Source organism: Streptomyces sp. NPDC008313 (assembly GCF_042956125.1).
Taxonomy (GTDB): Bacteria; Actinomycetota; Actinomycetes; order Streptomycetales; family Streptomycetaceae; genus Streptomyces.
Map to the genome: position 1 here is coordinate 167,209 of NZ_JBIBFR010000015.1, position 42,775 is coordinate 209,983.

The window sequence follows — 42,775 nt, forward strand, 5'->3', positions numbered from 1 at the left end:
GATCCGCTGCTGGAGCTCCTGGAGGCCGGGGCGCGGGTCGACGCCGAGCTCGTCGGCGAGCAGCCGCCGCGTGTCCGCGAACACGGCCAGTGCTTCCGCCTGACGGCCGGACCGGTAGAGGGCGAGCATCAGCAGCTCGCGCAGACGCTCCCGCAGGGGGTGCGCCGCGGTGAGCGCGGTCAGCTCGGAGACGGCCTCCGCGTGGCAGCCCTGCTCCAGGTCCATCTCCAGGCGCGATTCCAGGAGTTGCAGCCGCCACTCGTCGAGCCGGGTGCGCTGTGTGTCGGCGTAGGGGCCGGGGATGCCGGCCAGCGGTTCCCCGGCCCACAGGCTCAGCGCCTTGCGGAGCAGGGCGCGCGCGTGCGCCAGGTCCCCGCTGCTCTTCGCCTTCTCGGCGTCCGCCGCCAGCTCCTGCGCGAGGGCGAGGTCGAGGGCTCCCTCGCCCGGCGTACGGATCGCGTAGCCGCCGGACTCGCTGATCAGGACACCGGGGTTGAGCACCTTCCGCAGCCGGGACGCGTACGTGCGGACCGCCGCCAGCGCCTGCGAGGGAGGTTCGGCGCCCCACAGGGCGTCGATCAGCTCACCGGCCGTGGCGGTGCGGCCCTCGCGCAGCAACAGCGCCGCCAGCAGAGCGCGTTGCTGCGGGGACCCGGTGGGAAGAGGCTCCGCCCCACGCCAGGCGCGCACCGGGCCGAGCACACTGAAGCGCAGAGCCACCGATTCCTCGGGGCCCTGCTGCTCCGGTACTCGCGGTACACCGTCCATCGCTGTCCCCCTGCCGAACCGTCAGTGCAACGAGCCCAGTTTGCCTTGTTCATGGCGGATGCGTCAGCCGTGGGAGACGCCGATCACAGGCAGTCGCCCCGACTCTCCGCAACGTCTCACAAGGTCCTCACACGGTCACCGCAGGACGGGCCCGCCGATTCGGGCTTGACCTCGGGTGCCGAACACGCGTTGTCTGAGGTCATGTCTGATCTTCGTATCGAGGCCGTGGAGGGCGAAGACGCCCTCAGGGACTGGCAGTACGTCCACAACACCATCATCCCGACCCACGTCCTGTCCCTCGACGACGTACGCGAGCGCGTCGGGCGCAACCACCTGGAGGTGGCGTACGCGGACGGTGTCCTCGTGGGCTGCTCGACCGTGCGGCCGCCCCAGGACGACGAGACGGCCACGGCCACCGTGATCGCCCGGGTTCTCCCCGGCCACCGGGGCCGGGGCTTCGGCGCCGCGATCCACGAGCGCGGACTGGAACGGGCGCGCGAACTGGGCGCCCGGACCGTCGAGACGGTCGCCTGGGCGGCCAACGAGGACGGGCTCCGGTTCGCCGAGAAGCACGGGTACGCCGAGTTCGAGCGGTATCTGCTGCCGGGGGACGACGTGTACTGGATCGAGCTGCGGCGGACGCGGGGCGAGTGAGGCGCGGATGCCGGGCGAGTGAGACGCGGGTGGCCGGCCCGCCCGGCGGTGCTTCCCGGGTCACCCGGGTCACCCGGTTCACCCGGGTCACCCGGTTCACCCGGGTCACCCGGGTCGCCCGGGTCCCCTCGCGCGCGACTGTCCGACCGGTCGGTATGGACTCCGCGGGCTCTTCCCGGTAGGAAGGTGGTGGTCCCGGCAGGCAGCGGGACCACCACCCCCACCGAGAGGCGGCTCATGCGGATCGCCACCACGATCTTCCTCACCGACGGGACGATCGCCCCGACGCGGCTCGCCCGCGAGCTGGAGCAGCGCGGATTCGCCGGGCTGTACCTGCCCGAGCACACCCACATCCCCGTCGAACGGACGACCCCGTACCCGGCGGGCGGTGAGCTGCCCCCGGAGTACGGCCGGACGCTGGACCCCTTCGTCGCCCTCGGCCAGGCCGCCGCGGTCACCGAGCGGCTCGGCCTCGGCACCGGGATCACGCTGGTCGCCCAGCACGACCCGATCGACCTGGCGAAGCAGGTCGCCACCCTCGACCACCTCTCCGGGGGCCGCTTCACGCTCGGTCTCGGCTTCGGCTGGAACGTGGAGGAGGCCGACGACCACGGCGTCCAGTGGCGGACCCGGCGTGAGCTGGGCCGGGACCGGATGGCGTTGATGCGGGCGCTGTGGAGCGAGGAACCGACCGCCTACGAGGGCGAGTTCGGGTCCGTACGGGCCAGCCACGCGCATCCCAAGCCGGTGCAGAAGCCGCGCGGGCCGGTCGTCGGCCCCCGCACGCTGATCGGCGGCGGTGCGGGCCCGAAGCTGTTCTCGCACATCGCCGAGTACGCGGACGGCTGGCTGCCGATCGGCGGGCGCGGTCTGACGGAGTCGCTGCCCGTCCTGCGTACCGCGTGGGCGGAGGCGGGCCGCGACGCGTCCGCGCTCCAGGTCGTCCCGTACGCCGTCGTGCCGAGCCCCGGCAAGCTCGCCCACTACGCGGACCTCGGTGTCGAGGAGGTCGTGCTCCAGCTGCCGCCGGGCGGGGAGTCCGAGGTGCTGCGGGCGCTCGACGCGTACGGGCGGTACGTGTAGCGGGCGCCGTCGGCGGGAGTCCGGGGGGCGGTGACCAGCCGGGTGGCCGGTACGTCCCGCGTTTTGCCTGATCACCGCAAACGTATGCTCGAAGGATGACGACTTCCGCGACCTCCGGAACCGGGCCGACGGCGAACTCCACGCGGCGCGCGCTGAGACGGGCGAGGGACGGCGTCGCCCTCGACGTCACCGAGGCGGCGGTGCTGCTCCAGGCGCGCGGCGAGGACCTCGACGACCTCGCCGCGTCCGCCGCCCGGGTCCGTGACGCCGGGCTGGAGGCGGCGGGCCGCGCCGGCGTCATCACGTACAGCAAGAGCGTCTTCGTGCCGCTCACGCGGCTGTGCCGCGACACCTGCCACTACTGCACGTTCGTCACCGTCCCCGGCAAGCTGCGCCGGGCCGGGCACGGGATGTTCATGTCCCCCGACGAGGTGCTGGACATCGCCCGCAAGGGCGCCGCGCTCGGCTGCAAGGAAGCGCTGATCACCCTCGGCGACAAGCCGGAGGACCGCTGGCCCGAGGCCCGTGAGTGGCTGGACGCGCACGGCTACGACGACACGATCGCCTACGTACGGGCCATCTCGATCCGCATCCTGGAGGAGACCGGACTCCTCCCGCACCTCAACCCCGGTGTGATGACCTGGACGGACTTCCAGCGCCTCAAGCCGGTCGCGCCCTCGATGGGCATGATGCTGGAGACCACCGCCACCCGCCTGTGGTCCGAGCCCGGCGGCCCCCATCACGGCTCCCCCGACAAGGAGCCCGCCGTACGGCTGCGTGTGCTGGAGGACGCCGGCCGCTCCTCCGTGCCCTTCACCTCCGGCCTCCTCATCGGCATCGGCGAGACGTACGAGGAGCGCGCCGAGTCCCTCTTCGCCCTCCGCAAGGTGTCGCGGGCCTACCACGGCATCCAGGAGCTGATCATCCAGAACTTCCGCGCCAAGCCGGACACGGCGATGCGCGGGATGCCGGACGCCGAGCTGGACGAACTGGTCGCCACGGTCGCCGTGGCCCGGCACATCATGGGCCCCAGCGCCTGCCTCCAGGCCCCGCCGAACCTGGTCGACAGCGAGTACGGGCGGCTCATCGGGGCCGGCGTCGACGACTGGGGCGGCGTCTCCCCGCTCACCATCGACCACGTGAACCCGGAGCGGCCCTGGCCGAGGATCGAGCAGCTGGCCCAGGAGTCCGCCGCGGCCGGCTTCGAGCTGCGCGAACGGCTCTGCGTGTACCCGGAGTTCGTGCGGCGCGGCGAGCCCTGGCTGGACCCGCGGCTGCTCCCGCACGTCACCGCGCTGGCCGACCCGCGCACGGGTCTCGCCCGCGAGGACGCCGTCGTCGAGGGGCACCCCTGGCAGGAACCGGACGAGGCGTTCACGTCCTCGGGGCGTACGGACCTGCACGCGTCGATCGACACCGAGGGCCGCACCGGCGACCGCCGCGAGGACTTCGACCACGTCTACGGCGACTGGGAGGCGCTGCGCGAGGCGGCGGCACCCGGCATGGTGCCGTCCCGCATCGACACGGACGTACGGGCGGCGCTGACGACCGCCGCCGACGACCCGGCCCGGCTCACCGACGACGAGGCCCTGGCCCTGCTGCACGCGGACGGCCCGGCGCTGGACGCCCTGTGCCGCGTCGCCGACGACGTGCGCAAGTCGGCGGTCGGCGACGACGTCACCTACATCGTCACGCGGAACATCAACTTCACGAACGTCTGCTACACCGGCTGCCGTTTCTGCGCCTTCGCCCAGCGCCGCACCGACGCCGACGCGTACACGCTCTCCCTGGACCAGGTCGCCGACCGGGCCCAGCAGGCGTGGGACGTCGGCGCGGTCGAGGTCTGCATGCAGGGCGGCATCCACCCGGACCTGCCCGGCACGGCGTACTTCGACATCGCGAGGGCGGTCAAGGCCCGCGTCCCCGGCATGCACGTGCACGCCTTCTCCCCGATGGAGGTCGTCAACGGCGCGACGCGCACCGGGATGTCGGTCCGCGAGTGGCTGACCGCAGCCAAGGAGGCGGGCCTCGACTCGATCCCCGGCACGGCCGCCGAGATCCTCGACGACGAGGTCCGCTGGGTCCTGACCAAGGGAAAACTGCCCACGGCCACCTGGATCGAGGTCGTCGAGACCGCCCACGAACTGGGCATCCGCTCCTCGTCCACGATGATGTACGGCCACGTCGACCAGCCCCGCCACTGGCTCGGCCACTTCCGGACGCTGGCCGGCATCCAGCAGCGCACCGGCGGCTTCACCGAGTTCGTCACCCTCCCGTTCATCCACACCAACGCCCCCGTCTACCTGGCCGGCATCGCCCGCCCCGGCCCCACCACCCGCGACAACCGCGCGGTCGTCGCCATGGCCCGCCTCCTCCTCCACCCGCACATCCCCAACATCCAGACCAGCTGGGTGAAGCTGGGCGCGGAGGGCGCGGCGGAGATGCTCCGCTCCGGCGCCAACGACCTCGGCGGCACCCTGATGGAGGAGACCATCTCCCGCATGGCGGGCTCGTCGTACGGCTCCTACAAGTCCGTCGAGGACCTGATCGCGGTCGCCGAAGCCGCCGGCCGCCCCGCCAGACCCCGCACCACCCTCTACGGCGAGGTCCCGGAGGAACGCCGCCGAGCGGCGGCGGCCTCGGACGGCCACCTGCCGGAACTGCTGCCGGTGCTCGACTGAGACGGATCCCGCACGCACGGCTCCCGCACGCGCACGGATCCCGCACCCTCTACCGACCGTTCCTGTTCGATTACAGTGCTGACCGGTGTCGGCCGGTGCGGCCGGTGTGAGCGAGCGGCGGGCGGGAGGTGGGGGTCGTGGGTGCCACGGGCGGGGCCGTGTGGGGCCGGGCCGAGCAGCAGGATTTCCGGAGCCGGGTGCGCGGGACCCTGCTGGGGGCCGCCGTCGGGGACGCGCTGGGGGCGCCGGTCGACGGGCTGGGTCTGGAGGAGGTCCGGGAGGCGCACGGGCCGCAGGGGCTCACCGATCTCGCCTTCGGGCACGGCAGGCGCGGCGCCGTCTCCCACCTCACGCAGCTCACCCTGTTCACCGTCGACGGGCTCATCCGCGCCCAGGTCCGCCGGGACACCGGCGCCTGGCACCCGCCCACCGATCTGCACCGGGCCTACCGCCGCTGGGCCGCGACCCAGAGCGACTGGGGGCCCGACGAGCGCCGCAAGGACGACGGCTGGCTGGCCCGCGAGGAGTGGCTGTACGCCCGCCGCGACCCGGCCCGGTCCTGCCTCCTCGGCCTCGGCGACGAGACCATGGGCACGCTCGACGCCCCGAAGAACCCCGGCGAACTCGGCCCCGAGGCCGTCGCGCGCTCCGCGCCCTTCGGGCTGCTCGTCGGCTGGGAGCCCCAGCTCGTCGTGCAGCTCGCCGTCGAGTGCGCCGCGCAGACCCACGGGCACCCCACGGCGTACCTGTCGGCGGGCGCGTACGCGGTCATCGTGCACGCGCTGGCCCGGGGCGAGAGCCTCGACGCGGCCGTGCAGCGGGCCCTCGCCCTGCTCGCCGAACGGCCGGGCAGGGAGCCCGTGACGGACGCGCTGCAGCACGCCCTGGGCGCCGTCCGGCAGGGGATACCGAGCCCCGGCCGGGTGGAGGAACTCGCCGGTGGGGGTACGGCGGAGGGGCTGCTCGCGGTCGCCGTGTACTGCGCGCTCGTCGGCGAGGACGTCCGCCAGGGACTGTGCCTCGCGGTGAACCACGGTGGCCCCTCGGCCGCGGCGGGCGCCCTGACCGGTGCGCTGCTCGGTGCCCTGCACGGCGAGACGGCCCTCCCGCCGGCCTGGCTGGCCGAACTGGAGGGCCGTCCCACGGTGCTGGTCCTGGCGGACGACTTCGCGATGGAGATGACCCAGGGTCCGTCCCTGCACGGCCCGGGGAGCTCGTCCCCGGGCTGGCTGGCCCGCTATCCGCGGGGCTGACCTCGGCCCCCGTCCGGCATTCGCGTTCGAGGCTTCGGCGAGCCCCTGGTCCCCTGGTCCGCTAGTCCTGCAGTCCTTCAGTCCTTCACCGGCGCCCGGACCGCCCCGTCCGCCGCACCCGCCGGTGAGGGAATCGCCGCCGCGCCCGCTCCGTCGCCGTCCCCGTCCGTGTTGATCATCTCGATCACCGCGTCCCGCTCCGGCGTGTCCTCCGGCTTCACCAGACCGATGACGACGTACAGGACGAGCGAGATCACCATCGGCACCGCCACCTGGTACTCCAGCTTGACGTCCGTCCGCTGCGAGAAGTCCAGGTTGTAGTTGACCAGGAAGAACGCCAGCAGGCCGCACGCCCAGCTGCCGAGCGCCGCCGTCGGCCCCGACTTACGGAACGGCCGCAGCAGCCCCAGGATGAACGGGATCGCGATCGGTCCCATCAGACCGGCGACCCACTTGATGACGACGGTGATGATGTCCTTGAACGTGGGGGAGTTGACCTGCGTCGCCACCGCCATGGACAGGCCGAGGAAGGCGACGGTCGTGACGCGTCCGGCGATCAGCCCGGCCCGGTTGTCCCACGCCCGCGCCGCCTTCGACAGCACCGGCGCCACGTCACGGGTGAAGACGGCGGCGATCGCGTTCGCGTCCGAGGAGCACATGGCCATCGTGTGCGAGAAGAAGCCGACGACGACCAGACCCAGCAGCCCGTGCGGCAGCAGCTGTTCCGTCATCAGGCCGTACGCGTCGGAGCCGTCCGGCTTCTGGGCGTCGACCAGCAGCGGCGCCAGCCACATCGGGATGAAGAGGATCAGCGGCCAGACGAACCACAGCGCCGCCGAGAGCATCGCGGAACGGGTCGCCTGCCTGGCGCTGCCGGTGGCCATGTAGCGCTGCGCCTGGTTCCACATGCCGCCGTTGTACTCGAACAGCTTGATGAACAGGTACGCGATGAAGAACACGGTGAGGTACGGCCCCGCGAACCCGTCGCCGTGGCCCTCCAGCTTGGGCGAGTCCAGCGCCTTGGACAGTCCGCCCTGGTCGGAGATCTTGTTCAGCGCGATGATCAGCATCGACAGGCCGGCCAGCAACTGGATGACGAACTGGCCGAGTTCGGTGAGCGCGTCGGCCCACAGCCCGCCGATCGTGCAGTAGACCGCGGTGATGCCGCCGGTGATGAGGATGCCCTGGGTCAGCGTGACCCCGGTGAAGACGCTGAGCAGCGTGGCGATGGCGGCCCACTTGGCGCCGACGTCCACGATCTTCAGCAGCATGCCCGACCAGGCGAGCGCCTGCTGGGTCGGCACGTTGTAGCGGTCCTTCAGGTACTCCAGGGGCGAGGCGACGTGCAGCCGCGACCTCAGCCGGTTGAGCCGCGGCGCGAACGCCTTGGCGCCGATCGCCACGCCGATGGCGATGGGCAGTGCCCAGGTGACGTACGAGGTGATGCCGTAGGTGTACGCGATGCCGGCGTAGCCGGTGAACATCACCGCGCTGTAGCCCGACATGTGGTGCGAGATGCCGGACAGCCACCAGGGCATCTTGCCGCCCGCGGTGAAGAAGTCGCTGACGTCGTCGACGCGTTTGTGGGACCAGACACCGATCGCCGTCATCACGCCGAAGTACGCGACCAGGACGGCCCAGTCGAGACCGTTCATGTGCCCCCTCCAGGGGTCCGCCTTGTGAACCTGCAGATACCGGACGGCACTTCGCCAGTACGTGCATGGGCGGCGCCCCCGTGCGGGAGCGGGGACTTCGGGGATTGAACCGCTGGTCCGACCGGCCGGTCAAGACCTCCGGCGGTCACAAATATGAACGCAGATCAGTAAGCCGAACGATTTTGCGTTCTCTTGACCCGTTGCCCGGTTGTCGTGCTCGTGACGCGGAACCCACGATGAGCGGGCACTTCGCCAGACCGGCACACACAGGAGAGCGCACGAGAGGGCGCGTGAACAGAGGGGTCGTACGGGATGCGGGTCCCGCACGGCCCGGGACGGAGGGTCGACGGCCACGCGGGGACGCGGCCGGACTCCGTCCTCGACGACCGGCTCGTCAGAGGAGCCGTCGGGCGGTTGTCAGAGAGGGGAACACGGGAGTGGACGCGGACACGAGAGTGCCCCCTCGGCCAGGACGGCGGGCCGGTCGAGAGGGCTCTGTCGGTAGCGGTGCGTCCGAGCCGGGCTGACGCTGTGGCCGGCGCGACGCATCAGGCGAGGTCGAAGGCTCCCCGGCCGACCTCGGTCACGAACGCGTTCCACGAGTCGGCGGGGAACGCCAGCGTGGGGCCCTGCGGCACCTTGGAGTCCCGTACGGCCAGATCCGCGGCGAGCGGTGACCTGACCTCGACACACGCGCCGTTGCCCGTGGAGTACGAGGACTTGGTCCAGGTGTCCGTGGCGCCTTGCTGAATTGCCATTTTTGCTCCGGTAGCCAGTCGTTGAGTTACTGTCACCGCACCGCGGGGTCCATCTGGAACCAGCTGTTCGGTTCGCGCCACCGCTGTTGCTCGATGGCGTGATCGACGCTACTCGCCAACATCGCCCGGTGAGGGAGGCGTTCACTCGACCGGGTGGCATTTACCTATGAGGTATTCCCCCATGTGCGACCCGGGTATATCGTGCGCTCTTTTCCCTCTTCCGGCCCCTTCACGGCCATCGCCGCCTCAGAGGGCGTACTCCTTCGCGATTTTCGTGATGAACTGCAGGGACTGCTCCACGTTCAGCGCCTGGGCCCGCAGATGCTCGTACATCACGCTGTACTTCTGCACGTCCGCGGCCTTCTCCAGATAGAGGTCGCTGGTGACACCCTCGATGTAGACGACGCTGGAATCGGCCGCGTCGGGGAACTCCAGGATCGCGTACTGCCCGTTGAGCCCGGGGTGCGCGCCCATCTCGAAGGGGATCACCTGCACGGTGACGTGCGGCAGCTGGGACTGCTCGACCAGGTGCTCCAACTGCTCCCGCATCAGGGAGCGGTTGCCGACGACCCGGCGCAGCGCGGCCTCGTCGAGGACCGTCCAGAGGCGCAGCGGGTTCTCCGGGGCGGAGATGCGCTCCTGCCTGCGCAGCCTGACCTGAACGCGCTTGTCGATGTCACCGGCGGCGGTCTCGGGCAGCGCGCCGGCGATCAGGGCCTCCGCGTACGGCCGGGTCTGCAGGAGGCCGGGGACGACCTGCGGGTCGTACACGCGCAGTGAGGCGGCGTCGGTCTCCAGCCCGATGTAGACGCTGTACGGGATGTCGCCGAAGGAGTGCCACCAGCCCTGCTGCCGGGAGTCCTTGGCCATCTGCATCAGCGAGTCGACGATCCGGTGGTCCTCGACCTCGTACACGCCGCAGAGGTCGCGGACATCGCGCTGACTGATGCTGCGGCGGCCGTTCTCCAGACGACTGATCTTCGACTGGGAGACGAGCAGCCTTTCGGCGACCTCTTCGGCTGTCATGCCCTTGAGTTCGCGGAGCCGGCGCAGCTCCTGGCCGAGCCGACGGCGCCGGACGGTGGGATTGACATTGGACGCCACGGGACGTGCACCTCCGGCTGCGTGCTCTACTTTGCGTATCTGCTGTTGAGCAGACTGCCACCAAGGTGCTTTCTACCGCTGGGAAACCGCGGATATGCGAAGCCGGTGAAGAACGCGCGGCCGCGCGGGGCGGTGGCGCCGTCCCGTCGTCCTGACGTACGGCCCCACCGCCCCGCGCGGATCAGCGGCTCCCGGACCGGTTGTCGGTGACTGCGGTGCGGCGGTGTGCTGTAAGTGCGCTGCGGTGCTGGCTGGTTCGTCCCGCGGGCGCGTCATGTGCGCCGCGCGCCGCGGTGATGTGTGCGGATACCGGCTCAGTGGGCCACGACGCGCGCCATGGATCCGTGGCGCGGCTGCATCGGCACCCCTGGGGCCCCTCGGGCGGGTTCAGGTGTGGACCTGACCCCGGCGGTGGCCGGACGGCCCACCGGTGCCGCATTGCGGCGTGGCTGTGCTCCCGCGCCGTTCTGGACGTCCATGACCGCGTGCGCCACGAGGCCGCCCATGGGGTCGTGCCTGATCAGGTCCCGGAGCCGGGAGCGTGATGAACGCCCCTCGTTCCCCGGGTAGAGGTGCTTGCCGAGTCCGACCGCGTGGGCCAGTGCGGCGAGCGCCGCGGTCCGCGGGTCCGGCGGTACGCCGGTGCGGATCGCGTTGTCCAGCCGGGACCTGATCTCCCGGCTGATGGCCGTGTCCGTCGCCTGGTAGCGAGTCGTCGGCAGCACCCCGCACATCTGGCCGGCCACGGCATGGACCATGCCGCACCTCTCCAGATGCGAGAGATAGGTCTGACGCAGCCCGAGTCGGGGCCCGCCAATCCAGTTCACAGCGCGTACAGGGGCTCCGCGTCGGCGCAGCAGCTCCAACGCACAGTCCAGTGTCGGATCTCCAGTCGGCCGTGGCACCACCACGGCGATACGATCCCCGTCTGGGGCTATCCGTCCGGCCAGCGCCAGCTCCACTAGCTGTGCTCCGGCCAGACCGAGGTCGAGCGACTGCGGCTGCGCAGTGGTACCCGTGGTCGGGTCCAGTGCCAGCAGCAGAAGCTCCTCCGGAATTGTTCTGCGGCTCCTGCCCATCCATGCCTCCCCGCGTGGATGAATGACAGGGTGACCCCTCTCACATTGGTCTGTCGAGGGTGCGTGACCTGTTTGTAGTGGAACCAGTAGGTATGTCGTTCTCGTCTAGCGGGGCGGGTAAGCCCACACACAGGACACTGGTACATGGTTCGGACAGCCTGTGTCCGGGCGGCGGTTCATGGTTCGGTTGGGCGCACGGAGCACGTGTGAACAAGGAGGAGGCATCGGTGGCGGGCGAGTCCCCCGACAGGTCGAAGCAGCACGAGTCGTCGGCAGAACCGACGTCGGGGAGTCCGGCCGTGGTTCCCGGGCCGGCGAAACCGGTCACGGATCCGCGCCTGGCGGTGGCCAGGGAACCCGCGGCGACGGTCCGGGTGGACCAGGCGACGGCGGTGTTCTCCACCCGGTCGGTGAAGACCGCGGGCGAGTCCGGTTCCCAGGACGCCGGTGAGTCCGGCTCCGCGGATGCCGGTGAGTCCGGTTCCCCGGCCGCGGGTGGGTCCGGTGCCGAGTCGGGCCGGGAGTCCGGCGGCGGCCCGGAGGCGGCCGACGACTCCGGTGAGCCGAACGCGTCCGGCGGGGAGCGTGACGCCCGCCTGCGGGCCGCGGTCGCCGCGTGGGTGTCGAGCGCGGACGCGCGGACCGCGGACGGGAAGACGTCCGGGGGCGCGGAGGACGGCGCCGTGAGCGGCGCGGAGGACGTGGACGGCGCGGCGGACGACGGCGAGCGCGCCGCGTCCGGCGGGGCCGGAAGCGAGGACTCCGCCGCGGGCGACTCCGGCGACCGGCCCGCGGCCGGTGCGCCGAGCGCGGACGCCGAGGAGGCCGATGCCGACGCGGACGACGCCGACGCCGACGCCGACGCGGTGCCGGGTGCGGTGGACGACGCCGACGACGACACCGACGCCGACGGCGACGGCGCCCGGGAGACCGACGCGGCCTCCCGCGGCACCGACGGTTCGGACACGGCCGAGCGGCCGGCCGCCGCCCCGACGACGCGGGTTTCCGGCGCGCTTGACGCGGACGGGACCGGTGCGGCCCCCGACGCCGACACTGCCTCGGGACCCGACGCCGACGATGCCCCGGTCTCCGACGCTGCCCCGGCCTCGGTCCCCGCCGACGGTCCGGTCTCCGGTGCGAAGGAGCGGGGCGCGGGTCAGGACTCGCGGGACGACGCCGACGCAGATCCCGACGCCGACGCCGACGCAGAGGCCGACTCCGTCTCCGACGCCGGGAAGGTGACCGCCGGCACGTCCGGCTCGGCCGGGCGTGCGGGGTCCGAGGACGCCGACGCCCCGGAGAAGCCCTCCGAGCGGTCCGGCGGGGCCGGGAGCGCGGCCTCCGCGTCCGCCCCCGAGAAGCCGGCCGCCGAGAAGCCGGCCGCCGAGAAGCCGGGCCCCGGCAAGAGCGACGGCGACAGCGACGGCGACAGCGACGGCGACGGTGACGGTGACGCGGGCGAGGACGCCGCCGAGCCCGTCGACCAGCCCACCGCCGTCTTCAAGGCGCCCCGGCCGCCGGCCGTGGACCAGCCGACCACCATGCTCAAGCTGGGCGGCGCCGCCAAGCCCAGGACGCAGCCCGAGCCGAAGGCCGATCCCGAGCCGCAGCCGAAGCCGAAGGCCGACCCCGAGCCCCGGCGCGAGTCCGGGCGGCCCGCGCCCGGCGGCGACGCCGACCCGGAGTCGCCCGCCGAGCGCACCAGCAAGTTCGTCGCGCTGAAGCCGCTCACCGACGCCCCGCCCGTCAGACCCGCCGACCGGACCGCCGCCGTTCCGCAGGTCGGACCCGAGCGGACGACGCAGCAGCCGCTGCCTCCGAAGCCGCCGCTGGATCTGCTGGCCGAGCTGACGAACACGCCGCCGCCTCCGGAGACCCCGGTGCGCACGGCGGTGCGGCGGGTCAAGATCTGGACCCCGCTGGTCCTCCTCCTCGCCGTGATCTTTGCGGTCGCACAGGCCGTGCGCCCGCTCCCGGCGGCCGCTCTCGGCCTCAGCGCCGACAGCACGTACACCTTCGAGGGCGGCACGCTCGACCTGCCCTGGCCCGGTCAGGGGCAGTCCGCGATCGAGGTCGAGGGCGTAGGCGTCATCGGCACCGAGGGCAAGCAGACCCCCACCCCCACGGCGAGCGTCGCCAAGATCATGACGGCGTACGTCATCCTCCAGGAGCACCCGCTCAAGGGTGACGAGGGCGGCGAGAAGATCACCGTCGACCAGCAGGCCGAGGACGAGTCGAAGAACGAGGACGAGTCGACGGCGGCCGTGACCAAGGGCCAGAAGTTCACCGAGCGCCAGGTGCTGCAGATGCTGATGATCCCGTCCGGGAACAACGCGGCGCGGCTGCTGGCCCGGTGGGACTCCTCGCCCGACGCGTTCCTGGCGAAGATGAACGCCGCGGCGAAGAAGCTCGGCATGACACAGACGAAGTACACCGACCCGAGCGGTCTCAAGAAGTCGACCGTCAGCACGGCCACCGACCAGATCAAGCTGGCCAAGGCCGTGATGCAGAACGAGGTGTTCCGCAGCATCGTCGGGATGGCCAAGGCCGACATCCCCGGTCTCGACAAGCCCATCTACAACAACAACGACCTGCTGGTGCAGCAGGTCGGTGTGATCGGTCTCAAGACCGGTTCGTCGACCCCCGCGGGCGGCAACCTCGTGTGGGCGGCGACCAAGACCGTGGACGGCAAGCAGCAGACGATCTACGGCGCGGTCATGCACCAGGACGCCGGCACGGGCCGCGTCTGGGACAGCCTCCACCTGGCGATCACCAACAGCCAGAAGCTGATCGACAAGGTCCAGAAGAGCCTGACCTCCGCCACCGTGGTGAAGAAGGGCGACGTCGTCGGCTACGTGGACGACCAGCTCGGCGGCAAGACCCCGGTCGTCGCCACCAAGAACATGAAGGCGGTCGGCTGGCCCGGACTGAAGACGAAGATCTCGATCGGCACGGGCGGCAAGACGGTCCCGCACTCGGCCAAGGCCGGCACGGTCGTCGGTGAGCTGACGGTGGGCGACGGGTCGGACCACGCGGTCACGGTGCCCGTGGCGCTCCGGTCGGACCTCGCCGAGCCCGGCTTCGGCGCCAAGCTGACCCGCGTCGCCTGACCGGGACGGCATCGGACGGCACGGCACCGCACCCCGTCGGGGGAGGGCCCACCCGGGCGCCCCTCGGCGGGGTGCGTGCTAGCGTCCGAGACCGGGGCAGGTCGCGGCCGCGCGTCCCGGCAGAGAACGGAAGAACGGGACACGGGGAGTACCTTCAAGTGGCCACAGCGGAGCCGACACACGCCGACGACGCCGACCCGGGTCCAGGGTCCGGCCCGCGAATACCGCTGCCCGCGGACACCCCCGGCACCGGCGGAGGCGACGACCGGACGGCCAGGAGCCCCGGGACACCCGACGCGCCCGATGCCCCCGAGACCGACGACCGGGGCGCCGAGCCGCACGGTGACGGGACCCCGGGCGCCGACGCCGACGACCGCGACGCCGGGCCGCACGAGGGCGGGGTACCCGACGCCGAACCCGACGTCGAACCCGGCACCGCACCCGAACCCGACGCCGACGACACCCCTGGCGAAGCCGCGCCCCCGGCCGCTTCGCCACCCCTGATCCGTTTCCTCCGCCACCCCGTCACGATCGCGACCGTCCTGGCCGGCGTGCTCCACGTGGTGTGGTTCTTCACGTTCGCCAACAGCGGCGGCGACCTCGCCGCGCAGGACGCGTGGGCCGAGTTCGTCGGGCGGCACCCCGACTCCGCGTACAACCTCGCCTGGTACGGCGGGATGCACCCGGTGTCGTACAGCGTGGTGTCGCCGTACCTGATGTCGGTCCTCGGCGTCCGTACGACGATGATGATCGCGGGGACGGTCTCGGCCGCGCTGCTGACGATGATCCTCATCCGCAGCCGCGCCGTACGGAACCCCCTGCCGGCCGCCCTCGCCGGCGTCTTCGCCCTGCTGTGCAACGCGGCCTCGGGCCGGGTGACGTTCGGGCTCGGACTGGTGTTCGCGCTCGGGGCGACCGCCGTCGTCTTCTGCTGGCCCTACCGCTGGCGTTACAAGCGCTGGGCCAAGGCCCTGTGCGCCGCGCCGCTCGCCGCCGCCGCGACGGCCGCCTCGCCGGTGGCCGGACTCTTCGTGGGTCTGGTGGCGGTCGCGCTGTTCCTGCAGAAGCGGCGACCGGGGGCGTACGCGCTCGGCATCGCCCCGGCGATCGTGGTCGGCCTGTCCGCCTGGCTGTTCCCCTTCTCCGGCACCCAGCCCATGTCGTTCGGCTCGGCCTCGCTGCCCCTGCTGTACTCCGTGTTCGTCTTCGCGCTGGTCCCCAGGACGTGGAAGACGGTACGGATCACGTCGGCCGTGTACGGGCTGTCCGTCTTCCTGGTCTGGCTGATCAACTCGCAGATCGGCTCCAACATCACCCGGCTGCCGATGCTCTTCGCGGGCGTCGCGCTGCTCGCCGCGCTGCCGTTCACCGTGCCGCGCACCCGCAAGTGGTACGCGGTGATCATCACCTTCGCCGGACTCTGCGGCTGGATCGGCTACAAGTCGGTCGACGACATCGTGCACACGACACCCGAGGCGTCCTGGGCGCGGGAGCTCGCGCCGCTCGTCAACCAGCTCCAGGTCGTCGGCGCCGAGAAGGGCCGCGTCGAGGTGGTCCCGGCCCGCTCCCACCGCGAGGCCTCGGCGCTCGCCCCCTACGTGAACCTGGCCCGTGGCTGGCTGCGCCAGGCCGACATGGAGCGCAACCCCCTCTTCTACGACGACACCCTGAACTCCGCGAACTACCACGAATGGCTGCAGCGCTGGGCCGTCCACTACGTCGTGCTGCCCAAGGGCGAGCCCGACGGGGACGGCGGCCAGCGGGAGCGGCAGCTGATCCTGCGGGGGATGCCGTATCTGAAGCAGGTGTGGGGCGACGCGAACTGGCAGCTGTTCGCGGTCACCGACCCGGTGCCGCTCGCCGACCCGCCCGCCGTCGTCGACCGCGCCGAACAGGGCGAGCTGACGATCGAGGTCAAGAAGGCGGGCCGGGTCCTCATCCGTATCCCGTACTCCCCGTGGCTCGGCCTCGTCGACGCCGACGGCGAGAGCGTGAAGCCGCCGCAGGAGACCGAGGAGTCCAAGCACCGCGCGGAGGGCACCGCGAAGACGTTCGAGAACGTCAGCGGCTGCCTGATGGAGACGGAGGAGGACACGAAGGGCGACAAGTGGACGGAGCTGCTGGCCCCGGCCCCCGGCGTCTACCGCCTCGCGGCCCCCTACCAGCTCCCGCGCGGCACCCCGTGCCCGGAGGAACTGCGCTGAGAGGCGGCGCCCCGTGCCCGGAGGGGCGGCGCTGAGACGCGCGGCGCCCGCGCACTGAGGGGCCGCGCCGGGACGCGGTCCCTCCGGACGGCCCGGTCATCTCAGGCGGTGGCCGTCACGGGGAACGCCACGTCGCACACCGGGTCCTCGGGGCCCGCCGCGTCCCAGTCGGCGAAGTACACCTCGCGGCAGGGGCCCGCGCACGCGAGGCCCTGTTCCGCGATCCACGCCTCCACCGCCTCGAACGCGGTCATGATCTGCGGGTAGGCGACCTGCGCCTTGGTGAGGCGGGTACGGGCGAGCCGGTGGGCGGGCTCGACGCGGACCGTCGTCTCCCAGACCCGCCCGTGCTCCGCCGCCCACACCCGCGCCGCCGCCTCGTCGGCGACGGGCACGCACGACTCGGCGGGCCCGTCGCTCTCCTGGGACACCTCGGAGTGGTAGACGACGAACGGGGACCCGGCCGCCCCGCCGCAGGCTCCCGCCGCCTCCTCCAGGCGCCCGAGCGACGCCCCGATCCACGCCGGCAGCTCGTCCACCAGGGTGTGCCGCGCCTGCGCGAGCACCACCTGCTCCGGCACGTCCACCGTCTCGATCACGTACTTCCCGTACATCTCGGTCTTCCTTCCCGACAGACGGCCACGGAGGTACGCGGCGAGCGTCCGCTGCCCGGCGATCCGCTCCTCGACACCGGCCCAGTAGGCGGCGAGGTGCCCGGCGGCCCGCTCGCCGTCCTGCTCCGCGGTCTCGACGACCTCGGCGATCCGGGCGAGGGGCATGTCGAGCCGGCGCAGCAGCGCGACCGTGCGGGCACGCTCCACCTGGCCGACGCGGTAGTAGCGGTAGCCGCTGGCCTCGTCGACGTACGCGGGCGCCAGCAGCCCCAGCCGGTCGTACAGCCGCAGGGCCTTCGCCGAGAGCCGCGCGCGGGCCGCGAACGCGCCGATGGTGAGCAGGTCCCGCTGCCGTGCGGGGCACGGCTTCGCCTTCTCGGGCAGATCCACAGTTCGTCCTCCGTGTCCGGGCGCCTTCCGCCCGGTGACAGGGACGGTGGTCCTTGCCCCGGGGGGAAGGTCAACCCGGACCCGGCGGGGGCGGGGCGGGGCGGAATCGGGGCGGGGGCGGGTCAGGCGGGAAGCGTCTTCTCCAGGGCCGCCACGAGCTCCGCCGACTCGGGCTCCGTCTGCGGCGAGAAGCGGGCCACGACGTCGCCGTCCGGGCCGATCAGGAACTTCTCGAAGTTCCAGCGGATGTCGCCGCTGTGCCCCTCGCCGTCCGCGGTGTCCACCAGGCGCCGGTACAGCTCGTGCCGGCCCTCGCCGTTCACCTCGGCCTTCTCGGTCATCGGGAAGGTCACGCCGTACGTCGCCGAGCAGAACTCCGCGATCTCCTCGGACGAGCCGGGCTCCTGGCCCATGAACTGGTTGCAGGGCACCCCGAGGACGGTGAAGCCGCGCTCCGCGTACCGCTCGTGCAGCCGCTCCAGACCGGCGTACTGCGGGGTCAGCCCGCACTTGGAGGCCACGTTCACGATGAGGACGGCCTTGCCCTTGTACCGGGTGAGGTCCGCGGAACCGCCCTGGAGGGCGGCGATCTCGATGTCGAGGACGGAGGCGCTGGTGGGGTCGGTGTTGCCGGTAGTCGTCATGACCGGATGCTAACTCCGGCGGGCGGACGCCCGGCGGCGCCCGGTGGTGCCCGGTGGTTTCCGGAGAAGGCCCGTTCGCCCCGGTCCGGGCTCGCCGACGAGTCCGGCTCGCGTCTGAGCATGGCTCGCCACCGAGTCCGGCCGCGTCTCAGTCCCGCTGGGCCCCGACCAGGACCTCGCCGGCGGGTGTCCGGTAGTACAGCACCGACCGTCCGGCGCGGCGGCGCGCCACCAGCCGGGCGTCGAGCAGCACCCGCAGATGACGGCCCACGGAGCCGAGCGCCTGCCCGGTCAGGGCGACCAGCTGGGTCGTGCTCATGGGGGAGTCGAGGAGGACGAGGACCCCGGCCCGGGCGGGGCCGAGCAGCGCCCCCAGGCTCTCCGGCACGGCAGGGCGCGGCCCGGGGCCGGCGAGCGCGCCCGAGCACGGATAGACGACGGCGTAACGGTGCGGCTCGTCCCACGACACCCAGCCGTGCCCCTGCGGGGTGATCGGCACGAAGAACAGCTCGGCGCCGGAGATCTCGCGCGGCGGGTACGCGCGCCGGTTGACCTGGAGCCGGTTGTCGCCGAGCCAGCGCGTGCCCGGCCGCAGCGCGTCGAGCGCCGCCGCCCAGCCTCCCTGGCTCAACTGCGCGGTCCGGGCGACGACATCGGCCTCCAGGACGCGCCGGCGCCGGTCCCAGTAGGGCCGTACGGTCTCGGTCCAGAGGTGGGTGAGCAGCTCGGCGGCGCGTGCGGGGAGGTCGTCGCGGTGCAGCGCGGCGGGCAGCGGGCCGCGCAGGGACCGGGCGAGATGGGCGCGGGCCGCGGCCGGCGGGACCGCCCCGACCCGCTGGACCTCGTCGTGGAAGTCGGCGCCCTCGCCCCTCGGCGTGGGCGTGAGGAAGTCGGCGATCCACTCCCGGCCGAGCCCGGAGCGTACGAGCAGCGCGGTGACGGGGTCGTCGGCGAGGTGCTGCCGGTAGGCGGGCAGGTGGGCGTCGAGCCAGTCGCGCTCGCCGGGGTGCGTGGCGGTGGCGGCGTGCAGCATCTTCAGCGCGCCGAAGGTCTCCGCGAGCGGGGAGATGACGAAACGGCTGCCCGCGAGCGTGTCGGCGTTCACCTGCCACCAGCCCATGAGCCCCTCCCGGCCGTCGTTTCGCGCGTGCGCGAAACAATAACGGTGCCCTCGCGGGCCGTTCGAGACTCCGCGTATGCCTCCTGACTCGTCCGACGCCGCCGCCACCGCACCCGCGCGCGGCTACTCCGCGCTCTTCCGCACGCGGGAGTTCACCCCGCTGTTCGTCGCCGCCGCCTTCCAGGCGATGGCGTCCACCGTGGCGGGTCTCGCCCTCGGGACCCTCGTCTACCGGGCCACCGAGTCCCCGCTCCTGTCCGCCCTGAGCATGTTCGGCCCGTCCTTGGTGCAGATGGTGGGCGCGGCCACGCTGCTCTCGGCGGCGGACCGGCTCCCGCCGCGCGCGACGATCGCGGGCATCGCCTCCGTCTTCGGCGTGGGCACGGCGTTCCTCGCGCTGCCCGGGCTGCCCGTGTGGGCGGTGTTCGCGGTCATCCTCGGCCTCGGACTGGTCAACTCCCTTGGCGGAGGCGTCCGCTGGGGCCTGCTCAACGAGATCCTGTCGAAGGACGGCTACCTCCTCGGCCGCTCGGTCTTCAACATGCTGAGCGGCGTCGCGCAGGTCACCGGCTTCGCGGCCGGCGGCGTCCTGGTGGCCCTGCTGTCCCCGCGCGTCACCCTGCTCAGCGCCGCCGCCCTCTACCTCGCGGGAGCGGCCGCCGTCCGCCTCGGACTGAGCCGCCGGGCACCCCGCGTGTCCGGCCGCCCCTCGATCGCGCAGACCTGGCGCACCAACGCCCGGCTGTGGGCGTACGCCCCGCGCCGGAACGTCTACCTGCTCCTGTGGATCCCCAACGGCCTGATCGTCGGCTGCGAGTCCCTCTTCGTCTCGTACGCCCCGGACCGCGCGGGCCTGCTCTTCGCGAGCGCGGCGTTCGGGATGTTCGTCGGGGACGTGACGGCGGGCCGCTTCCTGCCGCCGGCGCTGCGGCCCCGGCTGGGCGGCCCGTTCCTGGTGCTGCTGGCCGGACCGTACCTGCTGTTCTTCCTCCACCCGGGGGCCGGTGCGGCGGCGGCCTGCGCGGCCGTGGCCTCGGTCGGTTTCGGCGCGAGCCTGATCCAGCAGGAGCGCCTGATGTCGCTCACCCCGGACGAGCTGAGCGGCCACGCCCTGGGGCTGCACTCCTCGGGCATGCTCACGATGCAGGGCGTGAGCGCGGCCCTCGCGGGCACGCTGGCGCAACTCACCTCGGCGGGAACGGCGATGACGCTGATGGCGGCCGCCTCCCTCACCGTGACGGCCGCTGTGTCGGCGGCGGACCGCGGGCGGCGGCGGAACGCGCAGCGCGAGGGGACGGCCGGGAGCGGGGCCGCGGACGCCATCGCCGCGGACGTCACCGCCGCGGACGTCACCGCTGCGGGCGGCTCGTCGGGCGGCTCCGGGTCGGGCGGCTCCGCGCGCCGGCCGCCGGCCGACCGGTCATGAGGTGGCTCGGGTGCGGCGAGCGGTCATGAGGTGGCTCGGGTGCGGCGAGCGTTTGTCCGTCGCGGTCCCTTCGGGGCCAGGGGGCGCGGCACCACGGTGTCCAGGATCTCCTGGACCCGCTCGGCGATGTCCGCCCGGTCGTTGAGCACCCAGGAGATGTGCTGGGCGCCGAAGAACGCGGAGACCAGCACCCGTGCGGTGACGTCCGGGTCGGTCTCGGCGGGCAACTGACCCTCGTCCAGGGCCTGCTGGAACCAGGCGACCAGCGACTCGGTGTATCCCAGGTACGGCATGGGCAGGTCGGCGCCGATGAGGGAGCGCTCGATCTGCAGCCGGGCGCCCGCCTGCACCATGATGTCGTCGCGGAAGGCGACCGCCGTACGCACCAGCAGCTCCGCCACCGCGTCCAGCGGCGACAGTTCCGCCTCCTGCACCTCCAGCCCGATCACCCCGAGAAGGTGGTAGAACTCCTCGGCCACGGCCTGGGCGAGCGCCTCCTTGTTGGCGAAGTGGAAGTAGACGGCCCCCTTGGTCACTCCGGCGAGTTCCGCCACGTCCAGGACGGTGACGGCGGGGAACCCCCTGGTCGCGAACGCCTCGGCCGCCGCGTCGAGCACCTGGCCACGGGTGCGCACGGCGCGCTCCTGCTTGAGGCCGGTGTCCTTGTGGCGGGGGGCGTCGTACCGGGTGGGCCGCGGGGGCCGGGACGTCCGGGAGCTGCTTTCCGCCATGGTGTCCATCCTTGCTGTGCCTTGTTGGGCTTCCTTGAAATATACCTTCGGGAATGTATTGTAAGTCGCGGCTCGATGAGCACAAGCGTCGTGCCGATGTTGCCGTCTGCGTGAATACATTCACTGGGGGTCCAGACCATGCATCAGCCTGCCACCATGCCTTCCGCCGCTTCCGGCGCCGTGCCCGCCGTGCCGCTCCCGGCGGGCATGACGGTGCCCCGGCTCGGTGACAACGGCCGTTCCCGCCAGGCGGGCGGGGCCGCACCGGCGGACCGCTCCCGGCTCAGCTTCCTGCAGCCCGTACCGCGGCACATGGTCCACCGTGCCGCGATAGCCGAGGTGTTCCTGACCGACGCCGTCCGCACGGGCGAGCACAGCTTCCTGGTCGCCGCCCAGTGGCCGCGCGACCATGCCCTCTACTCGCCGGGCAGCGACGGCGCCAGCGATCCGCTGCTGTTCATGGAGACGATCCGGCAGTCGCTCGTCTATCTGGCGCACGCCTTCTACGGGGTCCCGCTCACTCACCGCTTCATCGGCTTCGGTTCGGAGTTCGAGATAACCGACCCGGCCCCGCTGCGCATCGGCGGCGAACCGGTCCCGGTCGTCCTCGAGGCGCAGTGGCTGTAGGTCGGCAACCGTCCGCCGAACCGCTTCGGCATGCGGCTCGAAGTCGTCCTCACCGTCGGCGGCCGGACCTGCGGGCGGGGGGCCCTGCACGTCGTCGCCGTCGACGACAAGCGGTACGCGATGCTGCGCGGCCGTGGCGCGCGCCCGGCCGGCGCGGCGGTGACCGGGCCCGCCCCGCGCACCGTGGAGCGCGTGCACCCCTCGGCGGTGGGCAGGCTGCGCACCAAGGACAGCGTCCTCGTCCGCGAACGGGCCGACAAGCCCTGGCAGTTGCTCGTCGACGTCGGCCACCCGATCTTCTTCGACCACCCCAGCGACCACGTCCCGCTCATGGTCACCCTCGAAGGTGTGCGCCAGCTCGGGCACCTGCTGCTGCACCCCGCGGGCGGCGGCCGCCGGGGCGCGCACTCGCTGCTCGCCATGGAGACCGACTGCCAGGCGTTCGGTGAACTGGACGTCCCGATCGACCTCGTCGTGCGTGAGCGCGGAGCGGTCTCCGGCACCGGCGTCCAGCGTCTGACCATCGACGCCGTCCAGGACGGCAAGGTGCTCACGGCCTGCCGCTCGGTCTGGGGGCCGGGCCCGGAACGGGTCTCCGCGACTCCCGGGTCCTCCACGACCGCCGGATTCCCCGGGGCCGCCGAGGGCTTCGGCCACCGGGTCGTCTTCCCCCGCACGGCCTGACCGCCGCACCCGGCCCTGTCCGTCGACCGCACGGGCCGGGCCTTGTCCGTCGTCCGGGCGGACAGGGCGTCGTCCGCCGTCCGTACGGCGGGCATGGCGTCGGCGGCTCACCCCGCGTCGGCCGCTCACCCCGCGTCGCCCGGGAGCGCGTCCCACAGGTCGCGCACGCGGTCGGCGAGGCCCCGCCGCTCCAGATCGGGGGCGGTGTAGTAGGCGCCCACCAGGATCACGGTGGCCAGATCGGCGAGCGGCGCGGCCGGCGACCGGAGGGGCCGCGGATCCCCGGCCCGGGCGTCCCCCGTCAACTCGGCCGCCATGCGGTGCAGTTCCCGCAGCGGCGCCGGAGGCTCGGGTGCCGTGTGCGCCTCGTCCATCACGAGACGGAGCGCGCCGTTGACCCGTACGTCCGACTCCACCCGCTCGGCCAGCGCGCAGGACAGGGCGCGCAGCCGGTCGCGCGTCGGGGCGCCCTCGGCCGGAAGGCGTGCGGCGAGCGTCCTGGTCACCTGCTCCAGCACCTCCTCCAGGTGCCCGGTGAGGGCCTGGGCGAGGTGTTCCTTGGAGGCGAAGTGGCCGTAGAGGGCTCCCTTGGTGAGTCCCGTGCGGTCCGCGACGTGCTGGAGGTTGGCGCGCGGATAGCCGTGCCGGGCGAACTCGGCCGCGGCCGCGTCCAGGACCAGTTCGTGGGTGCGGCGGGAGCGCGCCTGCTTGGCCATCGCATGTCCTTTCCGGAGGAGGCAGCGGCCGGTGGGCCAAAGAATACCTTCTTGAACGCACTTTTTCTGCAGACGGGACGGCGCGGGTACCGCCCGGCGCCGCCGCACATCGGACAGGGGAGCAGCTGATGAGCAACACCGGTACGGGCATGGACCGTTATACGGGGACCCGCCTCGACGTCGGCGCGGCCGCCGGGACCGCGGCGGCGCACGCCCGGGCGGCCGACACGGGGCGCAGACTGGCGGACGAGGTGGTCGACGCGCTGACCGGCAGCGGGCTGCCCGGGTACTTCGTCCCGGCGCGCTGGGGCGGGGCGGAGGGCGGATTCGCCGGCCTGCTCGACGCCGTCGCGGCCATCGCGGAGGGCGGCTGCGCCTCGGCCGCCTGGGTCGGCATGCTCTGGGCCGCTCACGGCCGCTTCGCCGCCCATCTGCCCGAGGAGGGGCAGGCGCGGCTGTGGGCCGACGGGGCCGGTGCGGCCGGGGTGCGGCTCGCCGCCGCGCTCGCGCCGCCCGCCGGAGGGGCCGAGCCCTGCGCGGGCGGCCACCGTCTGCACGGCACCTGGCACTGCGTCAGCGGCGTCGAGTTCGCCGACTGGGTTCTGGTGGCGGCGCCCGAGCCGTACGAGGACGGCAGGCGCGTACGGGTGTGTGCCGTTCCGGCGCGCGAGGTGACCGTGGAGGACACCTGGGACAGCACCGGGCTGCGCGGCACGGGCAGTAACACGGTGGTGATCCAGGACGCCTTTGTCCCGCACCACCTCTCCTTCCTCCTGGTCGACATGCTGCGCGGCGGCGAGGTCACGGGTGGCGCCCGCTGCCACACCGCTCCCGCTGGACTGGCCGGCGGGATCCTCTTCTGCGCACCGGCGCTGGGCGCGGCGCGCCGTGCGCTGCGGGTGTGGTCCGCCTGGGCAGCCGCGAAGGGCACCGGCAGCGGGCGTCCGAACCACGACAGCGCGGCCGTCCGGGACACGCTGGCCACCGCATCGGCCCGGATCGACGCGGCCGGACTGCTGCTGACGCGCGCCGCGCACCGTGCGGACACCGAGCCCGTCACGGAACTGCTGGTGGCGGAGAACCAGCGGGACGCGGCGGTCGCGGCCGAGCTCCTCGCGGAGTGCGTGGACCGGCTGTTCCGTACCGGCGGCGCCCACGTCCGGGACGCCGGCGGCGAACTCCAGCGGCTCTGGCGGGACGTCCACACCGTCGCCTCCCATGGAGTCCTGCGGCTGGAGCCGGTCGCCGCCGCCTACGCCTCGGCGGCATTCGGCGACGGGGCCCCGGGTGCCTCGGGCGTCCCGCGTGTCCCGGATGCCCCGGACACGCGGGCGAGCGCGGCCTCCCGTTCCAGGTAGAAGCCGATCTTCCAGTCCAGGTAGCGCAGGGTGGACTCGAACTCCTCGGCCCTCGCGCGCAGCAGTGCGCGATGGGCTTCCAGCAGCTCCCTGCGGGCCCCGATGGTGGCGTCCCCGGCCCGGTACAACTCGACGTAGTGGTTCATGTCCGCCGGCACCATCCCGGTGCTGCGCAGATGGTTGAGGAACTCCAGCCAGCGCAGGTGCAGGGGACTGTAGGCGTGCTCGCCCCAGGGGTCCTCCTCGGCGCTCTCGATCAGCCCCTGGTCCTCGTACCAGCGCAGCGTCCGCGCGTCGAGGCCGCTGATGCGGACGACCTCGTCCAGGGAGTACGTCTTCGCGTACGCGGCGGTGGAGGCCGACGCGGGGGCGGGGGCGGCGGTGGAGGCCGGGGCGGCTCCCTCTGCGGGGGCCGTGGCCGGGGTGGTTGCGCCCGTGGAGGCCGTCGCCGGGTGCGAGGCGGTCGCGGGCCTGGGCGTGGTGGCGGCCTGGCGGCGGGTGGTCGTGATCGGCGGCGGGGTGGAGACCGGTGCGGACATCGTCGGGTCCCTTCGGTGGCTTCGGTGACGTCGGTTTCCCTGAACTGGTGCGTGGCTCCATCATGGCCCCTTTAGATTCCTTCGTGAAGGTATTTTATCTGTCTTTTGCCGGAGGGCCGCTGCCCAGTGCGGCCCCCGGCATGCGAGGCCTCCGGCACGCGAGGGCCCCGGCGCGCGAGGGCCCCGGTCCGGGGTCGGTCCCGGCCGGGGCCTCGGCGTGGTGGGCGCAAGGCCCCAACGGGCCCTACTTGTCACCCCGGCTGGTGAGGCGCGGCAGCAGCATCGCGGTGGCCGCCGCCGTGACGAGCAGCATCACGATCCCGATCAGGAAGCTGGTGTTCATACCGCGCTGGAAGTGCGACGTGTCGGCGATCAGCGCGCCGAACGCCGCGACCGCGAGGCAACTGCCGACCTGGCGGCCGGTGTTGAGGACGGCCGCCGCGGTACCGGCACGCTCGCCGTCGACGTTCTCGAGGATCGCCGCGGTCAGCGACGGCACGGCGAGTCCGCCGCCCAGGCCGATCGGGACGAGCAGCAGGACCGGGATCAGCAGCGAGGTGTGCGGGGTGACCGTGAGCATCAGCAGCGAACCGCCGACCATGATCAGCTGACCGATGGCCATCGGCACCCTGGCCCCCTTGCGGGCCGCCAGCTTCACACCGGCCATGTTGACCACGGAGATCAGCGCGCACATCGGGATGAACATCGCACCGGCCTCGACCGGGGACGCCCCGCGCACCTGCTGGAAGTACATGCCGAGCAGGAAGATGGCACCGTAGAACACCGCGTTGATGGTGAAGCCGGCCGCCAGGCAGACCAGCACCGTACGGGACTTGAAGACGCTGAGCGGGACCATCGGCTGCTTGCTGCGCGACTGCGTGACCACGAAGAGGGCAGCCGCCGCGGCCGCCGCCAGCAGCGTGCCGAGCACACCCGTGCTGGCCCAGCCCTCACGCCCGCCCTCGATCACGGCGTACGTCAGTCCGGCCAGCGTGACGACCACGGACAGCTGCCCGAGCAGGTCGACGGGGGCCGCGCGACGGGCCGAGGGGGCGATGCGGGTCAGCAGGGCGAGGCCGATCGCGCCCACGGGCAGGTTCAGGTAGAACACGGCACGCCAGCTCAGCCCGCTGGTGAGCATCCCGCCGATCACGGGACCCACGGCGACCGCGACCGAGCCGGCCGCCGTCCAGATGGCGATGGCCCGCGCCCGCTTGCCGGGGTCGGTGTACGTCTGCCGGATCAGCGCCAGGGAGGCCGGGACCATCAGCGCCGCCGCGCCGCCCTGCACCATCCGCGCGCCGATCAGCGTGCCCAGGTTGGGCGCGAGGCCGCAGGCGAGCGAGGCGACCGTGAACAACGCGAGACCCCAGGCGTACGCCCGGCTGGCACCGATCCGGTCCGAGAACGTTCCCGCGGACAGCATGAACGCCGCGAACATCAGGGTGTAGCCGTCGACGATCCACTGCAGGTCGGCCATGGAGCCGCTGAGGCTGTGCGAGATGGCCGGGAGGGCGACGTTGACGACCGAGCCGTCGAGGGAGATGACGAAGAAGGCGAGCAGCGCGGCCGCGAGGACGGTGGTGGTGGACGAGCCGCGGGGGGCGGCCGGTTCGCCGGCCGGCACGACCGGCGCCCGGTCGGTGCGCGCGGCCCGGGTCAGGATGGCCATGGGAGTTCTCCTTGTACGAGGACGAGATGAGGGCGGGGGAGGGGCGGTGAGGCGAGGGGTGGCGGTCGTCCGCCGGGCGGGCGGGTCAGCGCGCCGCCTTGGGGCGGTGGCGGGAGGTGGCTGGCGGTCAGGCGGCGTCGGCCGGTGCCGCCCGGCGGCGGCTCAGCTCGGCGAACTGCGGGTCGGTGCCGATGACCCCGCCCTCGCCCCAGCGGTTCTGCGGGACCTCGCTGATGTAGACGGTGATCTTGTCGAGGGGTGCGCCGATCACCCGGTGCACCGTCGCCGTCAGCTCCTCGATGAGCTCCTTGCACTTCTCGTCGGTCTGGTTGGGCCACGTGGTCATGGAGAGGATGGGCACGGCGGAACTCCTTGTGAGTCGGTGAGTAGGTGAGTCGGTGAGTCAGGGCTTTTGGGCGCGCTGAAGGGCGTGAGGGCCCTACGGGGGTGCGGGCGCCGCGAAGTACGGGGAGGGGAAGGCGGAGGGAGCGCGGGGGCGGCGGTGGATCTGGCCTACAGGCCGGCCGAGGCTCCGCCGTCGAGGGTGATCGCCGCGCCCGCGATGTGCCGGGCGGCGGGGGAGAGCAGGAAGGCCACCAGCCGGGCCACGTCGGCGGGTGCGGCCAGCGTGCCGAGCGGGGTCTGCGCGGCCACCTGTGCGGTGACCTCCTCGGCGGTGACTCCGGACCGGTCGCCGAGTGCCTTGGCGATCTCGCCCCACAGCGGCGTGTCCACCGCGCCCGGGTCGACGACGTTGACCCGGACACCGGATCGGCCGAGTTCCTTGGAGACGGCCTTCGCGAAGGCCGCCAGGGCGGCGTTGACCGCGCCGCTCACCGGGAAGAGCGGGTCGGGGTCCTTCCGGAAGACGCCGCTGACCAGGACGATCGCACCACGCCTGGCGTCGGTCATGGGCCCGGCGACGGCGCGGGTGAGCCGGACGGCGCCCATCAGCTTGGCGTTGAAGGCGGTCTGCCACACGTCGTCGGAGGTCTCGCGCAACGGGGCCAGGGGGCCGTCTCCCGCGGTGTGGACCAGGGCGTCGACACGGCCCAGGCGGGCGACCAGCTCGGAGACGGTGGTGTCGACCGAGTGCGTGTCGTTGATGTCCGTCTCGTAGGCCAGGAGGCGGCCGGCGCCGCCGGTCAGGGCGTCGACCTCCCGCCGTACCCGCTCCAGACGGGCCGCGTCGCGGCCGAGCAGCACCACGGTGGCGTCGGACCGGGCGAGTTCCTCGACGACGGCCGCACCCATACCGCCGGTGGCGCCGCTCACCACGACGACGGGGGTCTCGCGGTCAGGAGCTGTGGCGGGGGCATTGGTGTCCACGATGGCCTCGCTTTCCCGGGCGGGGCCCGGTCGGTGGCGGATGCGGGGTGCGGGGTGAGATGCGCGGGGGTGCGGGTTCGGGACGGAAGGTGAACGCGCGGTCGGGCGGCGGTACTTGGGCGCACAGGGCTGCGGGCCGCTGGATCGCTCCGGTGGTCGGGGGAGCGGGTCCGGCCTGGTGATGAAAAAGGTAGCGGGATCGGGAAGCGGTCGCAACCATCTAGTTGGTTTTTAGCTCCGTCCGGCGGTGGTCGTCGCACGTAACGGCACGTCAGGCGGTCAATGAGCCCAGCAAAAAAGGGAGTTCGGACTCGCCGAACTCCCTTGTGCGGGCCGTCTCCGGGTCGCTTCCGGGCCGGACCTTGCCCCTCCGGGCCGCAGCCAGGCCGCCTCCGGGCCGGGCCCTGCCCCTCCGGGCCTCAGACGCTGCCCTCGAGGACGTTGTCGATGACCGAATGCCCGTGGGCGACGATGCTGGCGCGGAGCAGCGCCCAGCCGGCCTCCGAGTCGCCGTCCGGCCCCAGCATCAGGCGGCGCTGCTGGGGCACGATGAACGGCCAGGAGGCCAGGCCGATCAGCGCGATGAGCACCCGGGCCGCCGCCGTCGGGTCGTCGATGCCGAGCGCGATGCTGAGCGCGGCCGTCTTGTGGACGTAGTACGTCTCGCGCTCCTTCTCGTCCGGGATGGGCCGGTCGCGGTAGTGCAGCCCCTCCCAGGCCAGCAGCCGCACCAGGTCGCCGGAGGCGCGGTGGTAGTCGAAGACCTCGCCCACGTAGGCGCGCAGGCCGTTCTCCGTGGTGGGGATGGGGACGGCCTGCGACATGTGCTGGTACACGCGGGTCATGACGGCCGAGAACAGGGATTCCTTGTTGCCGAAGTAGGCGTACAGGCGCTGCTTGTTCACGCCGGAGCGTTCGGCGATGCGGTCCACGCGGGCGCCGGCCAGCCCGTGCTCGGAGAACTCGGTCTGGGCGGCGTCCAGAAGCTTGACGCGGGTCTGCTGTCCCTTGGGTGTCTCAGCCATGAGGAGAGCCTAGTCCAAGGGAAACCAACTGGATAGTTTAGAAAAACCAACTAGATGGTTGCGCAAGCGCGGTCACGTCCTCTACGTTCTTCACATCGGCCCCGCCGCCCCGGAAATCCGGTGCAGGGCCAGGAAGTTGAGCTGTGCCTGCTCCTCCCGTCCCGCGGTCCCGCCCCCTCTGAGTGCGAGCCGCCCCACCAAGGAGATCCCATGTCAGCCACCACCCGGACCCTGCTGATCGTCGGTGACCGTTTTGTCGGCTTCGCCTCGCAGGACGACGTCCTCACGGTCACCCAGTTCATCGAGGACATGCGGCTGGGGGTGTACTCCTGGGACACCCGCCCGATCCGGGTCCGTGCCGGACAGGGCATCACCGCCGACGAGTGGCAGCAGGTGTACGACCAGGCCCTGCTGCTCGGACTCGCGGAGCGGCTGGAGTTCCACTACGAGGCGCCGGCTCTCGCGGAGCGCGGCGAGGCGCACAAGCACCGAAGCTGCAACACCCTGATAGCCGACCTCCGACGGGACGGCGACAGCCTCTTCTCGGCGAACCTGCGCGTGCACAACGACAACGAGCTGCTCATCGACCACCAGACCGGTGAGCACGTCCAGGGCATGGTCGCCGTCGAGGCCGCACGGCAGATGTTCCTCGCGGTCAGCGAGCGCTACCACGCCTCCCGGTACCTCGACCGGAAGTACTACTACGTCATCGAGTCGATGAACACGGGCTTCGAGAATTTCCTCTTCCCGGTCGACGCCACGATCGAGTACCGCACCGTCAGCGCCGACACCGACAACCCGGACCGGCTCACGTTCACCGCCGAGATCGGCATCCACCAGGCCGGCCGCCGTGCCTCGGTCACCACCGTCTCGTACACCGCCTTCGACGCCCACGTCATCGAGGCGAAGGAACACCGCCGGGCGCGCTTCGCCGTCGAGTACGCGGCGGAGCGGGCGGCCGTCACCACGGCCGCCCCGGAGACGGCGGCGGCCGGGAGCCCGGTGCTCGTCGGCGCCTGACGTCAGCATTCAGCACTCATCACGCATCACCTCACGACCCAGCCACTCAACTCGTCATCCAAGGAGTCCGACATGTCCGCCGCCCTCATCACCGCCACCGAGATCGACGTCAAGCCCGAGCAGGGCGACGCCGTCGCCGAGGCCTGGCAGAAGCACAACGACGCCTCCGGCTTCGCGGGCCGCATCCTCTACCGCGGTCTGGAGAGCAACTCCGTCCTGGAGCTCGCCCCGCTGGACGGCTTCGAGCGGATGGAGGAGCTGCGCGCCGACTGGTGGAAGCTCTGGGAGGCCGTCGGCCCGATGGGCGAGGGCGACTTCCGCCGCCAGTTCCTCCAGTTCGTCGAGGCCCCCAAGCCGGCCGCCGGCGCCCTGCCCGACACCCGGTACGTGCAGATGCGCCACGTCGAGGTCGTGCCGCGCGTCTACCGGCAGTACCGCGCCTGGCGCGAGGAGACCATCTTCGACGTGGTCCGCACCTCGGACGAGGTCGAGAGCTTCCAGGCGTTCCACTCGCTGGCCAGCACGGAGCCCGGCGTGATGTTCGTGTCCGGCTTCAACGCCGACCCCGCGAAGTACATGGAGGCCTTCACCTCCCCGCGCTACCAGCAGATCGTCCGCGAGGCGGGCGACACGTACATCACCGGAGGCGACCACGGTCTCTACACCCGCATCTACGAGCGCGTCACCGCCGCCTGACCGCCCTCGCACCCCTCTCTCCCCCCCCGCACCTCGCAGCCTCACCCCACCCCCCCTCCTACCTCAGGGCATCCCTCCCACCAGTCCAACCAGGGCGTCGGCCGCCTCCTCCCCCATCGGCCCCGCCCGCCCCGCGGCCGGCCGCGGGACCCCCCTGGCGTCCCGTGGCCGGCCGTCCGTTCCGGCGAAGGAGCAAAGGAGCACCGACCATGACCGTCACATCCGTGGCCACCGAGGCCCCGAAAGCCACCGCACCCCCCGCCCCCGCGGCCGTGATCTCCTCCGCCGAGGTCACCGCACCCCCCGCCGCCCCGGCCGTCGTGACGCGGACGTACGACTTGAGCGTCACGACACAGGGGCCCCTGTACCCGCCGAGCGAGATCGTCGACGAGAACGGTGACTTCGTCGTCATCGGGCGGATCAACCGGCCCGGCCCCGTCGGCACCACCGTCTCGGAGTGGGGGAGCGCTCTGGTCTCCCCGGACAGCCCGCTGCCGCCGCTGGGCCAGAACCTGCCGTACGACATCGTCCGCGAACTCGACTGCGCCGACCCGTCCTCCGTCGACGCCGACACCCAACTGCACACGCTGCCGCTGCCGTTGCCGTGCAACAACTACCCGATGCTCTTCGCGCCGGAACAGCGCCCCGACGCCCACGACGTCCGGCGCCCGAGCTATCCGCTGCACGGCGCCCCGATCCCGGACCTGCGTGAGGAGGACGGCCCGAAGGTCCGCGAACCGATCACGCTCGGGCAGTGGGTCAAGGCGCGGGCGCAGCTGGAGGTCCATGTGCCGGCCCACCGGCGCGGCGCGGACTTCTCGTTCGCCTTCACGGGGCTGATCCCCGACAGCCTCTACACGGTCATGTCACTGCGCGAGCACGACCTCGACCCGGAGAACCCGACGCGCCCCGGCCCGCTCGGCGTGCCCAACGCCTTCATCAGCGACAGCAACGGGATGGCGCACTACCGCGCGACGCTGCCGAACCCGTTCCCCGCCCCCGGGTCGCCCGGCGCCAACCGCGTGATCAACGTGGTCGTGCTGTGGATGAGCTACCAGCAGAACTACGGAGGCGCCATCGGCCACTTCGGCCTCGGCGGGGACATCCACGCCCAGCTGAAGCTGAAGGGGGCGAGCTTCCAGGAGTTCACCACGATCCCGGCCCGCTGACGGACGACCTCTCGTCCGCGGTACCGGCCGTCACCCGAAGCACCCCGAAGCCCAGAGGAGAGACGAGACATGAGCAACGCGCAGCCCTCGCAGCCCGTGCGGCCCACGCAGCCCATCGGCATCATCAGCACGGGTTCGTACCTGCCCGCGACCGTCGTCGACAACGACGAGGTCGGCGCCGCGGCGGGCGTGACCGCGGAGTGGATCGAACGCAAGACCGGCATACGACGCCGCCACCGGGCCGCGCCCCACGAGGCCACCTCCGACCTCGCCGCCGAGGCGGCGCGCAGAGCGATCGAGCAGGCCGGGCTGACCCCCGACCGGATCTCCTACGTGGTGGTCGCCACCTCGACCCCCGACCACCCCCAGCCGGCCACGGCCGCCATCGTCCAGCACCTGATCGGCGCGCACCGGGCCGCCGCCTTCGACGTCAACTCCGTGTGCAGTGGCTTCATGTTCGCGATGACGGCGGCCGAACGGATGCTCCACGGCGAAACGCCCGACGCGGGCGCGGCGCCGGGGGAGCAGGGCCCGTACGCCCTGGTCGTCGGCGCGGACGTCTACTCGCGCATCGTGGACCACACCGACCGCAAGACGGCGATCCTGTTCGGCGACGGAGCGGGTGCCGTGGTGCTGGGCCCGGTGCCGTCCCGGGTCGGCTCCCTCACCACCAGCCTGGTCACACGCGGCGACCAGCACGGCCTGATCAGCGTCCCTGCGGGCGGCAGCAGGCGCCCGGCGTCGGCGCGGACCCTGGAGGAGGGCGGCCACTACTTCACGATGGACGGCCGGGGCGTACGGGGATTCGTGCACGACAACCTGCCCGGGGCGATCCGGGGGCTGCTCGCCAAGGCGGGGGTGGACGGGCGCGAGGTCCGCCACTTCGTCCCGCACCAGGCCAACGGCGTGATGCTCGCCGAGGTCCGGCCCGACCTCGGCATGGACGCGGCCCGTATGCACCTGGCGCTGGCCCACCACGGCAACACGGGCGCCGCGTCCGTGCCGATCACGCTGGACCTGGCCCACCGGCGCGGGATGTTCGCGGAGGGCGACGTGACGGTGCTGTCGGCCTTCGGCGGCGGCATGTCCGTGGGCTCGGCGCTGCTGCGCTGGGCACCGACCCGGTACGCGCGGCCGGCCCGGACGCGGACGGACGTCGGGACCGAGGCCCGCATCCCGCACGGGGCCACGCGCGAACCGGCGCTGGCGGGCTCCCGATAGCGGGGGCGACACGGCCGCCCGACGGCCCACGAAGCGCCCACCGCATCAGCCGGCACCCCGCCCGACGACCGATACGAAGCCCGACGACCGATACGAAGCCCGACGACCGATACGAAGTCCGACGACCCGTACGACGCCCACCTCGCGACGAAGAGAGCCCCCCGTTCACGCCCGAAGGAGCCCACGTCATGACCACCGCATCCCTGACCGCCGCATCCCTGACCACCGCACCCCTCACCACCGCATCCCTGACGGCCACCGCACCGATGACCACAGCGCCCGCGCCCACCTCGTCGCCGACGACCGGACCGATACCCGCCTCCCCGTCCCCCAGGCTCTACGTCCTGGCGAGCGGCACCCTGGCCTCGGTCCAGCGCGACGGCCGCTGGTACCTGATCGACACGGGACCCGGCGCGAAGGCGCCCGTCCTCCGCCTGGCGGGAGACACCGACGACGAGGGGCTGGAGCCGCACATCTGCCGGAGCATCGACTGACCCCCGTACGCGCGCTGAGGGACGACGGCCCGAAAAGGACCGCCGTCCCTCAGCGCGTATCGCGTACCGCCTCAGCCAAGAGGCAGGGCGCAGTCTCCGGCGCAGGCCCCGGCGGACTCGTCGTGGTCGAGGGACCGGCCCATGGACCAGCAGGCCAGAGCGCAGCCGGAACGCCCGTCCGCGTCCGCCGGCCGGCGCAGACGCCGGGCCAGGTAGTCCCGTACGGCGGGGTCGTCCCCCACTCCCCGCGGGTGACCGACGCAGTCGAGCATCGGGAAGTCCGAGGGGTGGTCGCCGTAGGCGAAGCAGTCACGCGGACTGACCCCGGGGTACCGGGAGAGCAGGCGCAGCACGGCCGACCGCTTGCCCTCGCCGATCACCGGCTCGGGTACGTCACCGGTGTAGCGGCCGTCCTCGACGACGGGGGAGGTGCACAGGACGTGCGTGGCGCCGACCTGCTCGGCGATCGGGTCCAGGCAGGGCGCGAACGACCCGGAGACGAGGACGATCTCCGCTCCGGCGGCGCGGTGCCGGGCGAGTTCGGCGACGGTGGAGGGGACGAAGAAGTCCCGGTGGTCGGCCGCGCTGAGCGCGAACCACTCCCGCCCGAGCGCCGTCATCGCGGCGGCGCTCTCGCCCGCGTAGCTCCGGTAGTAGGCGCGGTTGACGCTCGCCCGCGACTCCCCGGCGGCGGACCGCCGTCGCAGCTCCCCGGCGATCCGCTCGTACTCCTCGGCCCCTTCGGCCCCGTGGCGGCGCACGAGCTGGAACCGCAGGAAGGTGAACATGCTCTTGCAGCTGATCAGCGTCTCGTCGACGTCACAGAAGACGAGATAGGCGGGCCGGCTCTCCGCCGCGCGCGCACCGCCCGGGTCCACCCGGATCTCACTGGTGGCAACACTCATGGTCGTACGTCCTCCCCGTTCGCGAATAAAATTCGTTCGCGAAGGTATCACTCCGGTGGAAGGCCCACCAGAAGCCACGACAGGGTCCGATGCATCTCCGCCACGTGCCGACCGGCACCGTGTGCGTCCCTTCGCGGGACCAGGACCTGCGGACCAGGTCGATCGGCCGATGGTCGCGCGAGAGCCGTACACCTAGGCTGCCGAGCAGGAATCGGCAGCTCAGAAAGAGGTCACGATGCCCGTCGACGGTCGTAGTCACATCCGCATCGCCCGGCCTTCCCGGGACCTGGCGGTGGCCGAGCGGTTCTGGGTGCGCGGGCTGGGACTCGGTGTGGTGTGGCGGGCCGAGGGCGGGCCGGAACCCGGTGAGCACGACCTGCTGATGGTGGGCTGGCCGGACGCCGACTGGCATGTGGAGCTGGTCCACGAGCCCGCCCGGCCCGTCGAGCCCCGGCCCACCGAGGAGGACCTGCTGGTGATCTACGTCGACGGCTCGGTGCCCGATGACCTGGTGACCCGTCTGGAGGAGCACGGAGGCAAGCGGGTGCCGTCGCCGAACCCGTACTGGAACCGGTGGGGCGTCACGATCGAGGACCCGGACGGCTACCGGCTCGTGCTCTGTGAGCGGGCCTGGTCGAACGTGTAGCGGCGGGTGCTGACCGGGTGCGCTGTCCCGCGCTAGCGGTGCAGCCTTCTTCGCACCCACAGAAGCCCGATCACGCCGCCCAACGCGGCCATGTACGCGGTCAAGAGGTCGTCGTTCACCAGGAGGCCGGGCATCGCGACGACGGCCACGATCAGGAGCCAGCCACATCCGGCCACGGCAAGGTCCGCTGCATCAGGGCGACGTCGGCCGTCTCGCACCCGTTCCCCGTTTCGTCGGCTACGCCCGGTCGATACGACACGTGCGGGTCGAGTGAGGTGCGGGTGGCTCGTCACACCTTCTCGACGCGCACGGAGCAGCCCGCGAGGAGCTGATCCATGTCGTCGGTGTCGCAGGTGAAGAGGGTCGTCTGGGCGCCCTGGGTTGCTTCCCGCCCGGCCACAGCCGCCAGAACGGCGTCGATGGCGTACTTGTGTCCGTGCAGGCCGGCTTTCCTCAGCATGTCGCGTGCCACGGCGACCACCTGGTCGTCCGTGTGCACGACACGGATCCGGGAGAGCGTCTAGTTCCACAGCGCCTGCCTCGACGTGTCGCGCGGGTCCCATGCCTCCAAGGTGGTGAGGGCCGAGGTGACGATCGGGATGTCCAGCCCCGGGGCTGTCTTGATCAGCGCGGCCATCTCCCGATCCCCCCGGACCGCTTTGGACAGGGCCTCGGAGTCGAACACGAAGACGCGCTGCCGTGGCCGGGGCGACTTCGCTCGGACGGTGCGGCTCACGCGGCCTCGCCCGAGGACGGCTGCTGCCCGTCGTGCCAGCCGTCGATGGCGGCGATGCGATCCAGCGCCGCCTGCTGCTCGTCGTCCGTCACGGCGCCGTGCTCTTCCTCGAGGCGGTCGGACAACTCGCGCAGTCGGTCCATCGATAGGGTGCGTCCCCATGACGCGGACTTGGATCACTCCCGTACTGCTGCTGTTCTGCGGCGCGGCCGTTGCGACCGGGCAGGTCGTCAGCGGGAACCCCGGCGAAGCGGCGGCACTGCTGCTGCTGTTCGTGCTGCTCGCGGGCGTGAACTCCCCTCTGGTCTTCCCGAGGTCGGTCGGTGCCGAGGAGGCGCGACGCCGTAGCGCGGCCGACGGCCGTCCCGTCGTCTACTGGCGGCCGGGCTGCGTGTACTGCCTGCGACTGCGCTTCCGGCTGGGCCGCGGCGCCCGCGGGCTGCACTGGGTCGACATCTGGCGTGACCCGGCCGGTGCGGCAGCGGTGAGGGCGGTCAACGACGGCGATGAGACCGTGCCGACCGTCTTCGTAGAGGGTCGGCCGCACACCAACCCCGATCCCGCATGGGTACGCGAGCAGCTCTCGCCTCCGGCGTGAGACGGGTGCGGCGTACCCCTTGTGCCCCGGCAGGACCCGAGCCCGCGTGAGTCGCTGCCGGTGCCAGCCGTTGGTCCTGCGACACCCGCTCGAGGGGTTCGATCACGCCCCGTGGCGCTCCCTTCGGCGCCCGGCCCGATGAAGCCGCGCTCCTCCTGGGCTCAGCAGGAGCAGACGGGCGGAGCCCGTGTCCGCGAGCAGTCGTGCGGTCTGCGGGGACGGGTGGTGCAGCCGCAGGGACGCGTGGGTCTCGTCGGCGTGACGTGACACGTCGAGGAAGACGTGCAGGCCGCTGGTGTCGCAGCGGTCCACGGTGGTCAGATCGACGTCGATGGTGGTGATGCCGTCATGCAGGCACCGTTCCAGAGCGGCGCGCACCTGGGGCGTGGTGGCCGGGTCGATCTCACCGGCCAGGGTGATCAGTGCCCGCCTGCGCCGGTCGTGCCGGTAGATGTTCAGCCGCGGAAGAGTCATGACGCCTCGGTTCGGGTGCTCCAATGCCCAGATGCCTGGGTTCAGGTGCGCGGATTCTCAGGTGTCTCGGTCCACGGGTTTCGGCCGCACCTCGCCCGGCCCGGGGCCCGGGTGCACGTCCCGGGCATGAGTCGCCGCGGACCGGGCCGACGGTTCCGAGGCGCGGCCGGGCGGCCGCGCGGAGGCCTGGATGATCACCCGTGGTGCTTGGTACGGCTGCGGCACGGAGCGGACGCGGTGGCCGGGCCGGGGAGCGCTGTACCGGTACGCGGCGATCCTGTCGGCGTGCTGGAGGTCGAGCCGGTGGATCACGTACACCGCCGCCGCGACGAGGACCAGGAAGGCGGCGGCCATCAGGAGGGCGTTCATGGTGGCCACCTCACACAGCGATGATGAGCCGGCCGGCCGGTGCCGGCGGACCGGACTGTCCGGGAACGGTGGCGGACACCGCCGAGGCGCCGCCCTCGTACTCCCATGCCTCCAGCGGTCCCTGTGGCCGGTCGACGTCGGAGACACCGGGTCGGTCCGCCTCCGCGGCGATCAGCGCGCTCGCGGTCAGGGCTGGGTCGGCGGGGTCGGACGCGGCTGCCATCAGCCGGGCCGCCGACTCCGTCCCGGTTCCGGGCGGGACGACGAGCAGATCGAAGCGCCCGGTGCCGTAGGAGAGCAGCAGCAGCTTGTGCGGATCGATCTCCGGGGTGAACCAGCCGACTCTGACGACGTGCCCGTGCACGGGAACCTGGCGGGGGATGACCGGCCAGTGCTCCGGGTTGACGGCGATGCGTGTGACGCGGCCCCAGAGGGGGTCCAATACGTCGGTGAGCGCCGGCAGTTCGCTCAGCAGATTCCGGGACCGGGGCCACCAGGCTCCGTCCAGGAGTCCCCGGGAGGCGCCGTCGGTCTTCAGCGCGAGGCGCGCAGCCGGCGCCGCGACGGGCTCGGCGTGCTGCGGCAGGGTTGGGAGCAAGGTCGCCGACATGATGCGGACCCGTCTCGGGCCGCCTCTGCGGCGGCCCGGGTTTCATCTTTCGCCGGGAACGACCCGGCGTGGAAGCCGGTGTGCGAGATGCCCTCGGTACGGTCCACGCTACTCCGTGTTTCCCTACGGCGTGGAGCGGCGGCCAAAGGGAGTGGGGCACCCGTGGGGTCGGCGCGGTACACGACGACATCCGGGCGGCGGCTCCCGGCGGTGGCTCCCGGCGGTGGCTCCCGGCGGTGGTTCCGGGCGGCGGCTCAGGGCGGCGGCTGGGTGCGGGACGTCCTGACGTCGGACGCCCTGACGTCGGACGTCGGACGTCGGACGTCGAAGTCCGTACCGGCGTTCCGCGTTCCGCGTTCGGCGTTCCGCGTTCGGCGTTCCACCCGAGCCCGGGGCGGTTTCCAGGGCGCTCCGGGCCGGTACCGGTCGCTCCGGGCCGGTACCGGTCGCTCCGGGCCGGTACCGGTCGTTCCGCGGTCATGGGTCCGTCGAACGGGGCTGGGTCTCCGGGATCCGTGAGGTGAAGAACATCGCGAGGAGAGCGGTGAAGGCGAGGATGGCGAGCGCGGCGCGCAGACCGTCGATCCTGGCGTCGGCGTTCGCGTCGAGTGCCGCTCGCGTCACCTCCGTGCTCGCGCCCGCTTCGTCGAGGGCGGACTTGAGCTGGGCGTCCGACAAGAACGGGACGCCGCTCTGGAGTTCGACGGCCGCCTGGTTCTTGACCTCCGCCGGGATTGCCGGATCCTGGTCCACGCTGGTGAGGAAGGAGGTCGTCAGGGCGGCGATCATGATCGACCCGGCGAGTGCCGTACCGATCGAGGCGCCGAGGTTGGTGACGGCGTTCTGTACGCCGCCCACCTCCGCGCTCTGTGCTTCGGGCACCGCGGACACGGTGACCGACCCGAGCTGGGAGGCCAGCGCGCCCATGCCGAGTCCGATCAGCAGGAGGGGGAGGGTGACGATCTCGGCGCCGGCGTCCGCGTCGAGCGCGGCCATCAGGGTCACCGCGCCCGCGAGCAGTGCGAGGGTCCCGAGTCTCACCACCCGCCGCGGTGAGACGTCCGGGAGAAAGCGGGGGATCAGGATGGCGGCCGCCAGCAGGGTCAGCGAGAGCGGCAGGATGCGGGCGCCGGTCGTGAGCGCGGACAGGCCCAGGGCGACCGACAGATACAGCGGTACGACGAAGAAGACGCCCATCTGAACGAGATACTGGAAGAAGAACATCGTCAGTCCGCCGGTGAGCTGCTTGTTGTGCAGCATGCCCGGTTCGACGAGGGGCTCCCTGCGCCGCTCCACCACGCGGGCCTCCCAGCGGAGGAAGAGCCAGATCAGAAGCAGACCGGCCAGCATCAGCCACACGACCAGCGACACCCCGAGCCACGAGGGCGCGTCGGGCTTCGGCTGGAACCAGCCCCATTCGTCCGAGCGGAGCACGCCGTAGACGAAGATCCCGAGCCCGAGGGCGGACAGCACGGCGCCGACGAGATCGACGCGCGGGCGTTCGCCGACCGGCGCGTCGGCGATGCGGCCGGCGAGCATCAGGATGCCGAGCACGATCACGACCTCGCCGGCGAAGACCCACCGCCAGGAGAAGTACGTCGTGGCGACACCGCCGATGAGCGGCCCGACCGCGATCGCCACGGCCCCTGCGGCCGCGACGAGACCGTAGGCGGCGGGACGGCGTTCGGCGGCGAAGTTGCTCGCCACGAGCGCCACGATCGCGGGCAGGATGAGGGCCGCGCCGATCCCCTCGAGGAACGACCAGCCGAGCAGCAGCACGGGCAGGTTCGGCGCGAGCGCCGTGGTGAGGGAGCCGCAGCCGTAGATGACGCAGCCGATCATGAACGCGCGCTTGCGGCCGATCAGCGCCCCGGTCTTGCCGCCGGGGATCATGAACATCGCCATCACGAGGGTGTAGGCCGTGATGGCGCCTTGCACGCCCGTCACCGTCGTGCCCACGTCTTCGGCCACCGTCGCGATCGAGACGTTCATGACCGAACTGTCGAGCGCCATCAGAAACTGACCGGCCGCGAGCGCCAGCAGGACGATGCGCGCCGTTGCCGCACTCTCAGCGGTTCCTGATCCGGGTGCCATGCGCGCATGGTCCCAGCCGCCCCGGAGGGCGATCCTCGACCCGCCCCGGAGGTCAGCCGGTTGGCGGACCGAGGCCGGCGGGTCGCTTCGGGTGGGAGTCGTCATGCCGTGGGAGGGGCGTTCCCCGGCTCCCGTCCCGTCCGCCGTCGACCCGCACCGTGGAGCGGGCGTGGTTCATGGCGGACGCCCTTCTACGCGCAGCCCGGCGGTTCGTCCTTGGCCGGTACGAATTGCATCGTGGGCATCCCGGCGGCATCGAAGTCGGCAGTGTCCGGCCCGATCAGGGTCATGTAGCCGGCGAGTACCTGGCTGTCCTGCGCGGGCTCGCCCTTGACTTGCTCGACACCGGGGAAAACGGTGTCGAGAACCCACCAAAGGCCGCCGAACTTGGCCCACTTGATCCCACAGTGCGTAGAGAGGTCGTAGGGATACGGCTTGTGCTGCCTGGGCTTGGGCGGCCCTTCCTGCCACGCGTCCATCGTGGCGGTGCGGGCGGGCAGCGTGGGGCCTTTGTACCCCTCGTCGCCCGGGTCGTCGGACGAGTGCGAGCAGCCGGAGAGCAACAGCCCGGCGCTCAGAGCGCTCAGGAGCAGGATGGCGGCTTGGCGCGATACCTTCATGCATCTTCGACGCCGCGGACATGTGTTTCGTTCGATCCGCGATCAGGGGACGTTCCGCCGCTCGTACCCTCCGAGGCGGCTGCCGTTCCCCGTCCTGTCGGGCACGCGATGGGTGAGCTCCGCCCTGTGTCGGACCGCCCGCTCCCGCATCGCTCACGCGCCGCCGACTGCTGAGCCGCGCGTGGGTCAGATCTGGCCGAGGTCGATCTCCACCGCGAAGGGTGCCGCTGCCTTGAGGACGCCGGTGAACACATCTCCGTCCCGGTAGGTTCTCGTCGCGGGGTCGAGAACGTAGGTGTACACGAGAGGAACGCCTGTCGCGGCCTGCTCGATCCGCCAGTAGAAGCCGATGCCTGCCTTGGCGTACTGGTCGACCTTCACGATCCGGTCGGTGGTCTCCGAACCTGGCGACACCACCTCCGCGACCAGCAGCACGTGCTCAGGGCGGGTCGGGGTGATGTCGATCGTGTCCGCGCGGTACACGACGACGTCCGGGCGGCGATTGGTGAGCGGGACGTCCTGAAGCCGGACGTCGAAGTCCGTGTCGGCGTTCCACTCCGGGCCCGCGGCGGCGTCCAGGGCGTTCGCCAGAATCCGGGCGAGCCGGTTGTGCCGTTTGGACGCACTCGGACTCACGACGACCATCCCGTCCACGATCTCGATGCCGGCACACTGCTCCTCGGACCAGGACTCGTACTCCTCCACCGTGATCTGCTCATGCATCCACGCCGGGGCCACCATCTCGGCCGTCATGAAACACCTCCCGGGCACTGTGCCGCGGGCCCGATCCCGCTGGATTCAGCGTACTGTCTGCCGTCCGTCCGTCCGGCTGATGTCGCCCACGCCCCACTCTGTCCGCTGGGATCGACTGGCGAGCCCGCGACAAGTGATCAGCCGGCACGGTGGACACGTCACCAGGGGATCAGAGCCAGACCAGCGATACCGCCGACCTCGTGGCCACACCGGTGAGCGCCGCACCGCCCAGCGCGGTGAACCGTCACGGAAGGACACGATCCATGCCGCTGCCCCGGCCCGTCGATGTCAGCCGTCGATGTCAGCCGGAGCGCGGAACGATGCTCACCGCCCGGTAGTCGTATCCGTCCTGCTTGAAGCCGGGTGCTTCCCAGATGAGATCGACCTCTTGCCCTGCCGACAGCGTGCGGAAGCCGGGCGCCTGTATGTCGGAGTAATGGCCGAAGCACCCTCCGGGGGTCTCGGGCGAGTCGAGGACGCCCCACCCCTCCTCGTCGCGCCACTCACGCACGGTCGCGGTCACGACCGAGGCGACCTTACGGCTCCCTCTGCGGCGGCCCATCGGCCCCTCCTTTCACTGGCACCTGCGAAGTCACCGGCGGCTTCACACTGGAGCCGTTGCCGGCCGCCCGTAGAGGGCATCCCGTGTTCACGCGCGTGGCCAGGTCGGCACGTAAGGCGGTGAGTTCGGTGATGCGGGCGTCGATGACCCGGATCTTCTCCTCGAAGAGCGCGGAGAGCCCTACCGCGGTGTCCGGTGCCTCGCGCAGCTTCTCGCCGTTCCGCGCGATCTCCGCCAGGGAGAACCCGAGTGCTTGCGCGGTGCGAATGTATTGAAGCCAGGTCACCGTCTCGGGCGGGAAGTCGCGATACCCGTTGGGCAACCGCCGACCTGCAACGAGGCCGACCTTCTCGTAGAACCGGATCGTCTCTCTTGTCATGCCTGCCTGCGCGGCAAGCTCACCGATGCGCATGCCCCCCCATCGGATGCCGGGCTTGACCTTGGAGCGTACTTCACTGTTTAGCGTGAGGCATCGCTGCCACGAGCCCTCTAGGGCCTGTCTGATGTCGTGATCTCTCTATTGGCGGTTCCGGCCTTGGCGGGCCGGAACCTTCGGTAGAACAGTGCCCGTGACTCGAGCGCAA

44 protein-coding genes and 1 pseudogene (1 of these 45 cut by a window edge) are annotated in these 42,775 nt (G+C 72.1%); 17 read left to right on the plus strand and 28 right to left on the minus strand.

Features of this window, described 5'->3' with window-relative positions; translation table 11 throughout:
* Positions 1-768 carry the beginning of a BTAD domain-containing putative transcriptional regulator gene (locus ACFY93_RS21730; protein WP_391361451.1) on the minus strand. The gene continues 2,181 nt to the left of window position 1, outside the view, so 768 of the gene's 2,949 nt are visible here — the first part of the coding sequence; its start codon is at positions 766-768; the stop codon falls past the left edge of the window.
* Positions 769-969: 201 nt separating this feature from the next.
* Here ACFY93_RS21730 and ACFY93_RS21735 point away from each other — a divergent pair, with 201 nt between their 5' ends.
* The 4 genes from ACFY93_RS21735 (at position 970) to ACFY93_RS21750 (ending at position 6,439) form a co-directional block, all read left to right on the plus strand.
* On the plus strand, positions 970-1,422 hold the full coding sequence (locus ACFY93_RS21735) for a GNAT family N-acetyltransferase (RefSeq protein WP_391361453.1): 453 nt from the start codon (positions 970-972) through the stop codon (positions 1,420-1,422).
* Positions 1,423-1,659: 237 nt separating this feature from the next.
* A complete protein-coding gene (locus ACFY93_RS21740) occupies positions 1,660-2,505 on the plus strand; it encodes a TIGR03619 family F420-dependent LLM class oxidoreductase (protein WP_391361583.1) in 846 nt (281 codons plus the stop codon).
* 95 nt (positions 2,506-2,600) lie between these two features.
* Positions 2,601-5,186 carry a bifunctional FO biosynthesis protein CofGH gene (locus tag ACFY93_RS21745; protein ID WP_391361455.1) on the plus strand — a complete coding sequence of 862 codons (2,586 nt, stop codon included), beginning with the start codon at positions 2,601-2,603 and terminating at the stop codon, positions 5,184-5,186.
* Between the two features lie 137 nt (positions 5,187-5,323).
* A complete protein-coding gene (locus ACFY93_RS21750) occupies positions 5,324-6,439 on the plus strand; it encodes an ADP-ribosylglycohydrolase family protein (protein ID WP_391361457.1) in 1,116 nt (371 codons plus the stop codon).
* 77 nt (positions 6,440-6,516) lie between these two features.
* Here ACFY93_RS21750 and ACFY93_RS21755 read toward each other — a convergent pair whose 3' ends face one another.
* The 4 genes from ACFY93_RS21755 to ACFY93_RS21770 all read right to left on the minus strand — a co-directional run bounded on the left by ACFY93_RS21755 (position 6,517) and on the right by ACFY93_RS21770 (position 11,035).
* Positions 6,517-8,094, minus strand: a complete 1,578-nt coding sequence (locus ACFY93_RS21755; protein ID WP_391361459.1) for a sodium:solute symporter family protein — start codon at positions 8,092-8,094, stop codon at positions 6,517-6,519.
* A gap of 548 nt (positions 8,095-8,642) precedes the next feature.
* Positions 8,643-8,852 carry a DUF397 domain-containing protein gene (locus ACFY93_RS21760; RefSeq protein WP_391361462.1) on the minus strand — a complete coding sequence of 70 codons (210 nt, stop codon included), beginning with the start codon at positions 8,850-8,852 and terminating at the stop codon, positions 8,643-8,645.
* A gap of 246 nt (positions 8,853-9,098) precedes the next feature.
* Positions 9,099-9,956 carry a Scr1 family TA system antitoxin-like transcriptional regulator gene (locus tag ACFY93_RS21765; protein ID WP_391361464.1) on the minus strand — a complete coding sequence of 286 codons (858 nt, stop codon included), beginning with the start codon at positions 9,954-9,956 and terminating at the stop codon, positions 9,099-9,101.
* A 314-nt stretch (positions 9,957-10,270) separates the two neighbouring features.
* Positions 10,271-11,035 carry a GPP34 family phosphoprotein gene (locus ACFY93_RS21770; RefSeq protein ID WP_391361467.1) on the minus strand — a complete coding sequence of 255 codons (765 nt, stop codon included), beginning with the start codon at positions 11,033-11,035 and terminating at the stop codon, positions 10,271-10,273.
* Between the two features lie 206 nt (positions 11,036-11,241).
* On the opposite strand from ACFY93_RS21770, the gene ACFY93_RS21775 reads away from it, so the two are divergent.
* Both ACFY93_RS21775 and ACFY93_RS21780 read left to right on the plus strand, forming a co-directional pair.
* Positions 11,242-14,145, plus strand: a complete 2,904-nt coding sequence (locus ACFY93_RS21775; protein WP_391361470.1) for a serine hydrolase — start codon at positions 11,242-11,244, stop codon at positions 14,143-14,145.
* Positions 14,146-14,303: 158 nt separating this feature from the next.
* The gene (locus ACFY93_RS21780; RefSeq protein WP_391361472.1) at positions 14,304-16,349 is read left to right on the plus strand and encodes an MFS transporter; all 2,046 of its coding nucleotides are present in this window, start codon (positions 14,304-14,306) and stop codon (positions 16,347-16,349) included.
* A 101-nt stretch (positions 16,350-16,450) separates the two neighbouring features.
* Here ACFY93_RS21780 and ACFY93_RS21785 read toward each other — a convergent pair whose 3' ends face one another.
* From ACFY93_RS21785 to ACFY93_RS21795, 3 genes are all read right to left on the minus strand, one after another.
* Entirely contained in the window at positions 16,451-17,353 is a 903-nt protein-coding gene (locus ACFY93_RS21785) for a MerR family transcriptional regulator (protein WP_391361475.1), read from the minus strand.
* Between the two features lie 122 nt (positions 17,354-17,475).
* Entirely contained in the window at positions 17,476-17,997 is a 522-nt protein-coding gene (locus ACFY93_RS21790) for a glutathione peroxidase (protein ID WP_391361477.1), read from the minus strand.
* Between the two features lie 148 nt (positions 17,998-18,145).
* Positions 18,146-19,117, minus strand: a complete 972-nt coding sequence (locus tag ACFY93_RS21795; RefSeq protein WP_391361480.1) for an ArsR family transcriptional regulator — start codon at positions 19,115-19,117, stop codon at positions 18,146-18,148.
* A 76-nt stretch (positions 19,118-19,193) separates the two neighbouring features.
* Between ACFY93_RS21795 and ACFY93_RS21800 the strand changes: the two genes are divergently transcribed.
* Positions 19,194-20,543, plus strand: a complete 1,350-nt coding sequence (locus tag ACFY93_RS21800) for an MFS transporter (RefSeq protein ID WP_391361483.1) — start codon at positions 19,194-19,196, stop codon at positions 20,541-20,543.
* Between the two features lie 23 nt (positions 20,544-20,566).
* Here ACFY93_RS21800 and ACFY93_RS21805 read toward each other — a convergent pair whose 3' ends face one another.
* Positions 20,567-21,274 (minus strand): ScbR family autoregulator-binding transcription factor, encoded by a 708-nt coding sequence (locus ACFY93_RS21805; protein ID WP_391361486.1) that lies wholly within the window; start codon positions 21,272-21,274, stop codon positions 20,567-20,569.
* Between the two features lie 156 nt (positions 21,275-21,430).
* On the opposite strand from ACFY93_RS21805, the gene ACFY93_RS21810 reads away from it, so the two are divergent.
* Complete coding sequence (locus tag ACFY93_RS21810; protein ID WP_391361490.1) at positions 21,431-21,901, plus strand: AfsA-related hotdog domain-containing protein; 471 nt, start codon at positions 21,431-21,433, stop codon at positions 21,899-21,901.
* 30 nt (positions 21,902-21,931) lie between these two features.
* Positions 21,932-22,585 (plus strand): AfsA-related hotdog domain-containing protein, encoded by a 654-nt coding sequence (locus tag ACFY93_RS21815; RefSeq protein ID WP_391361492.1) that lies wholly within the window; start codon positions 21,932-21,934, stop codon positions 22,583-22,585.
* 125 nt (positions 22,586-22,710) lie between these two features.
* Here the strand turns inward: ACFY93_RS21815 and ACFY93_RS21820 are convergent, their stop codons facing one another.
* Entirely contained in the window at positions 22,711-23,301 is a 591-nt protein-coding gene (locus ACFY93_RS21820; protein ID WP_391361495.1) for a TetR family transcriptional regulator, read from the minus strand.
* A 128-nt stretch (positions 23,302-23,429) separates the two neighbouring features.
* On the opposite strand from ACFY93_RS21820, the gene ACFY93_RS21825 reads away from it, so the two are divergent.
* A complete protein-coding gene (locus ACFY93_RS21825; protein ID WP_391361498.1) occupies positions 23,430-24,659 on the plus strand; it encodes an acyl-CoA dehydrogenase family protein in 1,230 nt (409 codons plus the stop codon).
* Here the strand turns inward: ACFY93_RS21825 and ACFY93_RS21830 are convergent.
* From ACFY93_RS21830 to ACFY93_RS21850, 5 genes are all read right to left on the minus strand, one after another.
* Positions 24,554-25,198, minus strand: a complete 645-nt coding sequence (locus ACFY93_RS21830; protein ID WP_391361500.1) for a MerR family transcriptional regulator — start codon at positions 25,196-25,198, stop codon at positions 24,554-24,556. The genes ACFY93_RS21825 and ACFY93_RS21830 overlap by 106 nt on opposite strands.
* Before the next feature lie 244 nt (positions 25,199-25,442).
* Positions 25,443-26,870 carry an MFS transporter gene (locus ACFY93_RS21835; RefSeq protein WP_391361503.1) on the minus strand — a complete coding sequence of 476 codons (1,428 nt, stop codon included), beginning with the start codon at positions 26,868-26,870 and terminating at the stop codon, positions 25,443-25,445.
* A gap of 127 nt (positions 26,871-26,997) precedes the next feature.
* Positions 26,998-27,231 carry a tautomerase family protein gene (locus tag ACFY93_RS21840; RefSeq protein ID WP_391361505.1) on the minus strand — a complete coding sequence of 78 codons (234 nt, stop codon included), beginning with the start codon at positions 27,229-27,231 and terminating at the stop codon, positions 26,998-27,000.
* Positions 27,232-27,383: 152 nt separating this feature from the next.
* Positions 27,384-28,199: an SDR family oxidoreductase gene (locus tag ACFY93_RS21845; protein ID WP_391361508.1), complete on the minus strand. Its 816-nt coding sequence runs from the start codon at positions 28,197-28,199 to the stop codon at positions 27,384-27,386.
* A 419-nt stretch (positions 28,200-28,618) separates the two neighbouring features.
* Entirely contained in the window at positions 28,619-29,224 is a 606-nt protein-coding gene (locus tag ACFY93_RS21850; protein ID WP_391361510.1) for a TetR family transcriptional regulator, read from the minus strand.
* A gap of 210 nt (positions 29,225-29,434) precedes the next feature.
* Here ACFY93_RS21850 and ACFY93_RS21855 point away from each other — a divergent pair, with 210 nt between their 5' ends.
* From ACFY93_RS21855 to ACFY93_RS21875, 5 genes are all read left to right on the plus strand, one after another.
* A complete protein-coding gene (locus ACFY93_RS21855; RefSeq protein ID WP_391361512.1) occupies positions 29,435-30,244 on the plus strand; it encodes an AfsA-related hotdog domain-containing protein in 810 nt (269 codons plus the stop codon).
* A 72-nt stretch (positions 30,245-30,316) separates the two neighbouring features.
* Positions 30,317-30,940 (plus strand): hypothetical protein, encoded by a 624-nt coding sequence (locus tag ACFY93_RS21860; protein WP_391361514.1) that lies wholly within the window; start codon positions 30,317-30,319, stop codon positions 30,938-30,940.
* A 209-nt stretch (positions 30,941-31,149) separates the two neighbouring features.
* Positions 31,150-32,109: a hypothetical protein gene (locus ACFY93_RS21865; protein ID WP_391361516.1), complete on the plus strand. Its 960-nt coding sequence runs from the start codon at positions 31,150-31,152 to the stop codon at positions 32,107-32,109.
* A 69-nt stretch (positions 32,110-32,178) separates the two neighbouring features.
* Positions 32,179-33,330: a beta-ketoacyl-ACP synthase 3 gene (locus ACFY93_RS21870; RefSeq protein WP_391361518.1), complete on the plus strand. Its 1,152-nt coding sequence runs from the start codon at positions 32,179-32,181 to the stop codon at positions 33,328-33,330.
* Between the two features lie 188 nt (positions 33,331-33,518).
* Positions 33,519-33,824 (plus strand): hypothetical protein, encoded by a 306-nt coding sequence (locus ACFY93_RS21875; RefSeq protein WP_391361520.1) that lies wholly within the window; start codon positions 33,519-33,521, stop codon positions 33,822-33,824.
* Between the two features lie 71 nt (positions 33,825-33,895).
* On the opposite strand, the gene ACFY93_RS21880 is transcribed toward ACFY93_RS21875, so the two are convergent.
* The gene (locus ACFY93_RS21880; protein WP_391361523.1) at positions 33,896-34,729 is read right to left on the minus strand and encodes an HAD-IB family hydrolase; all 834 of its coding nucleotides are present in this window, start codon (positions 34,727-34,729) and stop codon (positions 33,896-33,898) included.
* A 235-nt stretch (positions 34,730-34,964) separates the two neighbouring features.
* Here ACFY93_RS21880 and ACFY93_RS21885 point away from each other — a divergent pair, with 235 nt between their 5' ends.
* Positions 34,965-35,375, plus strand: coding sequence for a VOC family protein (locus tag ACFY93_RS21885; RefSeq protein WP_391361525.1), 411 nt, complete (start codon positions 34,965-34,967; stop codon positions 35,373-35,375).
* Between the two features lie 32 nt (positions 35,376-35,407).
* Here ACFY93_RS21885 and ACFY93_RS21890 read toward each other — a convergent pair whose 3' ends face one another.
* The 4 genes from ACFY93_RS21890 to ACFY93_RS21905 form a co-directional block, all read right to left on the minus strand.
* Positions 35,408-35,551: a hypothetical protein gene (locus tag ACFY93_RS21890; protein ID WP_391361528.1), complete on the minus strand. Its 144-nt coding sequence runs from the start codon at positions 35,549-35,551 to the stop codon at positions 35,408-35,410.
* Positions 35,552-35,664: 113 nt separating this feature from the next.
* Complete coding sequence (locus ACFY93_RS21895; protein WP_391361530.1) at positions 35,665-35,874, minus strand: hypothetical protein; 210 nt, start codon at positions 35,872-35,874, stop codon at positions 35,665-35,667.
* A 21-nt stretch (positions 35,875-35,895) separates the two neighbouring features.
* The gene (locus ACFY93_RS21900) at positions 35,896-36,111 is read right to left on the minus strand and encodes a hypothetical protein (protein ID WP_391361533.1); all 216 of its coding nucleotides are present in this window, start codon (positions 36,109-36,111) and stop codon (positions 35,896-35,898) included.
* Complete coding sequence (locus tag ACFY93_RS21905) at positions 36,108-36,254, minus strand: hypothetical protein (RefSeq protein WP_391361536.1); 147 nt, start codon at positions 36,252-36,254, stop codon at positions 36,108-36,110. The genes ACFY93_RS21900 and ACFY93_RS21905 overlap by 4 nt, the downstream gene beginning before the upstream one ends.
* A 17-nt stretch (positions 36,255-36,271) precedes the next feature.
* On the opposite strand from ACFY93_RS21905, the gene ACFY93_RS21910 reads away from it, so the two are divergent.
* On the plus strand, positions 36,272-36,709 hold the full coding sequence (locus tag ACFY93_RS21910; protein WP_391361538.1) for a glutaredoxin domain-containing protein: 438 nt from the start codon (positions 36,272-36,274) through the stop codon (positions 36,707-36,709).
* A 102-nt stretch (positions 36,710-36,811) separates the two neighbouring features.
* Here the strand turns inward: ACFY93_RS21910 and ACFY93_RS21915 are convergent, their stop codons facing one another.
* The 8 genes and pseudogenes from ACFY93_RS21915 to ACFY93_RS21950 form a co-directional block, all read right to left on the minus strand.
* Positions 36,812-37,183 carry an STAS domain-containing protein gene (locus ACFY93_RS21915; protein WP_391361541.1) on the minus strand — a complete coding sequence of 124 codons (372 nt, stop codon included), beginning with the start codon at positions 37,181-37,183 and terminating at the stop codon, positions 36,812-36,814.
* A gap of 57 nt (positions 37,184-37,240) precedes the next feature.
* Entirely contained in the window at positions 37,241-37,552 is a 312-nt protein-coding gene (locus ACFY93_RS21920; protein ID WP_391361543.1) for a hypothetical protein, read from the minus strand.
* 10 nt (positions 37,553-37,562) lie between these two features.
* A pseudogene (locus ACFY93_RS21925) lies at positions 37,563-38,269 on the minus strand (DUF5994 family protein).
* Positions 38,270-38,639: 370 nt separating this feature from the next.
* Positions 38,640-40,256, minus strand: coding sequence for an MFS transporter (locus ACFY93_RS21930; RefSeq protein WP_391361546.1), 1,617 nt, complete (start codon positions 40,254-40,256; stop codon positions 38,640-38,642).
* Between the two features lie 191 nt (positions 40,257-40,447).
* Positions 40,448-40,876, minus strand: a complete 429-nt coding sequence (locus tag ACFY93_RS21935; RefSeq protein ID WP_391361548.1) for a hypothetical protein — start codon at positions 40,874-40,876, stop codon at positions 40,448-40,450.
* A gap of 186 nt (positions 40,877-41,062) precedes the next feature.
* Positions 41,063-41,629, minus strand: coding sequence for a Uma2 family endonuclease (locus ACFY93_RS21940; RefSeq protein WP_391361551.1), 567 nt, complete (start codon positions 41,627-41,629; stop codon positions 41,063-41,065).
* Positions 41,630-41,930: 301 nt separating this feature from the next.
* Positions 41,931-42,191 carry a cold shock domain-containing protein gene (locus ACFY93_RS21945; RefSeq protein WP_391361554.1) on the minus strand — a complete coding sequence of 87 codons (261 nt, stop codon included), beginning with the start codon at positions 42,189-42,191 and terminating at the stop codon, positions 41,931-41,933.
* The gene (locus tag ACFY93_RS21950) at positions 42,166-42,603 is read right to left on the minus strand and encodes a MerR family transcriptional regulator (protein WP_391361555.1); all 438 of its coding nucleotides are present in this window, start codon (positions 42,601-42,603) and stop codon (positions 42,166-42,168) included. The genes ACFY93_RS21945 and ACFY93_RS21950 overlap by 26 nt, the downstream gene beginning before the upstream one ends.
* Positions 42,604-42,775: the final 172 nt, after the last annotated feature.

What these genes read in the sequence shown, in the direction of transcription:
- ACFY93_RS21795 (WP_391361480.1), bottom strand. Translation starts at nt 19,117, where the DNA reads ATGGGCTGGTGGCAGGTGAACGCCGACACGCTCGCGGGCAGCCGTTTC.
- ACFY93_RS21815 (WP_391361492.1), top strand. Translation starts at nt 21,932, where the DNA reads ATGCGGCTCGAAGTCGTCCTCACCGTCGGCGGCCGGACCTGCGGGCGG.
- ACFY93_RS21855 (WP_391361512.1), top strand. Translation starts at nt 29,435, where the DNA reads ATGTCAGCCACCACCCGGACCCTGCTGATCGTCGGTGACCGTTTTGTC.
- ACFY93_RS21830 (WP_391361500.1), bottom strand. Translation starts at nt 25,198, where the DNA reads ATGTCCGCACCGGTCTCCACCCCGCCGCCGATCACGACCACCCGCCGC.
- ACFY93_RS21745 (WP_391361455.1), top strand. Translation starts at nt 2,601, where the DNA reads ATGACGACTTCCGCGACCTCCGGAACCGGGCCGACGGCGAACTCCACG.
- ACFY93_RS21800 (WP_391361483.1), top strand. Translation starts at nt 19,194, where the DNA reads ATGCCTCCTGACTCGTCCGACGCCGCCGCCACCGCACCCGCGCGCGGC.
- ACFY93_RS21770 (WP_391361467.1), bottom strand. Translation starts at nt 11,035, where the DNA reads ATGGGCAGGAGCCGCAGAACAATTCCGGAGGAGCTTCTGCTGCTGGCA.
- ACFY93_RS21835 (WP_391361503.1), bottom strand. Translation starts at nt 26,870, where the DNA reads ATGGCCATCCTGACCCGGGCCGCGCGCACCGACCGGGCGCCGGTCGTG.
- ACFY93_RS21875 (WP_391361520.1), top strand. Translation starts at nt 33,519, where the DNA reads ATGACCACCGCATCCCTGACCGCCGCATCCCTGACCACCGCACCCCTC.
- ACFY93_RS21755 (WP_391361459.1), bottom strand. Translation starts at nt 8,094, where the DNA reads ATGAACGGTCTCGACTGGGCCGTCCTGGTCGCGTACTTCGGCGTGATG.
- ACFY93_RS21905 (WP_391361536.1), bottom strand. Translation starts at nt 36,254, where the DNA reads ATGGACCGACTGCGCGAGTTGTCCGACCGCCTCGAGGAAGAGCACGGC.
- ACFY93_RS21740 (WP_391361583.1), top strand. Translation starts at nt 1,660, where the DNA reads ATGCGGATCGCCACCACGATCTTCCTCACCGACGGGACGATCGCCCCG.
- ACFY93_RS21735 (WP_391361453.1), top strand. Translation starts at nt 970, where the DNA reads ATGTCTGATCTTCGTATCGAGGCCGTGGAGGGCGAAGACGCCCTCAGG.
- ACFY93_RS21810 (WP_391361490.1), top strand. Translation starts at nt 21,431, where the DNA reads ATGCCTTCCGCCGCTTCCGGCGCCGTGCCCGCCGTGCCGCTCCCGGCG.
- ACFY93_RS21880 (WP_391361523.1), bottom strand. Translation starts at nt 34,729, where the DNA reads ATGAGTGTTGCCACCAGTGAGATCCGGGTGGACCCGGGCGGTGCGCGC.
- ACFY93_RS21760 (WP_391361462.1), bottom strand. Translation starts at nt 8,852, where the DNA reads ATGGCAATTCAGCAAGGCGCCACGGACACCTGGACCAAGTCCTCGTAC.
- ACFY93_RS21910 (WP_391361538.1), top strand. Translation starts at nt 36,272, where the DNA reads ATGACGCGGACTTGGATCACTCCCGTACTGCTGCTGTTCTGCGGCGCG.
- ACFY93_RS21940 (WP_391361551.1), bottom strand. Translation starts at nt 41,629, where the DNA reads ATGACGGCCGAGATGGTGGCCCCGGCGTGGATGCATGAGCAGATCACG.
- ACFY93_RS21825 (WP_391361498.1), top strand. Translation starts at nt 23,430, where the DNA reads ATGAGCAACACCGGTACGGGCATGGACCGTTATACGGGGACCCGCCTC.
- ACFY93_RS21860 (WP_391361514.1), top strand. Translation starts at nt 30,317, where the DNA reads ATGTCCGCCGCCCTCATCACCGCCACCGAGATCGACGTCAAGCCCGAG.
- ACFY93_RS21920 (WP_391361543.1), bottom strand. Translation starts at nt 37,552, where the DNA reads ATGAACGCCCTCCTGATGGCCGCCGCCTTCCTGGTCCTCGTCGCGGCG.
- ACFY93_RS21790 (WP_391361477.1), bottom strand. Translation starts at nt 17,997, where the DNA reads ATGACGACTACCGGCAACACCGACCCCACCAGCGCCTCCGTCCTCGAC.
- ACFY93_RS21805 (WP_391361486.1), bottom strand. Translation starts at nt 21,274, where the DNA reads ATGGCGGAAAGCAGCTCCCGGACGTCCCGGCCCCCGCGGCCCACCCGG.
- ACFY93_RS21885 (WP_391361525.1), top strand. Translation starts at nt 34,965, where the DNA reads ATGCCCGTCGACGGTCGTAGTCACATCCGCATCGCCCGGCCTTCCCGG.
- ACFY93_RS21930 (WP_391361546.1), bottom strand. Translation starts at nt 40,256, where the DNA reads ATGGCACCCGGATCAGGAACCGCTGAGAGTGCGGCAACGGCGCGCATC.
- ACFY93_RS21915 (WP_391361541.1), bottom strand. Translation starts at nt 37,183, where the DNA reads ATGACTCTTCCGCGGCTGAACATCTACCGGCACGACCGGCGCAGGCGG.
- ACFY93_RS21870 (WP_391361518.1), top strand. Translation starts at nt 32,179, where the DNA reads ATGAGCAACGCGCAGCCCTCGCAGCCCGTGCGGCCCACGCAGCCCATC.
- ACFY93_RS21865 (WP_391361516.1), top strand. Translation starts at nt 31,150, where the DNA reads ATGACCGTCACATCCGTGGCCACCGAGGCCCCGAAAGCCACCGCACCC.
- ACFY93_RS21950 (WP_391361555.1), bottom strand. Translation starts at nt 42,603, where the DNA reads ATGCGCATCGGTGAGCTTGCCGCGCAGGCAGGCATGACAAGAGAGACG.
- ACFY93_RS21850 (WP_391361510.1), bottom strand. Translation starts at nt 29,224, where the DNA reads ATGGCTGAGACACCCAAGGGACAGCAGACCCGCGTCAAGCTTCTGGAC.
- ACFY93_RS21945 (WP_391361554.1), bottom strand. Translation starts at nt 42,191, where the DNA reads ATGGGCCGCCGCAGAGGGAGCCGTAAGGTCGCCTCGGTCGTGACCGCG.
- ACFY93_RS21935 (WP_391361548.1), bottom strand. Translation starts at nt 40,876, where the DNA reads ATGAAGGTATCGCGCCAAGCCGCCATCCTGCTCCTGAGCGCTCTGAGC.
- ACFY93_RS21820 (WP_391361495.1), bottom strand. Translation starts at nt 23,301, where the DNA reads ATGGCCAAGCAGGCGCGCTCCCGCCGCACCCACGAACTGGTCCTGGAC.